59 protein-coding genes (1 of these 59 running past the window's edge) are annotated in these 57,671 nt (G+C 38.9%); 21 read left to right on the top strand and 38 right to left on the bottom strand.

Annotation, left to right across the window (positions count from 1 at the left end; translation table 11 throughout):
- On the top strand, positions 1–632 hold the 3' end of the coding sequence (locus A9970_RS25460; RefSeq protein WP_182984163.1) for a hypothetical protein. It extends 700 nt beyond the left edge of the window; 632 of the gene's 1,332 nt are visible here — the last part of the coding sequence; its start codon lies beyond the left edge, outside the window; it ends in the stop codon at positions 630–632.
- 65 nt (positions 633–697) lie between these two features.
- Here the strand turns inward: A9970_RS25460 and A9970_RS25455 are convergent, their stop codons facing one another.
- Complete coding sequence (locus A9970_RS25455; protein ID WP_259655475.1) at positions 698–1,435, bottom strand: GntR family transcriptional regulator; 738 nt, start codon at positions 1,433–1,435, stop codon at positions 698–700.
- A gap of 90 nt (positions 1,436–1,525) precedes the next feature.
- Between A9970_RS25455 and A9970_RS25450 the strand changes: the two genes are divergently transcribed.
- The 3 genes from A9970_RS25450 to A9970_RS25440 are packed head-to-tail and all read left to right on the top strand — an operon-like array spanning position 1,526 to position 5,997.
- On the top strand, positions 1,526–2,863 hold the full coding sequence (locus tag A9970_RS25450) for a sugar porter family MFS transporter (RefSeq protein ID WP_182984162.1): 1,338 nt from the start codon (positions 1,526–1,528) through the stop codon (positions 2,861–2,863).
- Positions 2,864–2,913: 50 nt separating this feature from the next.
- Positions 2,914–4,668, top strand: coding sequence for a class I mannose-6-phosphate isomerase (locus A9970_RS25445; RefSeq protein WP_182984161.1), 1,755 nt, complete (start codon positions 2,914–2,916; stop codon positions 4,666–4,668).
- 30 nt (positions 4,669–4,698) lie between these two features.
- The gene (locus tag A9970_RS25440) at positions 4,699–5,997 is read left to right on the top strand and encodes an amylo-alpha-1,6-glucosidase (RefSeq protein WP_182984160.1); all 1,299 of its coding nucleotides are present in this window, start codon (positions 4,699–4,701) and stop codon (positions 5,995–5,997) included.
- Positions 5,998–6,371: 374 nt separating this feature from the next.
- On the opposite strand, the gene A9970_RS25435 is transcribed toward A9970_RS25440, so the two are convergent.
- The 4 genes from A9970_RS25435 to A9970_RS25420 all read right to left on the bottom strand — a co-directional run bounded on the left by A9970_RS25435 (position 6,372) and on the right by A9970_RS25420 (position 13,089).
- Positions 6,372–7,784, bottom strand: coding sequence for a c-type cytochrome domain-containing protein (locus tag A9970_RS25435; RefSeq protein ID WP_220801694.1), 1,413 nt, complete (start codon positions 7,782–7,784; stop codon positions 6,372–6,374).
- Entirely contained in the window at positions 7,781–8,653 is an 873-nt protein-coding gene (locus A9970_RS25430; RefSeq protein WP_182984159.1) for a sugar phosphate isomerase/epimerase, read from the bottom strand. The genes A9970_RS25435 and A9970_RS25430 overlap by 4 nt, the downstream gene beginning before the upstream one ends.
- A gap of 4 nt (positions 8,654–8,657) precedes the next feature.
- Positions 8,658–10,157: a DUF1501 domain-containing protein gene (locus A9970_RS25425; RefSeq protein WP_120332768.1), complete on the bottom strand. Its 1,500-nt coding sequence runs from the start codon at positions 10,155–10,157 to the stop codon at positions 8,658–8,660.
- Positions 10,158–10,332: 175 nt separating this feature from the next.
- A complete protein-coding gene (locus A9970_RS25420) occupies positions 10,333–13,089 on the bottom strand; it encodes a DUF1553 domain-containing protein (protein WP_182984158.1) in 2,757 nt (918 codons plus the stop codon).
- Between the two features lie 519 nt (positions 13,090–13,608).
- On the opposite strand from A9970_RS25420, the gene A9970_RS25415 reads away from it, so the two are divergent.
- Entirely contained in the window at positions 13,609–15,846 is a 2,238-nt protein-coding gene (locus A9970_RS25415) for a glycosyl hydrolase family 95 catalytic domain-containing protein (protein ID WP_182984157.1), read from the top strand.
- A gap of 123 nt (positions 15,847–15,969) precedes the next feature.
- Here A9970_RS25415 and A9970_RS25410 read toward each other — a convergent pair whose 3' ends face one another.
- Positions 15,970–16,605: an NAD(P)H-dependent oxidoreductase gene (locus A9970_RS25410; RefSeq protein ID WP_182984156.1), complete on the bottom strand. Its 636-nt coding sequence runs from the start codon at positions 16,603–16,605 to the stop codon at positions 15,970–15,972.
- Positions 16,606–16,941: 336 nt separating this feature from the next.
- On the opposite strand from A9970_RS25410, the gene map reads away from it, so the two are divergent.
- Positions 16,942–17,703 carry a type I methionyl aminopeptidase gene (gene map, locus A9970_RS25405; RefSeq protein WP_088162047.1) on the top strand — a complete coding sequence of 254 codons (762 nt, stop codon included), beginning with the start codon at positions 16,942–16,944 and terminating at the stop codon, positions 17,701–17,703.
- Between the two features lie 556 nt (positions 17,704–18,259).
- Positions 18,260–19,111 (top strand): AraC family transcriptional regulator, encoded by an 852-nt coding sequence (locus tag A9970_RS25400; RefSeq protein ID WP_182984155.1) that lies wholly within the window; start codon positions 18,260–18,262, stop codon positions 19,109–19,111.
- A gap of 82 nt (positions 19,112–19,193) precedes the next feature.
- On the opposite strand, the gene A9970_RS25395 is transcribed toward A9970_RS25400, so the two are convergent.
- Positions 19,194–19,748, bottom strand: a complete 555-nt coding sequence (locus A9970_RS25395; protein WP_182984154.1) for a cysteine hydrolase family protein — start codon at positions 19,746–19,748, stop codon at positions 19,194–19,196.
- Between the two features lie 221 nt (positions 19,749–19,969).
- Between A9970_RS25395 and A9970_RS25390 the strand changes: the two genes are divergently transcribed.
- Positions 19,970–20,755 carry an alpha/beta fold hydrolase gene (locus tag A9970_RS25390; RefSeq protein WP_182984153.1) on the top strand — a complete coding sequence of 262 codons (786 nt, stop codon included), beginning with the start codon at positions 19,970–19,972 and terminating at the stop codon, positions 20,753–20,755.
- Positions 20,756–20,830: 75 nt separating this feature from the next.
- Here A9970_RS25390 and A9970_RS25385 read toward each other — a convergent pair whose 3' ends face one another.
- The 6 genes from A9970_RS25385 to A9970_RS25360 all read right to left on the bottom strand — a co-directional run bounded on the left by A9970_RS25385 (position 20,831) and on the right by A9970_RS25360 (position 25,911).
- Positions 20,831–22,129, bottom strand: coding sequence for a deoxyribodipyrimidine photo-lyase (locus A9970_RS25385; RefSeq protein WP_182984152.1), 1,299 nt, complete (start codon positions 22,127–22,129; stop codon positions 20,831–20,833).
- 159 nt (positions 22,130–22,288) lie between these two features.
- Positions 22,289–23,344 (bottom strand): NAD(P)-dependent alcohol dehydrogenase, encoded by a 1,056-nt coding sequence (locus A9970_RS25380; RefSeq protein WP_182984151.1) that lies wholly within the window; start codon positions 23,342–23,344, stop codon positions 22,289–22,291.
- 242 nt (positions 23,345–23,586) lie between these two features.
- On the bottom strand, positions 23,587–23,817 hold the full coding sequence (locus tag A9970_RS25375) for a hypothetical protein (protein WP_046674596.1): 231 nt from the start codon (positions 23,815–23,817) through the stop codon (positions 23,587–23,589).
- Between the two features lie 7 nt (positions 23,818–23,824).
- Positions 23,825–24,118, bottom strand: a complete 294-nt coding sequence (locus tag A9970_RS25370; protein WP_153846723.1) for a hypothetical protein — start codon at positions 24,116–24,118, stop codon at positions 23,825–23,827.
- A gap of 152 nt (positions 24,119–24,270) precedes the next feature.
- Complete coding sequence (locus A9970_RS25365; RefSeq protein ID WP_182984150.1) at positions 24,271–24,858, bottom strand: TetR/AcrR family transcriptional regulator; 588 nt, start codon at positions 24,856–24,858, stop codon at positions 24,271–24,273.
- Between the two features lie 249 nt (positions 24,859–25,107).
- The gene (locus A9970_RS25360) at positions 25,108–25,911 is read right to left on the bottom strand and encodes a helix-turn-helix transcriptional regulator (protein ID WP_182984149.1); all 804 of its coding nucleotides are present in this window, start codon (positions 25,909–25,911) and stop codon (positions 25,108–25,110) included.
- A gap of 73 nt (positions 25,912–25,984) precedes the next feature.
- Between A9970_RS25360 and A9970_RS25355 the strand changes: the two genes are divergently transcribed.
- The 3 genes from A9970_RS25355 to A9970_RS25345 all read left to right on the top strand — a co-directional run bounded on the left by A9970_RS25355 (position 25,985) and on the right by A9970_RS25345 (position 28,469).
- The gene (locus tag A9970_RS25355) at positions 25,985–27,040 is read left to right on the top strand and encodes an SDR family oxidoreductase (protein WP_182984148.1); all 1,056 of its coding nucleotides are present in this window, start codon (positions 25,985–25,987) and stop codon (positions 27,038–27,040) included.
- A 140-nt stretch (positions 27,041–27,180) separates the two neighbouring features.
- On the top strand, positions 27,181–27,864 hold the full coding sequence (locus tag A9970_RS25350) for a dihydrodipicolinate reductase C-terminal domain-containing protein (protein WP_159730851.1): 684 nt from the start codon (positions 27,181–27,183) through the stop codon (positions 27,862–27,864).
- 149 nt (positions 27,865–28,013) lie between these two features.
- Positions 28,014–28,469 (top strand): hypothetical protein, encoded by a 456-nt coding sequence (locus tag A9970_RS25345; protein ID WP_220801693.1) that lies wholly within the window; start codon positions 28,014–28,016, stop codon positions 28,467–28,469.
- 136 nt (positions 28,470–28,605) lie between these two features.
- Here the strand turns inward: A9970_RS25345 and A9970_RS25340 are convergent, their stop codons facing one another.
- Both A9970_RS25340 and A9970_RS25335 read right to left on the bottom strand, forming a co-directional pair.
- Entirely contained in the window at positions 28,606–29,745 is a 1,140-nt protein-coding gene (locus A9970_RS25340; RefSeq protein WP_182984146.1) for an acyltransferase, read from the bottom strand.
- 105 nt (positions 29,746–29,850) lie between these two features.
- Entirely contained in the window at positions 29,851–30,648 is a 798-nt protein-coding gene (locus A9970_RS25335) for a hypothetical protein (RefSeq protein ID WP_182984145.1), read from the bottom strand.
- Between the two features lie 445 nt (positions 30,649–31,093).
- On the opposite strand from A9970_RS25335, the gene A9970_RS25330 reads away from it, so the two are divergent.
- Entirely contained in the window at positions 31,094–32,293 is a 1,200-nt protein-coding gene (locus A9970_RS25330) for a transglutaminase family protein (RefSeq protein WP_182984144.1), read from the top strand.
- A gap of 75 nt (positions 32,294–32,368) precedes the next feature.
- Positions 32,369–32,821, top strand: coding sequence for a DUF1569 domain-containing protein (locus A9970_RS25325; RefSeq protein WP_182984143.1), 453 nt, complete (start codon positions 32,369–32,371; stop codon positions 32,819–32,821).
- A gap of 60 nt (positions 32,822–32,881) precedes the next feature.
- On the opposite strand, the gene A9970_RS25320 is transcribed toward A9970_RS25325, so the two are convergent.
- Positions 32,882–33,328, bottom strand: a complete 447-nt coding sequence (locus A9970_RS25320) for a GNAT family N-acetyltransferase (RefSeq protein ID WP_182984142.1) — start codon at positions 33,326–33,328, stop codon at positions 32,882–32,884.
- A gap of 247 nt (positions 33,329–33,575) precedes the next feature.
- Between A9970_RS25320 and A9970_RS25315 the strand changes: the two genes are divergently transcribed.
- On the top strand, positions 33,576–34,121 hold the full coding sequence (locus A9970_RS25315) for a hypothetical protein (protein WP_182984141.1): 546 nt from the start codon (positions 33,576–33,578) through the stop codon (positions 34,119–34,121).
- 111 nt (positions 34,122–34,232) lie between these two features.
- On the opposite strand, the gene A9970_RS25310 is transcribed toward A9970_RS25315, so the two are convergent.
- On the bottom strand, positions 34,233–34,436 hold the full coding sequence (locus A9970_RS25310) for a hypothetical protein (protein WP_182984140.1): 204 nt from the start codon (positions 34,434–34,436) through the stop codon (positions 34,233–34,235).
- A gap of 284 nt (positions 34,437–34,720) precedes the next feature.
- On the opposite strand from A9970_RS25310, the gene A9970_RS25305 reads away from it, so the two are divergent.
- Positions 34,721–34,921 (top strand): YqaE/Pmp3 family membrane protein, encoded by a 201-nt coding sequence (locus A9970_RS25305; RefSeq protein WP_075994862.1) that lies wholly within the window; start codon positions 34,721–34,723, stop codon positions 34,919–34,921.
- 34 nt (positions 34,922–34,955) lie between these two features.
- On the opposite strand, the gene A9970_RS25300 is transcribed toward A9970_RS25305, so the two are convergent.
- On the bottom strand, positions 34,956–35,741 hold the full coding sequence (locus A9970_RS25300; RefSeq protein ID WP_182984139.1) for an alpha/beta fold hydrolase: 786 nt from the start codon (positions 35,739–35,741) through the stop codon (positions 34,956–34,958).
- A 45-nt stretch (positions 35,742–35,786) separates the two neighbouring features.
- On the bottom strand, positions 35,787–36,221 hold the full coding sequence (locus A9970_RS25295; RefSeq protein WP_182984138.1) for an SRPBCC domain-containing protein: 435 nt from the start codon (positions 36,219–36,221) through the stop codon (positions 35,787–35,789).
- 305 nt (positions 36,222–36,526) lie between these two features.
- Here A9970_RS25295 and A9970_RS25290 point away from each other — a divergent pair, with 305 nt between their 5' ends.
- Positions 36,527–36,973 (top strand): hypothetical protein, encoded by a 447-nt coding sequence (locus A9970_RS25290; RefSeq protein WP_182984137.1) that lies wholly within the window; start codon positions 36,527–36,529, stop codon positions 36,971–36,973.
- 1 nt (position 36,974) lies between these two features.
- Here the strand turns inward: A9970_RS25290 and A9970_RS25285 are convergent, their stop codons facing one another.
- The 6 genes from A9970_RS25285 to arsC all read right to left on the bottom strand — a co-directional run bounded on the left by A9970_RS25285 (position 36,975) and on the right by arsC (position 41,082).
- Positions 36,975–37,421: a hypothetical protein gene (locus A9970_RS25285; protein WP_182984136.1), complete on the bottom strand. Its 447-nt coding sequence runs from the start codon at positions 37,419–37,421 to the stop codon at positions 36,975–36,977.
- Between the two features lie 89 nt (positions 37,422–37,510).
- Complete coding sequence (locus tag A9970_RS25280; protein ID WP_182984135.1) at positions 37,511–38,005, bottom strand: hypothetical protein; 495 nt, start codon at positions 38,003–38,005, stop codon at positions 37,511–37,513.
- Between the two features lie 19 nt (positions 38,006–38,024).
- The gene (locus tag A9970_RS25275; protein WP_182984134.1) at positions 38,025–38,192 is read right to left on the bottom strand and encodes a hypothetical protein; all 168 of its coding nucleotides are present in this window, start codon (positions 38,190–38,192) and stop codon (positions 38,025–38,027) included.
- A gap of 10 nt (positions 38,193–38,202) precedes the next feature.
- A complete protein-coding gene (locus tag A9970_RS25270) occupies positions 38,203–38,961 on the bottom strand; it encodes a DUF1266 domain-containing protein (RefSeq protein ID WP_182984133.1) in 759 nt (252 codons plus the stop codon).
- 33 nt (positions 38,962–38,994) lie between these two features.
- Positions 38,995–39,642 (bottom strand): hypothetical protein, encoded by a 648-nt coding sequence (locus A9970_RS25265; protein ID WP_182984132.1) that lies wholly within the window; start codon positions 39,640–39,642, stop codon positions 38,995–38,997.
- Positions 39,643–40,731: 1,089 nt separating this feature from the next.
- Entirely contained in the window at positions 40,732–41,082 is a 351-nt protein-coding gene (gene arsC / locus A9970_RS25260; RefSeq protein WP_182984131.1) for an arsenate reductase (glutaredoxin), read from the bottom strand.
- A gap of 182 nt (positions 41,083–41,264) precedes the next feature.
- Between arsC and A9970_RS25255 the strand changes: the two genes are divergently transcribed.
- Positions 41,265–42,173, top strand: coding sequence for an AraC family transcriptional regulator (locus A9970_RS25255; RefSeq protein WP_153846701.1), 909 nt, complete (start codon positions 41,265–41,267; stop codon positions 42,171–42,173).
- A gap of 82 nt (positions 42,174–42,255) precedes the next feature.
- Positions 42,256–43,257, top strand: coding sequence for an aldo/keto reductase (locus A9970_RS25250; protein ID WP_182984130.1), 1,002 nt, complete (start codon positions 42,256–42,258; stop codon positions 43,255–43,257).
- A 128-nt stretch (positions 43,258–43,385) separates the two neighbouring features.
- Here A9970_RS25250 and A9970_RS25245 read toward each other — a convergent pair whose 3' ends face one another.
- From A9970_RS25245 to A9970_RS28790, 9 genes are all read right to left on the bottom strand, one after another.
- Positions 43,386–45,122 (bottom strand): ATP-binding protein, encoded by a 1,737-nt coding sequence (locus A9970_RS25245; RefSeq protein ID WP_182984129.1) that lies wholly within the window; start codon positions 45,120–45,122, stop codon positions 43,386–43,388.
- A gap of 24 nt (positions 45,123–45,146) precedes the next feature.
- Positions 45,147–46,268: a sensor protein KdpD gene (locus A9970_RS25240; protein ID WP_182984128.1), complete on the bottom strand. Its 1,122-nt coding sequence runs from the start codon at positions 46,266–46,268 to the stop codon at positions 45,147–45,149.
- Between the two features lie 62 nt (positions 46,269–46,330).
- Positions 46,331–47,416 carry a porin gene (locus A9970_RS25235; RefSeq protein ID WP_182984127.1) on the bottom strand — a complete coding sequence of 362 codons (1,086 nt, stop codon included), beginning with the start codon at positions 47,414–47,416 and terminating at the stop codon, positions 46,331–46,333.
- Between the two features lie 47 nt (positions 47,417–47,463).
- Complete coding sequence (locus A9970_RS25230) at positions 47,464–48,030, bottom strand: K(+)-transporting ATPase subunit C (protein WP_182984126.1); 567 nt, start codon at positions 48,028–48,030, stop codon at positions 47,464–47,466.
- Positions 48,031–48,055: 25 nt separating this feature from the next.
- Positions 48,056–50,065 (bottom strand): potassium-transporting ATPase subunit KdpB, encoded by a 2,010-nt coding sequence (kdpB, locus tag A9970_RS25225; RefSeq protein WP_182984125.1) that lies wholly within the window; start codon positions 50,063–50,065, stop codon positions 48,056–48,058.
- 25 nt (positions 50,066–50,090) lie between these two features.
- A complete protein-coding gene (gene kdpA / locus A9970_RS25220; RefSeq protein ID WP_182984124.1) occupies positions 50,091–51,776 on the bottom strand; it encodes a potassium-transporting ATPase subunit KdpA in 1,686 nt (561 codons plus the stop codon).
- Positions 51,777–51,917: 141 nt separating this feature from the next.
- Positions 51,918–51,995 (bottom strand): potassium-transporting ATPase subunit F, encoded by a 78-nt coding sequence (locus A9970_RS25215; protein ID WP_182984337.1) that lies wholly within the window; start codon positions 51,993–51,995, stop codon positions 51,918–51,920.
- Positions 51,996–52,373, bottom strand: coding sequence for a hypothetical protein (locus tag A9970_RS25210; protein WP_153846693.1), 378 nt, complete (start codon positions 52,371–52,373; stop codon positions 51,996–51,998).
- 27 nt (positions 52,374–52,400) lie between these two features.
- Positions 52,401–52,523 carry a hypothetical protein gene (locus A9970_RS28790; protein WP_257786997.1) on the bottom strand — a complete coding sequence of 41 codons (123 nt, stop codon included), beginning with the start codon at positions 52,521–52,523 and terminating at the stop codon, positions 52,401–52,403.
- A gap of 680 nt (positions 52,524–53,203) precedes the next feature.
- Between A9970_RS28790 and A9970_RS25205 the strand changes: the two genes are divergently transcribed.
- The 3 genes from A9970_RS25205 (at position 53,204) to A9970_RS25195 (ending at position 55,407) form a co-directional block, all read left to right on the top strand.
- Entirely contained in the window at positions 53,204–53,935 is a 732-nt protein-coding gene (locus A9970_RS25205) for a DUF1080 domain-containing protein (RefSeq protein ID WP_182984123.1), read from the top strand.
- Positions 53,936–54,336: 401 nt separating this feature from the next.
- Positions 54,337–54,897, top strand: coding sequence for a hypothetical protein (locus tag A9970_RS25200; RefSeq protein WP_182984122.1), 561 nt, complete (start codon positions 54,337–54,339; stop codon positions 54,895–54,897).
- 51 nt (positions 54,898–54,948) lie between these two features.
- On the top strand, positions 54,949–55,407 hold the full coding sequence (locus tag A9970_RS25195) for a hypothetical protein (protein ID WP_182984121.1): 459 nt from the start codon (positions 54,949–54,951) through the stop codon (positions 55,405–55,407).
- A 75-nt stretch (positions 55,408–55,482) separates the two neighbouring features.
- Here the strand turns inward: A9970_RS25195 and A9970_RS25190 are convergent, their stop codons facing one another.
- From A9970_RS25190 to A9970_RS25175, 4 genes are all read right to left on the bottom strand, one after another.
- Positions 55,483–55,953, bottom strand: a complete 471-nt coding sequence (locus tag A9970_RS25190; protein ID WP_182984120.1) for a hypothetical protein — start codon at positions 55,951–55,953, stop codon at positions 55,483–55,485.
- Positions 55,954–56,114: 161 nt separating this feature from the next.
- Positions 56,115–56,432, bottom strand: a complete 318-nt coding sequence (locus A9970_RS25185; protein WP_153848385.1) for a multidrug efflux SMR transporter — start codon at positions 56,430–56,432, stop codon at positions 56,115–56,117.
- Positions 56,433–56,510: 78 nt separating this feature from the next.
- The gene (locus tag A9970_RS25180; RefSeq protein WP_182984119.1) at positions 56,511–57,068 is read right to left on the bottom strand and encodes a Crp/Fnr family transcriptional regulator; all 558 of its coding nucleotides are present in this window, start codon (positions 57,066–57,068) and stop codon (positions 56,511–56,513) included.
- A 17-nt stretch (positions 57,069–57,085) separates the two neighbouring features.
- Positions 57,086–57,628, bottom strand: a complete 543-nt coding sequence (locus tag A9970_RS25175) for a DUF4269 domain-containing protein (RefSeq protein ID WP_182984118.1) — start codon at positions 57,626–57,628, stop codon at positions 57,086–57,088.
- Between the last annotated feature and the right edge of the window lie 43 nt (positions 57,629–57,671).

The raw sequence follows: 57,671 nt of genomic DNA, 5'->3' as shown, positions 1-57,671 counted from the left end.
TTATTGCATTGCAGACATTGATTGATATCCAGCCCAACTCTCCGAAGGTGACAGAATGGAAGGGATTAAAAAAGAGTCTCGAAACAAACAGTAGACGTCATTTATGGGATAAGAAAAAACAAAAATTCATCCCTCATATCTACCCTAAGACATCTCCTATCCCAAAAGGATTTGATGAAAATACGATCCATTATCATGGGGGCACCGCCATCGCTATAGAAGCCGGGTTACTTTCCGCTTCAGAAATAAAAACAGTCAATACGCAAATGCTGGAAAACGTCCGGTTATCGGGCATGCCGAGTATTGGATTGACCTTATACCCAACCTATCCAGTTGGATTTTTCATCGGAGGAATGGCTCAGCCTTACCAATACCAAAATGGTGGTGATTGGACCTGGTTTGGCGGACGGATGATCCAGCAACTCGTTTTAAACGGCTTTTATCAAGAAGCCTATGCAGAACTTCAACCGATGATCGATCGGGTTGTGAAAAACAAAGGATTTTACGAATGGTATGGTCAAAATAACGTCCCTAGCGGATCAGGGAAATTCAAAGGTTCTGCAGGAGTACTTAGTAAAGCAATAGCGCTCCTAGAAAGCTGGGCAGAAACTACCGTAGAAAAGAATCATTAAAAGAATAAATAAATTAGCTATTCACTCATCCACTTGATCAGTTCAAAAAGGATGAGTGAATTTACTTAATAATCTCTTCTACTTTCAACTGTATAGGTAAAACTTTCCGCACGGTAGAACCCTAAATTATATTCAATTGGCTTTCCAGATTGGTCAAATACAAAGCGCTTGCGGGACAAAATAGGATCACCGATATTAATCTCCAATTTATCCGCTATAAATTTATTTGCAGCCATTGCATCCAACTCTTCCTGAGAAAGATCTGCAACGACATGATAATCTGCTTCTAAGATCTCATATAGCGGTCTCTTAAAATCTTCATCGCCGTTTAAACCTATACGCGGATGGAAATAAGAGATAAAATAAACAAATGGGTCATCTTTCTTTCCTCTCAAACGTTCTAGTTTTAACAGCTTCTGATCCTCATCTACATTAAAAAACTTCGAAACTGCTTTATCCGGAACAACCCAGCTGACGTGAAGCTCAAAATTCTTCACCTCAATCCCACGATTTTTCATCTCTTGTGAGAAACTCAACCAATTTTTGGATTTTGAACTGAATTTAGAACTAGTCACCTTCGTTCCTATCCCCTTCTTTCTAATGAGCAGCTCCTCATATACAAGTTTATTGATCGCTAAACGCAAAGTAGAACGGGAAATTGCCAATCTTTTTGCTAATTCAATTTCATTGGGTAATAATTTCCCCTCTATATATTCAGGCTGCTTAATTAATTCGCGTAACAAATTCTCAGCTTGTATATGCAGCGGAACAGGAATTTTATGATCTATTTTTAAATTCATCATTTGGATTGCTTGTGCTAAAATAAGATTTTTTGCATAATTAAAAAAATAGATATATGTTTGTATGTATATACATATTAATATAAACCGCAGATGTCAAAGAAATTTATCATCATTTTATGTATCGTTTCAATTGGAGGACTCCTTTTCGGTTTCGATATGGCTGTAATTGCAGGTGCTTTGCCATTGGTGAAGCAATTTTTCGGACTATCTCCTGCTCAAGAGGGCGTTTTCGTCAGTTCAGCCTTGCTAGGCTGTATTGTTGGTGTATTTTTCACAGGACCATTAACAGATAAATACGGCCGAAAACCAGCCTTTGTTACTGCGGCCCTGCTTTTTTTATTCTCAGCAATTGGCTGTGGATTCAGTCCTTCTTACAGCATATTGATTGCAAGTAGAAGCATTGGGGGCCTTGGTGTTGGAATAGCCTCAATTGTTGTGCCCTTATATCTTGCGGAAATATCGCCAAGCAAATTTAGAGGAAGATCAGTCACCTGTTATCAACTCGCTATTACATTCGGTATCCTATTTGCCTATATCAGCAATTACTTGATTCTTGAATATACCTCCACCCAGCAAAATGAACTGTGGCGAACTATGTTTTTAGTTGGCGCAATACCGGCTTTATTGTTATGCATTGGAGTTTACTTTATTCCTGAAAGTCCGCGTTGGCTTTCTAAAAATGGACGAAACACTGAAGTTGCAGCGATCAGTGCCACATTAGGACTATCGGATATACAAGAGGTTAGCAATGTTTCCTCGAAAGGAAATCTACGTGATCTGTTCTCTCCTATTTATCGCAAGGCCTTTCTATTGGGCCTCTTCCTCCCTTTATTTTCACAACTCAGTGGAATCAACGCAATTGTTTATTATGGTCCGAGCATATTGCTTGAATCAGGTATTTCATTAAACAACTCCTATCATGCCCAGTTATTCTTTGGAGCTGCCAATGTGCTATTTACTTTCTTCGCAATCTGGAAGGTTGATAATTGGGGTAGACGTCCCTTATATCTTTTGGGAACTGTAGGTGCTACCCTGAGTTTGCTGGTTACTGGTTATCTTTTTAATCAAGGTCAAGTCAATAATATCGCATTGATTATCGCTATACTTTCCTTCTTATTTTTCTTTGCTTTTTCCATTGGCCCACTAAAATTTGTCGTCGCAGCCGAAATCTTCCCAAATGCCATCCGGGCTCGCGCCATGGGTATCAGTATTATGGTGATGTGGATTTCCGATGCTATCGTGGGACAGCTAACTCCCATTCTTCTCGCTTCCTGGGGCGCCCGCTATACGTTCTGGTTATTTGCATTTTTCTGTGCCATCGCATTCCTTGTTGTAATTGGATTCCTGCCAGAAACGAAGGGCAAACCTTTGGAGGAGATCGAAAAATTCTGGATTGAAAAACACAACAAAAAATCAACAAACAAGTAAGCAAAAGCTATTTACTCCAACATCATTCATTTGCAATAAATTACATCAATATGTATTCTAATACTCAAACAAAACCTTTTCAGTACGAAATCGTTCCGACGTTTCCAGTTCAAGGAACATTATCAAATTCCTACCCGAATCTTGTTGCACATCTCATTACACATAATATACATAGCATTGATGGTTTTGTAGGTGTTAACTGGGGCACAATCATCCCCAACCTGAAGCAAGAATTTGAAAAACAGGGCGTAGCCGCACGATTTATTGCGATGGATTCTGCTTTAAAATCGGAATCAGCCATCCAGGATATTGTCTCTCCCTACCTAGGCGGCAATGACCCATTGTTCGGAAAAAAGGCCGGGATTCAGCTCATTGAATACTTTGATACTGAAAAACTAGCGGATTTTCAATCAATACTGGCGAACTCCGATTCAAAACAAGGTGAGTATACCATCTTTTATGGTCCTGGAGCATCATTAGTTGATACGTCTAGTCAACTGATGTTTATTGATCTGCCCAAAAATGTGCTTATTCAACGCATGCGTGCGGGCGAAGCTTTAAATTTAGGCTGTTCAACACAAACCAATCAAAAGGAAACCTATAAGCGTTACTATTTTGTCGACTGGGAAATATTGAATAAACATAAAAGGTCTATCCTGTCCCGTGTCGAAATTCTTGCCGATCAACAATCATCACACGGCTTACCATGGATTACAGGGAAAGATCTACACGATACTTTGCAAGCCATGTCCAAAAATTACTTCCGCGTACGACCAACTTTTGAACCCGGAGTATGGGGTGGACAGTGGATGAAAGAGCACCTTACAGGCATCGATCAGGATGTCAAAAACTATGCGTGGTCCTTCGAAATGATTGTCCCTGAAAATGGCATTTTGCTCGAAGCAGATGGACATACCCTCGAAATTTCATTCGATCAATTGATGTTTCAAGAAAGTGCCAATGTACTCGGTCATGCACAGCAACGTTTCGATGTTGAATTCCCAATACGCTTCAATTTCCTGGACACCTTTGATGGCGGCAACCTATCCATTCAATGCCACCCTAGTCCAGCTTATGCAAAAGCAGAATTTGGAGAAAACTTCACACAGGACGAATCATACTATATCGTTGATAGAAAAGAGGACGCACAAGTGTATCTGGGCTTTCAGCAAACAATTGATGCCGACAAATTTCGCTCCGCTTTAGAAGAGAGTTTCCATAGCGGAATAGCTATGGATATCGAGCAATACGTTCAAAAATTCGAATCCAAGAAACACCAGTTATATTTGATTCCACACGGTACCGTACATTCTTCCGGCGTGAACAATCTCGTACTCGAAATCAGTGCAACACCTTATAATTATACCTTTAAAATGTACGACTGGGTGCGTCCCGATTTAGATGGGAAACCACGTCCATTAAATATTGATAGAGCATTCGCTAACCTCAATTTTAGCCGGAAAGGTGATGTCGTAAAAAATACACTGCTATCTCAGCCCAGTGAAAAAGTCCTTGATGCGCAAACAACAAGAATACATTTGCCAACGCATGAAGATCATTTCTACGATGTTTTTAGATACGAATTCGATCAGGATGTTTCGATTGAAACGCTAGGACAATGCCATATCATGATGCTTGTCGAGGGCGAGGCAATAGAGCTGACGACGGCAAATGACATGAAGAGGGTCTTCCATTATGCCGAGACTTTTGCCGTTCCTGCTGCTGCTGGGTCCTATACATTGCGTAATTTAGGAAATGATAAGGCAAAAGTTATCCAATCTTTTGTCAAAGAATCCAAATGTTAATCAAACCATTTACTATAAACAAACAGCACAATGAGAACTATATTTTTTGCATTATCTTCATCGCTCCTATTACTGTCCTGCCAAAATGCGGGCAGTAAAGCATCTACGAACAATTTACAAGACAGCATCCAAAAAGATAGCAGCTTCCATATTGTCAAAGATATGGCTACGAACATCATCAAAAGCGGATTCAATGCGGGGGATGGATACAGTGAGGTATGGATTAGAGACTACAATACATTTATCACCTTAGCAACAAAAGTACATCCCCATGAACAGATCAAAGATCAATTGGCTTTGTTCTTTAAACTACAAGGCCCTGATGGTAATATTGCCGATGGTTTTGTCAAAAAGTCCAGCTTAAAAAATGGCGTATCGGACTATTACACAATCACCAGTACCTTGGCTCCTGATTATGCTGCACATAAAAACACCGTTGAAACAGACCAGGAATCTTCTTTAATTCAAGCGGTACACAAATATATCGTTGCCACTAAAGATAAGGCTTTTCTCAATGAAAAAATTGGTGATGCAACTGTAAAGGATCGCATGGAACATGCTTTGCAATTTTTATTGGACAAACGTTATAACGATACTTATGGTTTACTTTGGGGCGCAACCACGGTTGATTGGGGCGACGTTCAACCCGAGCATGACTGGGGTGTCCATCTAGATGAAAATTCGCATATTGCTTTGGACATCTACGACAATGCGATGTTTTTGATCGCCCTTGACAATTACATGGATCTACTTCCTGAGAAAAAAGAAAAATGGGGAAAAATCAGAGCTTCCATAGCAAGTAATACCATGAAACACCTTTGGGATGAAAAGAACCAGAAGTTTATTCCCCATATTTATATCAAAGGCTCCCCATTTGCGGCTGATTTTGATGAAAATCAAATCTATTATCACGGCGGAACAGCAATCGCTATTGAGGCGAATTTACTCAGCAAAGAGCAAATAAAAGTTTCATTGGATAAAATGATTAAAAATGTAAAAGACGCTGGTGCAGCAACAATTGGACTTACCGTGTACCCAACTTATCCTGCAGGTTCATTTAAAAACAAAGGCATGTATCCGTATGGTTATCAAAATGGTGGGGACTGGACCTGGTTCGGTGGGCGTATGATTCAGCAGCTCGTTAAAAATGGTTTTCAACAGGAAGCTTATGAGCAAATACAGCCGATGCTTGCCCGTGTTATCAAAAATAAAGGTTTTTATGAATGGTACACAAAAGATAATAAACCAGAAGGTTCAGGAACTTTTAGAGGTGAAGCAGGTGTGCTTTACGATGCTATCGAATTACTAGAACATGCTGGCACGAAATAAAAACAGCTTATCGCGATGTAAAAAGAGCAGCAGGAAATTTGCAGTGCCCCCAAAAAGTTAGACACTTTCTGGGGGCATTTTTTCTGAAAGTGTCTAATCTTATTGGCCAGAAAGAACCTTCAGTTTGCTATCATTGCTGTTGGTGTCTACGAAGTCAGAAAGGTTTTATTTGAAATCGTCACCTTAGCATTTCTATTTTATATTACGCTAAAGCCTTTTCCGCATTCTCCTTTGTATACTCGTTTCCTATCCGCTAAAATAACCTGTTTACTTTCCTTAAATTACTTGTCCCTCTCGCTCAATCGTTAAATTGTGCAAGAGCATTCCATTTGGATCGCGAATTTCATCGTGTAGCCAACAGGTCCAATAACAGCTCAAAACCTGATTGTATCGGTTTCAATAAAAGGCAAACTATAATTACCGGTATCTGCCTTAATCTTAGCATTCAGCTGCTTTATCGCAGCGACTTCCTGATTTACCGTTTTATAGAGATAGACGTTCTTTAAACTCGGAAGCTCGTTCAGTTTTGATAACCCTTTTGATGTAACTTTTGTTCCTGTCAGATTCAAATACGTTAATTTTGACAGGCCTTTCAGCTGGCTCAATCCAGCATCGGAAATTTTTGTATTTTCCAGATGTAGACGGGAAAGAATGGGCATTGCCGAAAATGTTGAAAAAGCAAGATCTGTAACAGCCGTATTTCCTAATTTCAGCTGTACAATATTATCCTTAATGGCTAACAATTCCTGTAGGTCCTTATCATTAAATTGAGGATAATTAATCGCATTAACCAACACGAAGTTATTATCTCTTGCAACTTGGATGATCTTAATACCCTTAGCCTGCCAAGCATCAACTTTATCTTTTGGCAAAGCTGGTGCTGCTGGTAGATCAGCATACAATACAGCAGACTCCTCTTTTTCCCCTGTTTCCAATTTTTTTAACAAATGAGCTATTTCCTCCGTTTGTGGTATTTCATGCACTTTTTTATCAAAATTGGCTCCTTGATCAATCCACCAGGCAATCAGTTTTATCTGATCAGCGGTTATCGGTGTACGACCTTTAGGTGGCATACGTTTCTTATGTCCCTCGGGCAACACCAACCGGGCATATAATTCACTCTTTTTCGAATCATTTGCATTTAGTACTGTGCCGTTCTCTCCTCCTTTTAACAAATTCTCTTTTGTATCCAATGCCAGCCCCCCTTCCTGCTTTCTTTGCCCGTGGCAGCTTTGACAACGCTGTTTTAGAATAGGTTGAATAATTCCCTTATAGGCTTCTGCTTCCTGCGCATTTTGAACGATAAGAACCTCCTCTTTAGCTTCCTCCGTTTTAAACAGCTTTTTAAGTGCTACTGGCATAGCTTCCACAAAGTAACCCTTTCCATGTGTCAGTGTTCCACCGTAGTGTCCAGTCACCCCAATTAAGAGCACCAGGATGAAAAAAAGCCAAAAGCGAAATGCACCAGGAGATTCTTTACGATAAAGAAACCACAGCAATAAACTACTGATAGCCACGGCAATTCCCAGCCACTTGTGATAGCTCAGGACATCCTCCTCATAACCTCCATTTCGTGAAAGCAGATAACCCGATAAAGCAGCTACTATAGCAGCGATAGTCCCTAGGAATAAGGAGAGCTTAATAGCAGGCAAATACATATCCCCGCCTTTAAACTGAGTCCTAATTGCCATAACAAAAGCCAACAATAATATGCCGATCGGTAGATGGACCAAAAGCGGGTGAAATCGTCCCAAAAAGCCCAATAATTCATCAAAGAAAACTATCATTCTTTATATCTGTCTTTGAGTAAATGCAACATATAAACATTGATTGACCATTGATCGGCCACCGGTTGTTGTGTAAATGGTAATGTGGGTAAATAACCCGCTGGACCAAACTCGGTCGTTATGGTCAATAACTTCATTCCATTTTCCTTGTGCTTAGCAACAACTTTATCCCACCAGGTCAAATGTTGCACAACAATACTCTTCCATTCAGGAGCCGCAGGGTCATTGACTTGTGGTCCTTCAGGATGCCCAATTCGTGCGTGAATGTGCTCCGTTCTGGAAAGTGCCTTTGTTACAGCCTCGGTCTGATCAGAAAGCATTGATTCATGCACATTGCACCAATGCGAGATATCCAACGCAAGTTGTAAGGTCGGAATCTTCTCTAAATATTCTTTTGTCACATGAGCTGCAAAACTAAATCTTCCGCGGTGAGTCTCATGATAAACGGGGATGTGGTACTTATTTTTAGCCGCATCTGCAAGCTCAATTAATGTTTTATTCTGCTCAAACGAGTAATAATCTTTACCTGTATGGCAATTGATATAATCGGGTTTCAGCTGTGCTGCTTCATCCAAATTACGCTTAAAACTTTGTTTATATTCCTCATAAGTTCCGCCTGATCCGCCTGAAAGCAATCCTAAACTCAATCCATATTTATGTAATGCATCGATCATCTCCTTGCGCTCATTTGGACTACCAGGTAGCCAGGATTCAACACCATCGTAACCAGCATTTTTCACCCGGAGACAGAACGTATCCCAGGAATCGCTATTTCCCCAATTGGTGCAATAATATTTGATGTGTAACTGCTGGGCAGTCATGGATAGAAAACTGCTCATAAATAAAATTAATACTAGAAATTGTTTCATATTTTTAAATTATAGCTTGAATAAGTTCACCCTCCACATCTGTCAATCGAAATGGCCTTCCTTGAAAATCGTACGTAAATTTCTCATGATCAAAACCCAAAAGGTGGAGCATAGTCGCATGGACATCGTGTACAGAACTGCGCCCTTCTACCCCAGCGAACCCAATATCATCGGTTTGACCGTAACTTATACCATTACGAACTCCCCCACCTGCCATCCAGATGGTATAGGCGTCGGTATGATGATCGCGTCCCAGGAATGGCATATCGCTGTTGTCCCTATTTTCTTGCATCGGTGTACGTCCAAATTCCCCTCCCCACACGACTAGTGTTTCTTCCAGCAAACCACGTTGTTTTAGATCCATAATCAATGCGGTCATTGGTCGATCAATCTCCCGGCATTTATTTTTAAAGCCAAGATCAATCGAATCTGCGGGATTTGTACCGTGACTGTCCCAACCCCAATCAAATAACTGAACGAATCGTACCCCCTGTTCTACAAGTTTCCGAGCCAAGAGGCAATTATTGGCAAACGATTCTTTACCCGGCTCAGTTCCATACAATTCGTGAATATAAGCAGGTTCATTATTGATGTCCATCACTTCAGGAACTGCAACCTGCATTTTATAAGCCATCTCATATTGTGCAATCCGCGACAAGGTTTCTGGGTCTTTAAAGGTATCGTATTCTGTTTTGTTGACGTTATTTATGGCATCAATCAAATCACGTTTCATATCCCTTCCCATCCCCTCAGGATCGGCAATATACAATACGGGGTCACCCTTTGAACGACATTGAACGCCTTGGTATACCGATGGTAAAAATCCACTTCCCCAGACACTCTTTCCTGCATCCGGTGTTTTACCTCCCGATGTTAACACAACAAATCCGGGCAAATTGCTATTTTCAGATCCCAGACCATAAGTTACCCATGAACCAATGCTTGGCCGGCCGAGACGGGCACTTCCCGTATGCATAAACAATTGCGCAGGACCGTGATTGAACTGATCGGTATGCACGGCCTTCAGAAAACTCACTTCATCAACAACTTTACTAAAGTGAGGCAAATGATCTGATACCCAAGCCCCACTTGCTCCATATTGTTTAAAAGTAGCCTGTGGCCCCAACATTTTTGGAATCCCACGAATAAAGGCAAATTTCTTTCCCGCGAGCAAGGATTCCGGACAAGGTTGATTATGTAATTTCTGCAATGCAGGCTTGTAATCAAATAACTCCAATTGCGACGGAGCGCCGGCCATATGCAGATAAATTACACTTTTAGCCTTACCAGGAAAATGAGGAGGCTTGGGTACCAGCGGATTGAGTGCATTCAGATCCAACTTTTCTGCTGATTTTGACTGTCCCCATCCATTACAACTCGTCAACAAACTCCCCAAAGCAATACCTCCGATACCTGCCACACAATCCTTTAGAAAATGTCTTCTTGTGACAGCCTGCAATTCAAATTGTTGCGCTTCTTTTATTAGCTTATTTAGATCTTTCATCTGACTATCATTACGTATGAACGGGCTGTGTCGCTAATTTTGTAGTTCGCAGCTTTAGCTCATTTCGGTTTATATTCTTATTATTTCATAGGCCTTACCCTTCTTAACAAAAGACTTCGTTTTCACACGAAAGCCCTTATTCAGAAGTATCATTCCATATTTATCATTTCATTATTTATGATTTCGTTAAAAACTCGTCCAAATTCAACACTGCATTGGCAACAAGCATGTAGGCAGCTTTTGAAGGCAGGACCTTTACATTGCTTTTCGCTAAATCTTCATTCAAAAATTTGGCTGCCGAATCAGGCTTTTTGCTGAAATCAATCAACGCTTTTTGATAAAGCTGTTCCAGCTCTTTGAGTTTCTTTTCATCGGCATCCTTCAACATTGCATGTCTATAACCGACACGGATACCATCTCTGAGGTTTCCATTTCCCTCCTTTTCCATAATAGCACCCAGATGTTTAGCTGCTTCGAGATAAACAGGATCGTTTAATGTAGCGAGCGCTTGTAGCGGTGTATTGGTACGGATACGGTCGACCAAACAAACCTCCCGACTAGAAGCATCGAAAGAAACAAAGGAAGGATAAGGACTCGTACGCTTTAAAAACGTATAGATGCCTCTTCGGTATTGATCTTCTCCAGCACTTTTCACCCAGGACTCACCGCTATATACAGTCATCCATACCCCATCCGGTTGGTATGGCATTACACTTGGTCCATACATTTTATTGCTGAGCAATCCACTTACGGCTAAAGCCTGATCGCGAATCTGTTCGGCAGATAATCTAAAGCGAGGTCCCCTTGCCAAATAATAATTCTGTGGATCCTTTTCAAAATTAGAAATGTTCAAGCTAGAGGATTGCTTATAAGTTCCGGATAATACCATCTCGCGGATCAATTTTTTAACGCTCCACTTTTTGGTATTCATCAGATCTAGGGCAAGATAATCTAATAATTCTCGATGAATCGGCGGAATACTCTGTGTGCCCATATCTCCCAATGGTTCAACTAGCCCCCGACCAAATAGTTGAGCCCATACGCGATTAACTAAAGTTCGCGCTGTCAACGGGTTTTCCTTACTGACAATCCACTGCGCAAAACCCAAACGATTGCGTTGAGCCCCCTTAGGGAAACTATTCAGTGATGCCGGAACTGTAGGCTGCACTTCCGCACCTAGCGACAGGCGGTTACCGCGTATAAATACATTGGTTTTACGATGCATGTCCTTGGGATTTTCAATCATGATTGGTACCCCCTCACGTTGCATGTTGACCAACTGGAGAAAAGTCTTTTGAAAATTCATATTATCCAGTGACTTTTCATGTGGAAAGTTCTCGCGAAATGCAAACCATTCAATCATGCAGATCGGCTGTCCATGAGCGACAGATGGATTCTTGAAAACCAGATATAAGTCATGTACACCACGAGTCGAACTTATGGGAGACTGAATAACCTGTCTTCCATTCGTACTCGGCAAATTAATAACGGCGAGTATTGGTCCGCTAGGTTTATCCAAATGAATTTCCAATTTTCCACCTACCGCACCTGTCCAGAAATTCATGAAGAATTGCTGTTTATTATCCAGGTTTATTGCCCTTAATCGAGCCGATCCTCCAGTTCTAACCCCCAACCATTTCGTATCATATAGCGCACCATCTACGATTTGGTCGCTGTAATGCGCATGGACTTTGGGCTCAAGGGTGTGAAGGAATAGATCTGTTGATTTTACCAAGCTGGCATTTCCTGTCGTCGACAACCACCTCTTTATACTGTCAATTCGCTTTTCATCCTGTGCGGTGTAAAAACGCAGTTTAGGATGATCACCTTGGGTATCTTCATCTCTGGTGTTGTTAAAAAAAGCTAACGATTTATAATACTCTTCAAATTTAAACGGATCATAAGTATGACTATGGCATTGCACGCATTCAAAGGTCGTACTCAACCATACTTGATAAGTTGTATTTAAACGATCCAAAACCGCAGCCATCCGAAATTCCTCGCTATCGGTCCCACCTTCATCATTATTCATGGTATTGCGATGGAATGCTGTTGCGATAAGTTGATCCTTGGTTGGTTCCGGGAGCAAATCCCCAGCGAGCTGTTCAATCGTAAATTCATCATAAGGCATATCCTGGTTTAAGGCCTTGATGACCCAATCCCGATAAGTCCATATCGTGCGCGAACCATCCTTCTCGTAACCCTTCGTATCCGCATATCGCGCCATATCCAACCACCAACTCGCCCACTTCTCGCCATATTTCTGAGAAGCCAGCAGACTATCTACCCGCCGGGTATAAGCATCATCACGCTGGTCAGCTTCAAAAGCTTGAATCTCTGCCAACGAGGGTGGGATACCAATTAGATCCAAATAAACTCTTCGGAGCAACGATGCTTTATCGGCTTCATCTGCAAAGGACAATTTCTTCTCCTTCATCTTATCCAAAACAAAAAAATCAATCGTATTGTTCACCCCTTTGGGCTTTACACCAAATATACTGAGCAACGAAAAAGGTTTAGGCACCTCCGTTTCCTTAGGTGTTGTATAGGCCCAATGCTCTCCCCACTTGGCACCTTCATCGATCCATCTTTTGAGTATATCGATTTCATCGTCATTCAGTTTTGGGGCATTGTAAGGCATACGCAATTCAGGGTCATCGGAAATCAGTCTCTTTACCAGTTCACTGTGTTCGCCATCGCCACGAATAATTGCCGATTTGCCTGACTCGGCTTTGGCGAAGGCCTCATTTTCAAAAAGAAAGCTTAAGCCACCATTTTTTTTAACCCCACCATGGCATGTGATACAATGTTTATTCAATATCGGTTTAACATCAGCGCTAAAATCAACTGGCTCTTTTTTTCCAAAAGTCAAAATGCTTGTACCAATAAGCACAAGCGCCAATAATATTAGCACCAAAATCTTTTTTCTCATAGCATTGGGATATATCTATTCTGTATTATTTTAGGTTTATGCACTAAACGAATATGAATAATGATTGTTTTCTTCGTTAAGTGGGGCCGAAACTATTCCATAAATGTGCTAGTTTCGAATAGGATAAAATTAGAGAACAACGCTGGATTATACTAAAACTAGATTAACAGAAACATAAACAATATTACCCCTTGCCCTTTCAAGATTTTCTGGATACTATAGCCCCACCTGCTCAAAAGGTTGATTTAAAACAGCATAACGTACTTTCTTTGGTTAAACTGCAGACAATAAAACAACACTTTTGCGACATATTCCTACGTATCAAAAAGTATAACAATTTCGATACGAATTAACTTATTTAGTTTTCTGCACTGCATACAATCACCGCTAAATCTGCTGTTAAAGTGGTTTTAATAGGTTCAAGGCCCTCGCATAGATAAAATAGTATGCAAAAAAGTAACAATAGTGTCAGTATCTCCCCTTCCAGAGTTTTAAATTTACAAGCTAACCCTTTCAATTATGAAATATCTTTATTTAATACTATTCTGTTCGTTCACAGTGTTCTCTTTCGGTCAACCGACATCGGACAACAACCTCCATTTCGATCAGTTGGCTTCGCGGTGGGATGAAGCCATTCCGTTGGGAAATGGTCAATTGGGTGCACTGATTTGGAAAAAAGATAATATGATTCGATTTTCACTTGATCGCGCAGATCTATGGGATGAAAGAAAGGCCTTTGCAATAGAAAACCACAATTTCAATTGGGTCCAAGAACAAATAAAAAACAACAGCTATGGTATTGTACAAGAGTGGGGAGACGCTCCTTACGATAGATCCCCCTATCCCACCAAGCTTCCAGCAGCGTCGCTGTTCTTTGACTTAGCGAAATTTGGCACTGTCGTTTCGAACGTACTTGACCTGGAACAGGCCACCAATATTCTTAAATTCAAAGATGGTCGGATATTAAGAACATTCATACACGCCTATAAACCCTTTGGCTATTTTGAAATTACAGGAAACAATGTGAGTGACCTTGTACCTCAATTAATTCCCCATCAATATGAAAATAGCGCAAACAAAGATGAAAACAAAAGCGTTGTTGAAGGTCAAAATTTAGCAAGATTAGGATATAAGCAAGGGAATATAACCCGAACCAGCAATTACGAAGTGCTGCACCAAAAAACTTATGACAATCATTTTTTTGAAGTTGTATTGAGATGGGAAAAGATATCAGCTAAAAAACTGATTGGTTATTGGACAATCGTCAACGATCAAAAGGTAGCCCCTTCTGAACTTTCCCTCAAAAAATACACCGAAGAAAAAGCAAGCCATTTGCATTGGTGGTCAAACTATTGGTCCAAATCAAGTATAACTATTCCTGAAAAAAATCTTGAAAAGCAATATTATCTTGATATGTACAAGCTCGGTGCTGTCGCAAGAGAAGGTGCTCCAGCAATTACGCTTCAGGCCGTCTGGACGGCAGATAATGGTGGCCTTCCACCTTGGAAAGGAGACTTTCACAATGACCTTAACACCCAATTGAGCTATTGGCCAGCCTATTCGGGGAATAGATTGGCCGAAGCCAAAAGCTATACAGATTGGCTCTGGAAGATCCGAAAAAAAAATAGTGATTTTACCAAGCAATATTTTGGTGTCAATGGGCTGAATGTACCCGGTGTCCTTACTTTAAATGGAGACCCTATGGGTGGATGGATTCAGTACTCTCTTTCTCCAACTATTGGTGCATGGGCGGCCCAACATTTTTATTGGCAATGGAAATATAGCATGGATAAAACCTTTCTAAGAGAACAAGCCTATCCCTATATCGTTGAGTCTGCGACTTACCTTAAAAATATAACCACATTAAAAAATGGACTCCGTTACCTGCCTTTGAGCAGCAGTCCCGAATACAATGACAACAGTGTATCAGCATGGTTTGACAATTGGACCAATTTCGATCTTAGTTTAGCGCATTTTCTTTTCCAGGCTGCAAGTGAGGTGAGCACAGCAATGGCAAAACCGCAAAAAGCGAAGAATTGGTTAAAATGTAAGGCCCAACTACCTCATTATGCAACGGATGAAACCGGACTACAAGTTGCTGTAAATCTTCCAATGAAACATTCCCATCGGCATATGTCTCCCTATATGGCAATTTATCCATTGGATTTATTAGACATCAATAATCCGCAGGAAAAAGAGCTCATCGAAAGTTCCCTAGATCATATTGAAAAACTGGGTACCCGTGCGTGGGTCGGTTATTCCTTTGCATGGATGGCTTGTTTACACGCGCGAGCTAAACAAGGAAAGGAAGCCGTTAGCAATCTTCAAAAATTTGCACAGAACTTTTGTTCCACCAATTCCTTTCATCTGAATGGTGACCAGAAAGGGGGGCAATATTCAGACTTTACGTATCGACCATTTACGTTAGAAGGTAACTTTGCATTTGCGCAAGGAATACACGAATTGCTCATTCAGAGCAAGAATAACTATGTAGAAATCTTTCCAGCCTTACCTGCTGAATGGGCAACAGCATCTTTCAAAAATTTAAGAACGATGGGCGGATTTATCGTAAGCGCTGAAAAAAAAGGAGATAAAATCGTTATGCTGAAAATAACTGCGACCGAAGATGGTACCTTTCGAGTTTTTGAACCCAAGACACTCATGCATGTCAGTACGAAAAAGACCTTACAGAAAGATAACACCATACAATATGTGAAACTAAAAAAGGGGCAAACAGTAAACCTATGTAGTCTATAAAGGCGGTCCCTGTGTAAGTCGGCCTGTCGACTTAAAAAAAAAGCGTTTCAACAGTTGGTTGAAACGCTTTTTTTTAATTACTAAAACCTGTATCGATTTTTCAGGACTAGTCAGTTCTGCAATTTATGCGAGTTCAATCAAAAATTCCTCTTTCGGAAGTCTAAATTTTTTCAGCTTCAACAACCAATCTTGTTCTTCCATCCGATAACCCAACGGAAGCATAATTGCACTCTTCAATCCCAGTTTGTCTAAACCAAGAAGTTCATCCAATTCGGCATTTGAAAAACCTTCCATAGGAGTTGCATCAACGCCTAATTCTGCAGCCTGAGCAATTGCCAAACCAAAAGCAATATAGGCTTGTTTAGCAGCATGGGCTGCTTGTTGCTCACCGGATAGGCTCGATAACTGTGTTTTCAATCTATTTTTATACTCGTCAGTGGTGTCTAAAGGTAAACCTCTCAACGCATTCATCTTGTCGAAGGTATTATCAATACGTTCGTCCGTATAGCTATCCCATCCTGCGAAGACCAATAAATGTGAGCTATCAGCAACAATCTGTTGCCCCCAAGCCACAGGTACAATTTTTTCTTTTAATTCCTGATTCGTAATCACAATCACACGGAACTGTTGAAGTCCAGACGAGCTCGGAGCCATACGTGCTGCCTCCAAAATCTTATCCACATCTTCCTTAGCGACCTTTTTTGTAGGGTCATATTTTTTTGTGGCATAACGCCATTCTAGGGTATCTAATAAAGCCATTTTATTCTAATTTAAATGATCAATAGCAACATCATAAAGTTATGTAAAGATACATAAAAAAATAAATGTCTAAACATTAAAATAAAGGACTAAAACAATAAAAACTAGGACAAAAACACACTGCTTTTCAGCATTTGTTACTAGACTTTTAATGCCCAAACACAGTATATTTACTTGTAATCGCAAGCAAATACCTATTTTATTCAAATTTATTAAGACCTTTGTACAGGTTTATTTCCGATTAAAACAAAATGACCTTTAATCATTTGTTCCCGGTAATTATAAATAACAAAATAAAAAACTGAGCTCACCTGCTCCACAATAAAAACATCAGCGATGTCTATAACGAATGAAACAGAGCTAACAGGCATACAAAAAGCGAGCGATGCCGTTGCCATCACCTTAAAAGCTATGATAGCACATGCTCAAGTGGGTATGTCCACGAAAGAGCTTGACGAATATGGAGCCGAAATATTAAAAAGCATGGGCGCAAATTCTGCTCCTGCTCTTACCTATGGTTTCCCAGGTTACACCTGTATCAGTATAAACAACGAGTTTTGCCACGGAATACCTACCGCGGAAAGGCTATTACAAGAAGGTGATTTGATCAATATCGATGTATCTGCCGAACTGGATGGGTATTGGGCTGATAATGGTTGTTCTTTTGTTATAGGAAAGGACATATTTCAACACGAAAAATTGGTAAAAGCATCAAAAGAAATTCTTCAAAAAGCAATCAATAATATTCGTGGTGGTGTGAAAATAGCCGATATTGGGCATCTAATAGAAACTGAAGCGAAAAAAAGAGGCTATAAAGTCATCAAGAACCTTGGCGGACATGGTGTAGGAAAAAGTCTGCATGAGGAACCCGATGAATTGCTTAACTATAAAAATCGCTTCGACCAACGAAGATTTCGAAAAAATACCGTTGTTGCTATTGAAACCTTTATTTCAACAACCTCCACATACGCGACCGAACTCAACGACGGCTGGACAATGGTTGGGGACAAAGGTGGATTCATGGCGCAACATGAACATACAATTCTCATTACCGATGGCGCTCCTGTTATATTAACGGCACAGAATGCAATTTACTAAGCAGGAATAACAAGACACCTATAGGTCTTTTCGAACAAGTTATTGAAAGCTATCGAAAAGACCTATTTTCTTTGCAACAAGACTTCAAGCTTGCGGTGGCGTACATAGTCCCTTCATCTCAGCAATAGAGGTTGTTATAAAAATTAAGGGGCCTCTCATAACGAGAAAACCCCCAAATAATATATTTTTATGGCTAAATAATTTTTGTCAATACCAAAGACTAATCTTACTGGATAAATGGCTACGGCAGTAAATGTAGCGTATTCTTCCCAACAAAAAAGTGATGAAAATCACTTTTACCAAAAATTTTATTCCCATTTTCAAAATTCAGCTTCTTTCTTAACATGCTCTCCAACGCATCTATTCTCCGTTAACTGTTTTGAAAACCACCAAATAATAGAAAGTATTTTTACCATCCAAACACTTCGCCTCCAATCCTTACTCCTTGCTTAGTTGCGGCAATAAACATAAGGGCTAAAGCGGTACGATAATATTTGTATTTAGGCTGGTGTAACGTATAAAGTTTAGTATTTTTGGTTCATTAAAGTAATTTAGATTGAGAACAATAAAATTCCATAAGGGTGAATGCGGTGTTGAGTTTTTGTTGAATGTCCTCAATGAAAAAGACACGGATTATACACATCAAGATACTTACCATAAAGATTTTTTTGAAATTCTATTTTTCAAAAAAGCCAAAGGCAGATTGATATTGGGGCAAGAGATTCTCTCCTTGTCCGACAATTCAATCATCTTTATTTCGGCTTTTCAAAAACATACCTGGGAACTGGATCCAGAACACCTTGAATTTACAACATTGATTTTTCAGGAAGACTTTTTGAATGATTTCTTTTCAGATAAACTATTCACATATAAACTATTATATTTCTACCAGCTTAGTTATGTGCCCCAAATTATAGCAGATGACACACATATGTCAAAATTCTGTGGTCTTCTCGCCGAAATTAAACTTGAACTTATCGAAACCCAAGCAGATAGCGCCCATATTATTCGTTCTTTACTTTATTACCTGTTGCAGACTTTAAACCGAAAATATGCCCGCTTGAATAAGCTGCCGAACCAAAAAGCGGAAAATAACTTCGCCTATCAATTTAAAGAACTTATGGAACAGTTCATTCGGGAGAAACAACGGGTAAACGAATATGCGACACTCATGGGAATAAGTAGGATTACGTTAAATCAGGCCGTTAAAGCACAGTTTAATACCACAGCGACACACCTACTTCGGCAGCGTTTGCTATTCGAGATTCAGGACCTTCTTATCCATTCTGACCATTCCGTTAATCAAATTGCTTTTGACCTTAACTTTTCGGAACCCAATCATTTAATGCGGTTTTTCAAAACTCAAACTGGAAAAACCATTGGTGCATTTATTCAGGAATTCAAATAAATATTGAATTACGTATACAAATTGACGTTATGAAAATCGGGCCATCCAGATCGACAACCACATGGCCCAACTTCCATTGAAATCAATGGAGTTCCAAGTACGTCTCAGTATCTTGAACCTGCGCATAAAAGAATGCCAATGCAGCGAGAAAGGCATGCTGAACCTCCAGTGCACCAACTACGGAGCCATTGATCTCAAGATCGCGCGTCGCACAGGCATCATCAATTACCGTACATGGAAAGCCCAAATCGACAGCAGCACGTACCGTGGCGTCAATACACATATGGGTCATCATGCCCACGACAACAAGTTCCTCGATCTTATTTCTGCGAAGGTAATCCAATAATTCTGTCTCTCTAAAGCTGTTGGGAAAATGTTTACGTATGACAAGCTCGTTTGGCATTGGACTTACGCTTTCATGAATTTCGGCAGCTCTTGTGCCATCAATAAAGAATGGCATTGCTTTGGGATCTGAAGAAATATGTTGAATATGAACCACAGGCAATTTTCTTCGCCTAAATTGGTCGATCACTCTTCTTGCATTTTTACTTGCCTTCAACGGATCGACAAGTTCCATTCCGCCATCTTCAAAATACTCATTTTGAATATCAATGACTATTAACGCGCTATTGCTCATCTATTTTATGAATTAAGTTTACACAAAATTAAGGTGGACATGGCGGCGATGAACTACCAATAAATCACCAAATACTACCATTTTGATAAGAGCGACAAGATGGGATCAACTAGGAAGTGATGTAAATGTTTTACATAATTTCGATCAAAAAATCACCAACAAAAGCTAACTTCGCTGCATATACAGATCACAGAGAGGTGATAATTGCAATAATAGATAGCATGGCATTGAAAGAATTACAACACAGCAAAATATATGGCGCAGATAACGGTGGCACTCCATTAATTGTTCTGCATGGGCTTTTTGGTATGGCAGACAACTGGGGATCCTTTGGTCGTAGTTTCGGAGAGAAAAGACAGGTACATTTACTCGATCTTCGTAATCACGGACGAAGTTTCCATAGTGAAGATATGTCGGTGGAAGTTATGGTAGAAGATCTGCTGGCCTATATAACATCCATTGGAGCAGATAAAGTCCTCCTATTGGGCCATTCTTTGGGCGGAAAAGTAGCGATGCAATTTGCTATTGATCATCCCGGAAAAATTGAAAAACTGATCATCGCTGATATAGCCCCCAAAGCTTATCCGCCACATCACGAGGATATCTTCGATGCGCTAACTGCTGTGGATATCACAACACTGGATAACAGGAAAGATGTACAAGTAAAGATTGAACACTATTTGAGTGATCCGGGAGTTATCCAATTTTTATTGAAAAATGTATATATCAGAGAAGATCGGAAATTAGATTGGCGCTTTAATCTGGATGTTTTAAAAAATAAATATACGGAGTTCATCACTGTCGGGGTAAAATCGGGAATATTCAACGGTCCCACATTATTTCTACCTGGAGAGAAATCAAGATATATATTACCTGAAGATAAAATTAAGATCAGGGAACAATTTCCAAATGCCGTGTTTAAAACAATTCCTAATGCCGGTCACTGGGTTCAAGCCGAAAATCCACAGGCATTTGACGCATCTGTAGCCGAGTTTTTAGATCAATAAAATTAGATACATTGAATGTCCGCTCCTACTTGTTGGCCCTTAAAACCACTCGTAAGGAGAAGACATTCAATACCATTATTTCAACGCCTTTGCGTAGGTCTTTATCGCACGATCACGGGCAAACTGATGGTCAACAATAGGCTTACAATAGTCTAAAGTGTCTAATTCAGGAACCCATTGTTTTATATATTCCTGATTTTTATCGAACTTCTCAGCCTGAAGCGTCGGATTAAAAACCCTAAAATACGGGGCTGCGTCACAACCACTGCCGGCGGCCCATTGCCAGTTACCATTGTTGGCCGACATGTCATAATCATTTAGTTTTTGTGCAAAGTAGGCCTCCCCCCATCTCCAGTCGATCAAAAGGTGCTTACAAAGAAAACTGGCTACGACCATTCGTACGCGATTGTGCATATAACCCGAACTATTCAATTGGCGCATACCCGCATCGACCATAGGATATCCGGTCTCTCCGTTGCACCATTGCTGGAATTCTACTTCGTCGTTGCGCCATTGTATGGCATCGTATTGCTTTCTAAAGGACTCCGTAACAACATGCGGATAGTGGTAGAGTATCTGCATAAAAAATTCACGCCAGATCAATTCAGACAACCAGGTCGCATTGTGTTTTAAAGCAAAAGTAACACATTGACGAACACTGATTGTTCCAAAACGAAGTGCAATCCCCAATTTAGTTGTGCCCATTAATGCCGGATAATCGCGGGTGGTATCATAGTTGTCAATAATCGCCGCATTCAGCTGTGGTTCTTCAAAAATAAGGTCTGTCTCTAGAAACCCTAAATTCACCAAAGAAATAATCTGCTGATGGTTTTGTTGAAAGAAAGATCCCGTTGTGTAGGTAGAGGAAAGATGGTCCTCAGGACGTAATTTCTCCCGCCATTTCTTTGCATACGGCGTATAAACCGTATAGGGTGTTCCATCATTCTTTAAAATATCTCCTTTATCGAAAATCACCTGATCTTTCACAGCTTTGAAGGGAATTCCCCTAGCTGTACAAAGCTCGAAAATTTCTTTGTCCCGACGAATTGCTTTCGGTTCATAATCCCGATTACAATAGATTCCCTGCACATCGAATTTTTCAATCAACTCCCTGTAGATAGCGATGGGTTTACCGTAGAACGTATTCAAAGTTGCACCACTTTCCCCGAGTAGGGTATTGATACGGGTTAAAGCCTGATGGATGTAATGAAGACGTCGATCCCTCCTATCCTCCAATTGCTTCAAAATTTCTTCGTCAAATATGAATATAGGTAATACAGGATAGCCCGAAGCTAAGGCGCGAGTAAGCCCAGCATTATCATCCAGACGTAAATCCCGACGAAACCAAAATACAATAATTTTATCTTTTTCCATAAAAACGACCAATAGTTGAATTCACTACCCCATATTAACAATTTTAAAGGGTAAAAGGTTAGCTCAATAATTAGGTGAAAATACCTATATAAACAAACTGAACCATCAAAGGTACTCGAAATTCCCCTTGATGGTTCAGCATTGAATAATTTTTTCGTACTAGTTTTTCAAACTCGCCATGTCAATAACAAACCTGTATTTAACATCGCTTTTCAATAGTCTATCATAGGCATGATTGATATCCTGCATTTTAATCAGCTCTATATCGGATATAATATTGTGTTTACCACAAAAATCAAGCATCTCCTGTGTTTCGGCTATCCCTCCGATCATAGAACCTGAAAAACTCTTACGTGTTGGAATCAGACTAAAAGGAGCCACAGGAAGTGGATGCTCCGGAGCACCAACGAGAGTCAAAGAACCATCTCGTTTCAATAAACTTAAATAGGCATTGATGTCATGTTGTGCCGAAACACAGTCCAAAATGAAATGTAATGTTCCTGCATGTTCCTTCATTTGTTCCACATCAGTTGACAAGATCACTTCGTCAGCACCCAAACGTTTGGCGTCATCAACTTTAGAAGCAGACGTTGTAATAACAACGACGTGCGCTCCCATTGCTTTTGCGACTTTGACTCCCATGTGTCCCAAGCCACCGATACCCACTATACCAACTTTTTTTCCGGGTCCCACATTCCAATGCCTCAAAGGTGAATAAGTGGTAATTCCAGCACATAATAAAGGTGCTGTCGCTGCGAGATCCAAATTTTCAGGAATGTGGAGCACAAAATCCTGATCTACTACAACACGTTCAGAATAACCACCAAATGTCTGTTTATTAAGGTGCTTATCGTGTCCGTTGTATGTTTGGATATTTCCATTTTCACAATATTGTTCCAATCCTTCCTTACAACTTTCACATTCGCGACAACTATCGACCATACAGCCTACACCGGCCAAATCGCCAACTTTAAACTTGGTTACAGCGGATCCAACTTTAGTAATTCGACCCACAATTTCATGACCGGGTACATTCGGATAAACGGTTCCGCCCCATTCATTTCGCGCTGTATGTAAATCCGAATGGCAAACTCCACAAAATAAGATATCAATCTCGACATCTTTATCCGTCACTTCACGGCGTTCAATATCCATCTGTTTTAGATCAGCCGTTGGTGCGCTTGTTCCAAAAGCTCTAATTGAAAATGTACTCATACTTGATAAAATTGTTGTTTTCTGTTTTAAATAAATGCATAAAATTCCCATGATACAACACAGATTCCATCCGCACGATAAAATTAACCAATGGATGTGAAAAATGTTTTGAAGGAACGATATCAAAAGTAAAAAGTAACTTTCAGAATGATTTTGTTATAAAGCTCAAATTCACATTTCTTTACGGCTCATCGCATCATGCCTGAACATCTCTAATAGGCTAGCTTTGTAAAGCGGACAGACTAATCAGTATCCTCGACTTGCACAAATTGCATTGCCAAGCCCTGTTTCTGGCATATATTCAGAATAGAAAATTCCAGTCGGGTACTAATCCGCAGAACAAGCAAAAATTGCTGGTCATCCAACAATAAATCAATATTTTTTATCTCCGGGAAACTCTGATAGAGAAAATGATAAATCTCGCTCGCTTTCCACTTCAGCTTACGAGATAAAGAATAAACAACTTTATACATATTTAGATTATTTCAAAATTTTAACGGCAATTTGTTGTAATTGGTGGTTCAAAAAACGCATCTGTTTCAGTTCCTCAAAATCACGGGCTAGTCGAACCTTTTTATTTTCATTTTCCAATGCAAGAGCTAGGCTATCCAAGCGCTCCACATCGTTATGTATCAGTAAATAACAGTCAATATCTGGATCCAACACCCCCATCATTTCAGGACGGATCGTTTCCTCTGTCTCCACCATGACCAAAACGCATCTTTCTGATGCAAAGCTATCTACCGACTTTCCTACTTTCGCATTTAACACCATAGTTGTAATCCTGTTTATTGTCTGTATAAAAAGAATCGATCAATCAAAATAGACATATTTTGTATTTTTGTCGAAACCAGTTTCAAAAAAAAGAACAATAAATCTACATCCTTACTGTTCACAATAATTACTTCGCGCTACACTCCGAATTGCTAGCGTAGTCCCTTAACACATATACTTGTCAACCAGGAAAGCCTAGCTTCAAAATCTGGAAAACGATCAAAAAGTAAAACTTCCTGCTCAAAACAACGTGATGTTGTCACTAACATTTCGGATAAAAACAGGATATCCTTTTCGTCTAAGGCCTGAATTTCTTTTTTACCAACGGCTAATTCAATCATTTCACGAATCAACTTAATCTCGTCGTCCAGCATATAACGTGTTTTCGAAACCATCAAGGCTGGATCGGATTTCATATCTTCGAATGCGAGATGAAAACGTTTCGTAATTAAATTAATCTGACGTAGTTTTGCTTGTAAAAAACCAACTAAATTATCTTCCAGTGAAGAATCCCTGTTATAAGTTCTACTCGCGACCTCAAACACTTGCTGACATAGATACTCCGCAATCGCATCAAAGACATCCATTTTACTGGTAAAATAGTAATATAACGTGCTCCGACCCTTTCCACAAGCTTTTGAAATATCCTGCATAGAAACCCTTGCAAATCCATATGTTTCAAACACTTTCATGGATGATAAGATAATTTCCTCTTTAATATTTTCCTGTTGACCTGTCATTACTCGACAAATCTACAAAAAATGTCGAAAAATCAACTCCCCAAGCCAAATTTTTTTGCAAGGCGTTATAGGCGCCATTTTCCTAATCCAGCAATAGAATTTGCTCCACAGGTTCAATTTTATTCATTTCTGTAGGGTTAGGTGGTAAGAGGTTCATACCGTTTCTCCATATTTTTATTGCATTTTTATCTTCTACGGGATAAATATTATAGATTAAATTTGATTTCAATGCTTTTCGATGGAAATGGGCTACGTTTTATGTATAATCTTAGTCAGGTGACTTACATCGGTCAGCCCAAATTCAGCAGCAATTTCCTTTAAGGTAACTCTTCCTACTGCTATTCGTTGACGTATCAAGGTACTGCGGTAGTTTTGAATATAGTCCCGTAAGGTAATCCCTGCCTGACGTTTAAAGTAAATACCAAGATAATCGTTGGCAATATTAAAGTGCTCCGCCATCATTTGTATCCGCAGACAGTTGGGATCGTAAATATTTTTATGAATATAGCAAAACATAGCCTGCAGATCACGACTTTTACTACTACTACTACGCAATTCAGGCATATTTCGCTGCAGAACATGTGTAATGCTGAATAATTGCAACCAAATAAGCTCCTGATTTCCGATTTGATCTTTCTTAAATAAAAGGAGTATATCAAAGATCTGTTCTATCACCAGCTTATCTTCCCCCGCTAATTGAAACCCCATCTGATGAGTTTCTCTACTTTTTATGATATATTCCAGCTGTTGTATTGCGGGCGTAGCACCCGAAGTGTCACGACCAAGGTAGGCGTCGGTAAATTTAAGATAAACAAAATGTGTGAGTTGTTCGATTTCAAAATAATGCTGATCATCTGGCCCAAGTAGAAAGATCGTTCCAGCCTCGTATGGAAATGAATGTCCATTAACGATATGTCGTCCGACACCCTCCCGAATAAAAATAAACTCGTAATGATTGTGATTGTGTTCGGGATGGTTCCATTCGAGCATCTTAAATCCTGAAATAAGCACCGGTTCAAACTGACGATAACGTTTCATTTCAGAAATATACATAATTATGTTGGATTTTTACATTAAACCCCACTAGGCTTCTAACTAACTTTGGCTTTATAAATAATAGAAAAAGATGAAGACTAGTAAAAACACCGCTTTAGTTGTGGGCGCCAATGGCGTCATAGGCAACAATCTCATAGACTACCTTGAAAAAACGGAAGAATGGGAAATTATAGGTTTATCACGACGAACAAATGCCGATCGGAATAAGATTCGTTTTATCGCTGTAGATTTATTAGATATAGCCGATTGTATCAAAAAACTAGGCAACTTGGATGCAGTTACTCATATTTACTATGTTGCATATCAGGATAGACCGACCTGGGCTGAGCTGGTAGAGCCCAATATGAGAATGCTAAGCAATGTTTTGACTGTGGTGGAACCAATAGCAAGTAATCTTCAACACATCAGCTTAATGCAGGGGTATAAAGTATACGGTGCTCATTTGGGCCCTTTCAAGACACCGGCCAAAGAATCAGATGCCGGACATATGCCGCCTGAATTCAATACCAGCCAACAGCAATACCTCGAACAACTGCAAAAAGGTAAGAAATGGACTTGGTCAGCGATCCGTCCCTCAGTTGTTGGTGGAACGGCTCCCAATAATCCGATGAATCTAGCGTTGCTCATTGCTGTATATGCTTCTATCTCAAAAGAACTCGGTATTCCGCTTCGGTTTCCAGGAAAAATTGGCGCTTTTCAGACGTTGATGGAAATGACCGATTCAACACTATTAGCCAAAGCAACGGTATGGGCCTCGACCAATCCACAAGCGACCAATCAAGCCTTCAACATTAACAATGGAGATCTCTTCCGCTGGAAGGAGCTATGGCCTAAATTAGCGGCCTATTTTGGTATGCAAAGTGCTGACCCGATCCCGCTATCGCTCGAAACAATGATGGCAGATAAGGAGCCTGTATGGCAAAAATTAAAAGAAGAGCATGCATTAAGCTATAACTATGCGCAGGTTTCAGCTTGGCCTTTTGGCGACTTTGTCTTTTCTTGGGATTATGATTTTTTTGCCGATGGCACAAAGGCAAGACGGCTCGGTTTCCATGAATTTATCGATACTGAACAAATGTTTTATCAGCTCTTTGACGAAATGCGTGAAAAAAGAATAATTCCATAATAGCAAAGACTAAATTTTACCGTCTATTTTTGTAACTTACCTAGCTCAAGCACAACCTTTACTTCATTACAAATTCATCCGGCATCATTTTATCGACTCATGGTCAAAAGGATAGCGGATATTTTGATAAAACAAGCAATATGAATACAAAAAAAGCCTTTGTAGTAGGATCAGGAAAACTGGCAAACGCAATACTGGAAGCAGATTATTCCATTCCCAATGTAGAAATTTCACCTTGGCAACCATCCATTACAACGACATCTCCATCTATTGTTATACATGCCGGATCGGGCCGGGAGTTACAAGATTGTCTTGATTTTTGCGCACGTACGGGTTCAGTATTAATTGAACTGTCGACGGGCCTAGAGACCGAAAAGCTCGAGACTGCTTTTCCACTTGTCATTTGCCCGAATACCTCCATACTTTTGCTAAAAACGCTCCATATGCTTCAACAATTTGGACATAATTTCAAAGACTATGAAATATCTATTATAGAGTCTCATCAGGCCTCCAAGAATACTGAACCAGGTACAGCTTATCATATCGCCAACTCTTTACAGGTCGCTCATGAGCGTGTTGTCTCTATTCGCGATGCGAAAACGCAGGCTTATAAAATCAATATTCCCGTTGCCTACTTAGAAAAGCATGCCTACCATCAGATTGTGATCAAAGATAAAAATGATGAAATTAAAATTGAGACCAAGGTCCTCGGACATGATTCTTATTCAAATGGTGTCAAAAAAATCCTTGAAGCATGTGTCAAGAATAAATTGGACAATAGAAGGCATACTGTGTTGGATTTGGTAGCTATGGGGCTACTTTAGTTAAAACTTTCAATTTAGAAAGTAGGTTTCTATAAGAGGAGTAAAAGAAAATCCATTTGGTTTTCTTCGAAGCCACAACAATTTATAAAATGGGATTTGGGGCCAATTTTTTCATTGTTTTTATTTTTCTACCACTGCTGGTAATTTTAATGTTATGCGGAATTTTCACAGAAAGACGCTTCTTTGGTTACGCAATTTTATCTCTCATCGGTGGCGCAATTCTACTTTTTTCTTTGTCTCAACTTTTTCAATGGATCGCTAGCCCAAAAATCTTAAAAAAAGAAGATTATTATGGGACTTATCATATAAAACGTGACATATTCCCAGGAAAACAAACTGACTGGCAATACGATAGGTACAATTTTGTCATAAAGGATAACGATTCGATTTATTTCAACGTCGTAAGTGCAGGTAAAGTATCCAAAGTTTACAAGGGCAAGATCGAAACAGTTAGTCCTTATGAATCCGCACGCTTAAAGTTGTGGATGGACTCTCCCACTCATCATATTCTTGCGTCAGATCCAACGGTGTACCGAAGTCCTTTAGGCTTCTATTTGGTATTTTATTCGTCGAAATATAACAACGTTTTTTTTGAAAAAGACTGACATTCAAGCGTTATTTAACATGACAAGATATTTTCTCTATGTACAGGTCACTGCTCTACGTAATATGCATAAAAAAAACACCATAAATTGGTGTTTTTTTTATTTTATAATAAATATAGGATTAGTTTGCCGGCTGCTATTTCCCTTTTGATCTTAGCAATCGTTTTGACAAATATCGCCGTACGGGTATATCGTATAACTTCAAACAGCCGTATGCAAGCACAATACTTCCGATCACAACAGCTGCTGCTCCAGGCAGAGATTCTTCAAAACTCAGATTTTCATTCTTGACCCAAGCATAGTATAGATAAATAAAGGGATAATGTACCATATATAAAGGATAGGATATATCGCCTAAAAACTTGCAAAGCCAACTTGTAATACCGCTTTCTCCCTTGCCAGATGCTCCTAAAATAACAAGCAAAGGGAAAACAACAGCACAACATAACGTGTCGTACAGACCATTCATCCATAAATGCTCGGCCCCACCAATGCGTGGCATGGCCAAAAGTGGCACTAAGATTAAACTACAAATCCAAAATGCTCCCTTGATCTGTAAAGATTTAAATATCCTCGATAGAAATAGACCCGCTGTAAAAGAAAATAAAAGTCGAAGTGAACCTGCCGTAAATTCTGTTCCTGTGAGTGAAAAACCGGCACAGATATCTCCCAAGGGTCCCAATATCGCAAATGCAGCCAAACCTATTCCGAATAAAATAACGAGTCCGGCTAACGCTTTGGTCGAAAATCTTCGAATGACCAATGCATACAGGATATTACCGATGTATTCAAAAAACAACGACCAGCTTGGTCCATTTAATGGAAACATCTCCCCAAGCCCTCTCACCTCATGCCCCGGAATCGCAGGAATTAACAAGGCATTCAATAGGGTCGCGATTGCCAGCGAAGAAAATGTCACTTTGGTCACATCCCAAACAGAACAACCCTGAAAATAGAACATAACCGCTCCAATGATCGCTCCCATAACAACCATCGGATGTAAACGTATTATTCTTCGTTTGATAAATTCTTTTGTTGTCATCGTCTTCCAGCGATCATCATAAGCATAGCCCACAACAAACCCTGAAAGCATAAAGAAAAAGTCGACCGCCAAATAACCATGATTAATTCGCTGATCTAAATGGCTTGTTGCAAAGGCTTCAAAAATATGAAAGCAAACCACGGTAATAGCTGCGACCCCACGTAACCCATCAAGTACAGCATAGTGTGGTTTGGTATCTGCATAAGCGGAAGTCGGTATTTGAGTATCTGACATAAAAATAAAACGATTTGATTGATTTTTTTACAAGGAAGTAAATATAAACAAATTCGCTTATGCAGGTTTGTAACAAGTTTGACGGTTACCAATTATCTACATCTGTCATTTGATAATGGGAATATAATCCGGTAAGTAAACCTGCTCTTTTTGCATATTTTGGATGTAAATTTTAGAATAAATTTCCAAACGGATATCGGTGATGTCTGTAGTCGTCGGCTTGTCGTCTTCATCTTCTCCAAACGAAAAAATCTGTTCTTCCCTTCTATTTTTTTTATGTAAAAAATAGTAAAAGTCTTTATTTTCCCAACCTTTTATACCACTTCCCGCATCATCTTGAAGCTTCAATTTTGTAAACGTCTTCTGTAGATAGTTGTAAATATTTTGAAAATCATCCTTATTTTTTGAAGTCTTCATTGCATATAGATAAGCAAATTCACCATTTTTATCCTCTGCCACAGTCAAGGCTGGAAAAGAAACTCCGTTTAATATCGCTATGGTATCCTTTTCTTCATTGTATGAAACAGTTGTATAACGATAACCGAAATCTTTAACTGGCTTTAATTTCCGTGTTCCCCAAGCTGCGGTAGACTCGATATAAAATAACGTTGGCAGACTCCCTTCTGAATTAAAAATAGCAAGCGTATCCTTTTTAAATATGGCGGTTTCAAAGACTTCTTTCAACTCTTTCTTATCCATACTTTTAACGTCCGCATGCATCAACTCTTCACTCCTTTTTATTTTGGGGCCATAAAATTTGGATGCATTAAAGGTCCTATCCAATTTTTCAAGTATCACCCGATCCGGATTTTGCGATTGACAGGAATACAGCATACCAGATAAAAGGATCAGACAGCATACACTATAATATAGAAAATGAAACGGCTTCATCGGAATTGTCATTCAAATTATTTTTTGGGTTATGATCTTTACTTCGACGTAAAGATCTTCAAACTAAAATAAATTTGTATTCATTTGCAAATGAAATTGTGCGGGATTAATACCTTTTGACTTTTTAGAAGTGCAGCGCAATCCAAAAGTACATCGTCGTACTTCGTTCGCATTGAGTCCACGTTGAGTCCACCTTAATAAAGGGCTGTCACTCCAAGAGAATGTCGGATTCATCTCGGATTCACAGGGACTGTGATACGGCTCTGTCCCAATGCAGGTAGCTATCGGGCTAGAACAGAGGCTCACGGGCTGTCAAAGAAGAAATTATGTAAATTGGGCTTCTAAGTTACGAGTCAGACTATAAATCGTATTTTTGCATATAAAAATCAATTTATCTATGTTTGAAATATACAAATTGTGTTAATTTAAATAGATAAAGAACAAGCAAGCGTATATTATGTTTAAAAAGGTATTTTCTTTAGTTTTCTGCTGTTTATCTACAGCCATTTTTTTCAAAGCATCTGCACAAGATTTCAAGCTTTCCTCTTTACCAAGTCAGTATCAAAAACCAGTCAAAAATGCACTAAAAGCTGCCGGCACGAATCGTAATGAATTGGAAAAAGTACTAGAGAAACTGCCCAAAGAAATGCGTGAAGGCGCGGCTTTTCTCATAGCTTATATGCCTAAGAATGATTTGACGACGATTAAGAGTGATCATCTTATCCATAATATTGAAAAGGCTTACCAGGCAAGATCAACATTTTCCTGGGCTAAGGAAATTCCAGATTCTATTTTTCTAAATGAGGTATTGCCCTATCGTGTATTTTCTGAAGATCTAGACGACTGGCGTGGTGATTTCTACGATCGTTTCTCAAAATATGTAACAAATAGCAAAACGATGAAAGATGCCATTGTAGCCATAAATAAGAATATCAGAGATGAAGTAAAAGTCGATTACAATACCCAACGAAAAAAAGCAGATCAAAATCCATCTGAATCGATAAGCCAAGGGATGGCATCTTGTACCGGATTATCCATTTTACTGATCGATGCATTGCGATCAGTAGGTATACCGGCCCGGATTGCAGGTACACCAAACTGGCATGACAATCGTGGTAACCACAGTTGGGTCGAGGTATGGATTAATGGTAAATGGTATTTTACTGAATATTATCCGGACAAAGACCTAAATTACAGCTGGTTTTTGGCCGACGCAGGGAAAGCCGATCCGAATAGCAAGGAACATTCCATTTATGCGGCTTCCTACAAACCGGCAGCTACCTCATTCCCAGCATGGAGCGAAACAGAAGTATATGCAGATAATGTTTCCCAGCGCTATATTGATCTATTCAATCAGCAATATAGCCAACAATTGAACGACAAATCTTACACCCGTCTAAACGTAACCATGTATCTCAGTAACGATCAATGTCAACCGGAAGGCAGAACAAAATGCAATGTGGATATCTTTCAAGGAAATGATCAAATTGGCGGTGGTTCGACCGCAAATAAACTGCAGGATGCAAATGACTATTTAACATTTATCGTGAAAAAAAATCAGTCTTATACCTTGAGGTACAGCAATAAAAATGGGCCTACCGAAAAGAAAGTAACTGTAAAAGATGAGCCTTTAAATGTGATATTATACTTCAATTAATATAGAATATTATTTCGTACGTTATCATCCCCAATCAAAGTTCCAGCAACCTGAAAACCAATTAGCATTTAAATTATGAAAAATATTTTTGACAAAACAGTGAGTGATGAAGTGATAGCACGGATTCAAAATCTTAATCCAGACAGCAGTGCCCAATGGGGTAAAATGACTGTCGATCAAATGTTAGCCCACTGCAATGTGACCTATGAATTAATCTATGAAGACAAGCATCCTAAGCCTACTGGATTAAAGAAACTACTACTAAAATGGTTTGTAAAGAATCTGGTGGTCAATGAAAAACCTTATAAGAGAAATAACCCTACTGCTACAGAGTTTCTGGTAACATCCAGACGTGATTTCGAGATCGAGCAACGTAGGTTAATCGATTACATTAAAAAAACGCTGGAATTGGGCGAAAACTATTTTGATGGGAAGGAGTCCCATTCTTTCGGCAAGCTTAAAAGCTGGGAGTGGAACAACATGTTTTATAAACACCTGGATCATCATTTGACACAATTTGCCGTCTAATTAATCTCAGTTGCCAACTGGATCGCCAGACGCAGAAGTGCCCTGACGATCCAGTTAAGGTTATCGCCACCAATGATAATAGTTATGCATGCCGTCGTATTCAAATCCACACCTCGGATAAAGACTATTACCGATAACATTTGTTTTCTCGGTCTCAAGCATCAGACCACAAGCTCCAGTCTCGTCACACCAGACTTTACTACGATCTATAAGCCGAACCGAAAGACCTTTACTCCGGTGATCAGGATGCACAAATAGATCACTCAACAACCACTGTCGCTGCAATTTAGTATAATGAAACAATTTATAAAGCTGAACAAAACCAACAGCTTGTTCGCCCTGAATTGCCAAAAAGATTTCTGACTCTCCGCACAAAAATCGGTCCCTCAAAAATTCTTTGGCTTTTTCCAAATCCGATTCCTGTCTGTAGAAAATCCGATAAAGATTGAATAACGCTGCTGCTTGATCAAGATCCTCAAGACTTGCCTTTCTAATGTTATAATTCATTTCATTAAATAGTTTGATTTATAGTGCAAATGTATCGCAACTCTTTCGTATCGACCTCATCCAGATAGCAGATGTACAGTGGTCCAATCTTCCGTAACACAGATTTCGATGCGACCAATAAACAAGTTCATAATAATTTCAAAAACAGACTTCATACCTTTATAACAATAGTTGTCGAATTATAAATGCTTCTGAACGAATTGTAAGTCTTCTGTACAGTCAATTTATAAGGTCCCTATATTTAGATATGAAAAGGAGAAAATTAGCAGCCACAGACAGTGAAACCTTTATTAATTATTACCTACCCAATTGGCGATCCATTATCATCAGTAATATCTTGATTTTAATGGGGATCTCTACATGTTTCATCGGTTTTCATCCGAATGATTCATTTAAAGAGAATTTCAGTGCCATGGTACTTGACTTTAAAGATGTATTTCGCTTTTTAGTCTCATTATTTATGCTGTTACTCCATTTATCTTTTATTATCGGCGGCTGCCTTCTTCTAAAGAGCAGCAGGAAGATCATCCGAGCCCGAACAGATAAAAAAGGATTGTATTTTAAACGGATTAAAAAGAAGACCGTGAGTATGTGGGCTTTAGCAGATTTGGATGCGCTGGTATTCGTGCCCTACATTCAAATTGTTAATATCCGTATTATTGAAAGCAATTGGTTGGGTCCTAGACTTGAGCTTGAGACTTTTCAAGGTAAAGAAATCCTTACCATGTTGAACGTATTAAGCCGAAAACAAAAAGAGCAAATTTGCCAAACCGTGAAAGAATATGGTATTTAATGGAGATATGGTCTACCCTCCCCTGTTTAAACAAGTAAAGTTTACTAAAATCAGAAAAAACTGATTCTAGTAAACTTTTACTTTGAATTACTTATTCCTATAATTTTATAATCAATCGTTGAGTAACAATTGATCAACATATTCTCTGATCTCTTGGGGTAACATAAGATAAACCGAGGTTTTCAGATTTGCTTTACTTGGTTCCCCATCGATGAAAATATTCTTAAATCCATCATTGAGCCATTTTCCCTCATCCTCTAGATATCCACGATATTTGCTGTCTAAATTTTCAATAATACTATTGTTGTTTCCCATGTTTTCCGTCATTTATTCTATGTAATCTGCATCTAAAATATTCGACAGGGGAACATCAACATTGGTGCCACACCTCCTTAAAATTTTAAAATTCATCTGTCGGAAGGCATATTTTAAGTTTTCTTAACATTTACCTATTCTACCAACACAAAACTACTATACATTAATTATCAACACATTACAATAAAACAAAAATAACTTAATTTGCCTTAGTTGATATTATTCGCGATTTTTAATGGTGAATACCGTACTTTTGTATTTTAATGTTTATAACCCTATTATTTATGATATTAATAGCAGTCTTACTTCCTTGGTTATCGTTTTTCTTACGCGGTAAGATTCTAAGTGGCATTCTCTGTTTGATCCTACAGATGACCATACTGGGTTGGATACCCGCAGCCATTTGGGCGGTTGCATCTCGTGTTGACGGAAAAAACGAACAGCGCATACGTAAGATGGAACGTAATATGCGTAATTATAGATAAACTTTTGGCGCGAACTTATTCGATTGAACAGGTATCAATTGGGTGCCAAAAAATGCTGTATTTGTTCTAGTGTAAAATCGATCAGTTGGTCATTGACATCGCCATTAAAATCAGCCATCATATAGTTCCCATGATTAGCCGGTAAAATAAGCAGTCGAGCATGAGGAATCTGCTGTTGCATGGCAGCTAGATGTGTCGTTTTTACAACATCTTGGTCTCCCCCTATCAAAAATACCGGGCAGGTCAAAAGGCTTAAGGATTCCGTTTCGAAGTCTTTAAAGTTTATCATGCGCTGGCTATCTTTTTCATACATATTTCGAAATTTCTCCGGATCTGGATTCAGCTTCATAAAGTTCTCTTTGAGAAAAGGTGGTATATCGTTAATCGTTGAAGCTTCCATACTTTCAAAAAAACCATCTAAAAGTCCCTCTCTTTTGGTATTTCCCGATGCTGCAATCAGCTTTTCCACCTTGTCCGGATACATCGTCGCAAATTTCAAAAGTGTTGTCGCTCCATTACTAAAACCAAAAAATGATGCTTTTGCGATAGAAAAGAAGTCAAGAACAGCCGAAATATCTTTCGCATCCTGCTCGAAGGTTTCGGGAGTGGTTCTGTGTTCGGATCTTCCATGATTTTGCAGGTCTATCACAATCAACTGGTACTGGTCATGCAATCTTTTTATTGTCTCTTCAAAATCAGAGAATCCAGAGGAACCTCCGCCATGAATCAATACTAAAGGCCTTCCTGTGCCGAATATTTCGTAGTAAAGTTTTATTCCATTAGCAGGTGCATAACCGCTTTTCGATTCTATTTCACACATAATTTATTCTATAAAGTCTATATTTCTGTCAGTAGCAACACGCTTCTACAACGATTTGTTTTCTATAAATTTTTTAAAACTTAGCAAGACCCCATCGGTAAAAGACTGTTGTAGGTCCAAAGGTGTAAATGTATCAGGTTCGAAAGTTTCACGGATAATCGTATTGTTATCAATCGCCTGAAATTCAACAATACACTTTCTACCTCCACTGGTACTTTCAATATACTCCATCCAAATAATCTCATCGTATACTCCTACATAATCAAATCCCTCCCGACTATTTTTTTGTTCCATTCTAAAATTAAACATCCCGCCCGCCCTAAAGTCAATATGAACAGCAGGACAGTGCCAATCGTCAAATGGAATATTCCATTGCATAATTGCATCAGCATCATTCCAGTATTTCCAAACATCGGCTAGCTGCTTTTCAACTAAAATAACCGAAACCAAATTTTTGACAGGATGATCTTTATGTTTCATAGGATGTTTTAAATGATAAGAATACTTTTGTCTATCTACATTGGTTTAAAATCATTCCGTCCAATGTTCTGATACAAAAGATCACATTGCGCGGCACCACAATATTAATAAACTATACAGAAATTCGACTTGTCCTATGACAATATTGACGTACGCTACACACATTTTTCTGCGATACCGCGGAGCTGCACCTTATAGCTAAGGAAAGGATGAAAGCCCATCGTAAAAGGTCGATTAAAGAATAAACAGACGACTGTGGTATATTTATTGTGTGAATATCATGAAATATATAAAAACCGATTCAAATGAGAAAACTAGCATTTATAGTCATGAGCCTTGTTACTTTTACAGCCTGTAACAATGCTCCCAAGAACAGCGAATCCAAAGAAACAGCTGGCCAAAGTAAGGAAGCAACTCCGTCGGTCGGCGGCAGCAAGGATGAGCACGGTTGTTTAGTCGCGGCAGGACAAACTTGGAGCGAGATCAAACAAGGATGTATTCAGGTCTTCAATGTTGGCTTACGCCTAAATCCAACGGAGAAAGAAGAAGGAAAAGCTGTCATTAGTGCCTTTGTTGTCCTTAGCGAGGATAAATCAAAGCTAGAATTATTTTTACCTGATGACAGTAAAAAAACCATTATCCTGGATAAAGTCGAAAACGACATTTACCAAAAGGATAACTATAAATATGATGCAAAAAAATCAGCGCTTTACGTGAATAATACGATCAAGTACACAGGTGATGTTGAGTAGCCTAGAAAGATTGAACTATTGGCACAATTTGTACTACATAAGGCCCTGAGTAATGATTTCCTATCATTTTATTCTCATTCACAGTAATATGATATTGACCAACATCTTTAAATCTATAGGCAAGCTCTTGGCCAAAGGGACCATCAGCCGAACCATTGGGCAGAAAAAGCTGACTAATTCGTACATTGGCTGTATCCGTGGGAGTTTTTATTTTGATAAGAACCGAATCCGCCTGATGGACTGAAATGAAAATAGTATCCGTTTTCCCTGATACCATATTCATTTCCTTAGATCTTCCACCACCAAAAAAGGTTATGTTAGAAGGTAATTCCTGTGCCTTGTACTTAGATTCATTTGTACTGGACTGTGGCGGGCGCTGAGGTAATTGACAAGCTCCATACAGAAAAACTACCAACACATTCATGATCAATAATCGTAATTTACCCATAACGTTTTACTTAGGATAACAAAAGCAATTAGATTACAGTTTTAGCCACTTTTCTTTTTCTATACATCCAGACGTTGAAATTGAATTTGTTACATCGTCCACAAACTCCATTTTGATTTAATTGCATGTGGATTTAGTTCCCGTATTTTTTGATAAAAAACATAGAAATTTCTATTCCAGAGGGAATAGTTATGCGTAAAACTGAAAATGAACTGTCCCTTACTATCCAATTGAACGACAACTTGCCAGATATAGTGATTATTAATTTGAGTCGATGTCCTACGAAGTTCAATGATATCCACTAACCTAAAGGATCTACCCGCCCCACCTTTTCGACCGACAGCGTAGAAATAATTTTCATCAAAAAAATAATCTTCGTCACTTAACAGATTATCTTCTATACCAAATAGAAAGGGTCGTGACGACAGTTTTCTTAATTTATCTGTTTCAAAATGATCATTCATCTCATAGCTTTTTTTAACACCGTATAAATAATTTTTAGCTACATTTTTCTTATAAACTTCTGTCAACACGACAACGATCAACACATAACTGATAACCAAAACAATGCCTTTAAAATTCATTTATTCCACAAAAAAGAAATTAACTTCCACAAGTCAGATAAAACAGGGGAATTCCCCCTTCATCTTTCTCGATAGCATGTAATCCTTCGAAATAGCTATGGTCGCCGAGTTCTTTCTGAGCGATTTGTTGTTCCAATTGATAGCGCAAATCCAAAGCCGTAAAATGTAGTGGACGTGAAGGCCACATGAGATAACACTCAGACGGAATGATTACCATTCCACCATGCGACATTATTCCAGGGACTTCCTTTCTTTTCTTTAAGATACCCAATATACCTTTTCAAGTAAGATTTCCCAATTTTACTGTTTAACCCAACTTGATCTTCTCCTTCCAGAAAATGATCGGAAAATAGCAACCAATCACTAAAATGCTTTTTCGCATATACTGACAACTTTTTGAGAACATCTAATGCCACAGGTTTTGATAGATATCCAACGTCCGTTGCGGATGTCGTAATATGACTTGCTACAGCAACAACAAAAGCATTCACCCCTACTTTGGAGATATCCCAAACGGCTGTATCGATTTTGCCGTTTTTTTCTTCCAATGCGGTCCCTGTCTTTTCTATTCCAAGTAACGTAAAATATGAGCTCAACATTTCAAGACAGCTGTCTGTATCTGTTATACCAAAATCTCTTTTTAATAATTTGATAAAATCACTTCTATATTGATCAATTTTGGGATAATTTCCAAATTGATATAAGTGAATCGGATAATTTCCATCATCTCCCGTACTTCCGAATACCGTAAACCAGTCCCCAAAAACAATGACTCTAAATGCGGCTCCTAATGCATTACCAAACTGCTCTTCATAAGGAATATCCAGAAGTATTTTGTTATCATTTGCTAAACTCTCCGCCCTTTTTTCTTCTTCAGCTTTCAAAGTAAGCTCATCTTTGGCTTCATGCACACCATCCTTTGCCGCATTCAATAATTCTCTTAAAAATTTAAACATAACGGTATTGATATTAACTACTTAAAAGAAATTTTACTTACTATATTTTGCTATTAGCGCATAATCATAAGGGATTCTCATGGACAAGTCGCGTGCTTGCCAAATATCTCCTTCAGACGCCTGGTAAAAATCATAGGCATTTTTCAAGAAATTTTCACCGTTTGGAGCCTCCACCCAACTTTTCTTCTCTCGATTGTAAAGTAAAATCATACAACTCACGCAACGATAATTACCTGCTGTTTTTGGGTTTTCAAAACAAGTTCCAACTTTAATATTAATCTTCTGATTGATTATCACATCGGTCAATTTACGATCCGTGAGATGAATTAATGCAATTTGTGCATCCTCATGATCCGGTGGTAACTTCGCTATTACTAATCGTCCAAAATCTGTCTTTCTAATTTTTTCGATTTCTAAAGCCCTAAATTCTGGCGATATGCGATTTGTATCAACCGGGTATAGATCATCTTCTACAGCTGCCACTTCAGTCGTCGTTACTTCGGTAGCCCCAGCGGCAAGTAGCTGTTTATTGTTTTCATAATTTTCCCAATCTGCTGTATCGTAGGTAACCCACTGCTGTATCTTATAGAGCAAGGTTTCCCTCTTATTGACGTTGATAAAAAACGCTGCTATTAAAAATGAAACCAGCAAAATGAACAGGATAACGAGGACTCTTTTCAAACTAAAAGTATTTAATGAAGTATTTAAATCTGTAAAATCGTAAAAACATATTCCATGTTTTCATTTAATACCGTAAATCTGCACATAATTATTCAACCGGTAAATCTGGAACCCATATTAGGTCAAAACTTGGCGATATTTGTAGCTCAATAATCAATATTTGAAAACAGCAATACAATCGTTAATTTCAAATACTTTAGCCAATTACATACAACGAGACTGTATAACCCCGTAGGTCTGCTATCACCCCACGTTTTTTAAAAAATCCCTTCAGTCCCCTCAACACCCCTTTGATCATTGCCATATTTACTGGAGTAGGTTACAGACATTAAGGGTAAAACTGAAATGCATTAATACCAAATTATATCTAATAACATTTTTGAATCAATTTTTAGACAGTAGTCAATCATTGTTCATTCAGTCTACACTGAGTGATCACTGAACAAGCACTGAACGAGCACTGAATAAGCACTGTCAAAAGTTAGAATCCGATTACTATCTGATCTTCCTTTGTTGCCCTTGAAAATGATAAGAAAAAAATGAAAAATTCTCAACAAGTGGTCCTTGATACCTCATTTTAGGGAAAAATATAATACTTTGGTCAGGGACCTTTGAGACGAGATAACTATCGTATGGTTTTTATCACATTTACTCAAGATGCCCATGATATTTGAATAATTAATTCTAAAATTTACAATCTTTCGAAAGGCAGAACAATATTGTGGGAACAGGACCCTTCTCACGAATTTATACGCAATGATTATTAATTTTAAGACATTGGATCACGGTCAATCAATGCCCTTAAAGGGCATGTAACAAGGCTGATAAACGAGCGATAATTTTGAACTGATTCTTTTACCAGGATACAGCCATGGGATACACCAACAAGACCCTGATAAAGTCAGTGTAAGCATAAATAGCCTCTATAACATCAATAAACTTAATTTGCTCAAATAATAACCTGTTTAGATCACTAAAAACAAGTATTAGCTGGATCAGAGCAATAGTTTAAAAATATCTAACAAAGCTGTCAATATATTCAAAAAATGTTTCATACAATCAAGAAATATAACAATCAAGCCAGCATCGTCACTTAGCACCAATAAGTGCTAAAACTTTTTCAATAGGCCGACCAATTACTGCTACACCGTCCTTTACAACGATAGGGCGCTCAATCAAGATCGGATACTCCAGCATCACATCGATCCATTGCTCATCTGTCAAGCGAAGATTTTGGAATTTTTCCTGAAAGACCGATTCTCCTTTTCTGATAAGTTCCAAAGGTTTTAAAGCAAGTTGACCCAATAATTCAATCAATTGGCCTCTCGTCGGAACATCGTTTAAGTACTCCTGTACTTCTATATCCACAGCTTGATGCTGTAGCAGCTCCAATGCATTACAACTCTTACTACAATTTTTATTATGATAAATTTTAATCATGGTCGCAACATGTAAAGGATATCCTTGTGATAAAAAATCAATTATTGGATACCCTCAAAAATAGGAACAAAATCACAAACAGTTCAAAAAAATGCCATAGGCTAACCAAATATTCGAATTCATTTTTGAGAAACTGATCCGTTTATGACGTAGGATTGTTTCTCTTTTTTTAATTTAGTAATATGAAATCAGCCGAAAGTGTAACAGATTTTTACAAAAGGCAACCAGGTTTAACTAATTTGGATTTGCCGCTAAATAATACGGGAATTGGGCATTTCAATGTTTTCAGCAGGGAATCCTGTACTGTCGTCTCTCCGTACAATCGCCGCGATTTTTATAAAACCTCCCTTATCATAGGGCGTGGAAAACTATATTACGCAGATAAGTGGATACAAATCGATAGACCTGCCATGTTATTTGCGAATCCGGTTGTTCCATATGCTTGGGAACCCGAATCCTCAGAACAATCCGGATGGTATTGTGTATTTACAGAGGAATTTATACAGCATAGTGAACGGATAGAAAGTCTAAAAGACTCTCCCCTGTTCAAGATAGGTAGCAACCCGATTTATTTTCCGGATGAAACACAATTAGCAGAAATTTCTACAATCTTCCAAAAGATGATGGTTGAAATGAACTCGAGCTATATTCATAAAGATGATATGTTGCGAAGTTATCTACATCTTCTAATTCATGAAACGATGAAATCGAGTCCCGCAGCGAGTTTTGGATCTTATACCAATGCCTCGACCAGGGTATCGGGACTATTTCTTGAGCTGTTAGAAAGACAATTTCCAATCAATACCCTTCAACTTAGCCTGCAATTGAAAAGCCCCGCAGATTATGCGCATGCACTTTCGGTTCATATCAATCACCTCAATAGGTCGGTAAAAGAAACCACAGGCAAAACCACCAGTACACACATTGCAAACCGTGTGGCCCAAGAAGCCAAAGCTTTGTTGTTGCATACCAATTGGAATGTATCGGATATTGCCTACAGCCTGGGATTTGAATATCCATCCTATTTTACCAATTTCTTCAAAAAGCAAACCGGGATGTCTCCAAACCAAGTCCGAAGCAGTACTGTTTGAATTGTATAACAATCTGTTTGATTGTCTTAACTCGCTTCGTTTGTTCCATATGTACTTTTGTATTGAACAAAATGTAATCATTATGAAATATAGAAATCTTGGAACAACAAATGAAAAACTCTCTGCGATTGGATTAGGCTGTATGGGAATGAGCTTTGCATACGGACCTACTGACGAAAAAGAGAGTATTGCGACATTGGAAAGAGCATTGGACCTCGGCATTAATTTTTGGGATACCGCGGATATGTACGGCAACGGTGCCAATGAGGAACTTATTTCAAAAGTGCTTGTTCCCAACCGTGACAAAGTTTTTATTGCAACAAAATTTGGATTTCGCTTTAAAGATGAAATAGCAGGTCCAAGTGGTACTGCAAACACCTATTTCGATGGCTCGCCCGAATGGATAAAATTAGCGGTAGAAAAAAGTTTAAAACGCCTTAGAATCGATACCATAGATCTTTATTATGCACACCGCGTAGATCCCAATATTCCTATCGAAGAGACCGTAGGCGCTATGGCAGAATTGGTTAAAGAAGGAAAAGTGAGGTATTTGGGTTTAAGCGAAGCATCTCCCGCATCAATCATTAAAGCAAATGCCGTACACCCTATAGCTGCTTTACAGAGCGAATATTCGCTCCTTACACGTGATGTAGAAAAAGAAATCTTACAGACCGTACGGCAATTGGGGATAAGTTTAATTCCTTATGCGCCTCTAGCGCGTGGATTATTTTCCAATTCTTTAAATTTAGAAGATCTTGCTTCGGACGACTTTAGAAGAACCTTACCTCGAAATCAAGGTGAACATGCATTGAACAATGCACAATTAGTCGCCGACTTCTCCCTACTGGCAAAAGATAAAAACTGTAGTCCAATACAACTCGCTTTAGCCTGGGTGCTGGCACAGGGAAATGACATCATTCCTATTCCAGGAACTAAAAAAAGAAAATACCTGGAGGAAAATGTTGGTGCCCTTAATGTACAATTATCGCATGATGATTTAAAAAAAATAGATGAAATACTCCACAAATACCCCAATATCGGAGCACGATACAGCGAAGGCGCTATGGCTTTAGTCAACCATTAATCGATTTTTGAGATTATAAGTGGCTTGCCGGCGCCACTTATAATCTCAAAAATTTTTCTCCTCCCATCCGTCCTTGTTCTATTGTCATGATGTGCTGTATGAACAGATACGAATCGTTTAATATGGTATTAATTATCGGAAATTGCGGTACGCAATGAAAAATAGAAAGAACTTCCTGCGCCATAATCACTTTCAACACCAATTTCGCCACCTTGCGCCTCTATAAACTCTTTACTAATACTTAAACCAAGTCCTGTTCCACCTTTTTTGGACCCTGGCACACGGAAGTAACGCGCAAATATTTTATCTAGATATTTCGGCTCGATCCCTTGCCCACTGTCGGTAACGATAAATTTTGTTTTTAGTTCGCTGTTTTCCACTACTATACGAATAACCGAATCTTCATGGGAGTAACGTATCGCATTGGAAAGAAAATTTGTAAGAACCCAGGCAGTTTTCTCATTGTCAGCAAATACAGCTTTCACATTGGGGTCTACCTCGATAACAAAGTGGATATTTTTTTGATTCGCAGCAAATTGATTTGCCATGATAGCATATTCAATAATTGGCTGTATTTCCGTCGTATGTAAGTTAATTTGAATGGAACCACTTTCAACCTGCGTCATATTTAACAGTTCACCGGTTATTTGAAGCAGGCGGTTAGAATCATCTTTTATTCCGTTTAACAATGTAAGCTGCTCGGTATTCAGATGACCTATTTGCTCGTTTTCCAACAATTGGACCCCCATCTGAATCGCCGCAATAGGTGTTTTGAACTCGTGCGAAACAGTACCGATGAAGTTTGTTTTTGCAAGATCAAGTTCCTTAAATGGCGTAATATTCTTTAGGATAACCACCTGCCCGATAAACTTTGGTTCAAGTTCACCCGTAGGCAAAACATTGATATCGATAACATCTTTTTCAAAATAGCTTTCTCTATCGTCTGCATAAATTTTAACCGCATTTTTTTCACGTTTTTCTACAGGAAGAAAAAGATCCTTAAAAATATCCTTAGCAAGATCATTTTCATCTGAAACCGCTAAAGCAGATCTTCCGAGAAGTTGATCTTTATGTAGATTTGTGATGCGAAGTGCTTCCTCGTTGACAAAAATGACACGTCGCTCTTCGTCGAAGCCTATCACCGGATCATGCATATGATCAACAAGAGACTCTATTCGTCTTTTTTCCTTTAAAATTTTTTCAAGTTTACTTTCAGCGTATTCTTCAAGTTTCTCTGCCATGGAATTAAATGAAGCGACGAGTTCCGCAAACTCACCTCCGCTCTGTACCTGAATACGCTCTTTGTAGTTCTGTCCTGCAATTTGTCGAATACTCGCTGTCAATTTCGCAATGGGGTCAGCTATATTGGACGGTAAATTAACCAGCAATATAAAAGCAATGATAAAACAGAGTGCCCCGGCAAATGAAATGACCAAAATTGCATGTTCGGCGGTGCGATCCGCAATAATACTCTTCCGAGAAATTGCCGTCATATTTTGTTCCATTAACAAGGCAATATCCTTTCTGATAGACGAGACAATAGTAACGTCTAAGGGCTTATCTCTCAGTTTTAAAAAATGTTTGGCAATTGCGTTTGTTGTTTGCTGCTCTCCGACTTCGGTAACATTTTTCCGTTGTTTGTCAAGATTGATCTGGAAATTGTTAAAAGCAGCTTTTTCAACAGGAATTTCCTCTAATGCCAATAACATATTCTTGGCGTACAGCAGCGTATTGTAGTTCGCTGTCAGTATATTTGCGGTATCCTTTTTTAATCGGTTTACATACCAACCACTTAGCGCGGCAAGTAGAAAGATCATGAGAAAAAGTGATCCTACACCAAAGGTAAGTTTCGTTTTTATTTTCATCTTATTCACAATTTGTCTTTATCATTAAGACAATATAATCAGGTCGATGTCTTTGGTCGACAGTTGTGCCAGCAGTTTGCTAAATGTATCCTTAGCAAGTAACATCCTTAAAAGAGATAATCGTGGTTTTCCAATGCAAACTGTGGTGATCTTGCGGAGCTCGCACAAAGCGATGATCTCTTTTGCCACACTATGACTTTCTACTTTGATAATTTCTCCACCAAGTTCTGTCGCCAGTTTAAAGTTATTGATCAGGTGCCGTTGTTTATTTAAAGCTATCCGATCTCCGCGCTCTTTTGGCAACTGTACATAGAGCAAAAACCAACTGCTATTGTAATATCCTGCTAAGCGTGCTGTTTTTCGGATGACGTTTTTTGCTTTTATTTCATTAGAACTTATACAAGCCAGGAAACGCTCCTTTCGCACCCATCGTTGGGGTTGAACTTCAATCTCTACTTTGCGTTGAACCTGGGAGGCAACTTCTTTCAACGCCATTTCACGCAATTGTAAGATATGTTCGCTTTTAAAGAAGTTTTGAAGCGCTGCCTGAATTTTTGACGCATCATAGATCTTGCCCTCTTTTAGGCGAATGATAAGCTCTTCTGCAGTAAGATCAATATTAACGACTTCATCTGCGGAATCAATAACACTGTCGGGAACACGTTCTTGCACTTCAACACCTGTAATCGCTTTGACCTCCTCGTTTAAACTCTCAATATGCTGGATATTAACAGCGCTGATCACATTAATCCCCGCTTCAAGAATCTCCATAACATCCTGCCATCTTTTGGTATTTTTGCTACCTTCAATATTGGTATGTGCCAGCTCATCGATAATGACAACCTCGGGATGTGAATTCAAGACAGCATAAAGGTCCAGTTCCTCCAACTGTTTGCCTTTGTAAAAAAGATGGCGTCGGGCGATAAGGGGTAGACCGTCGAGCAATTGATGTGTTTCTTTCCGATTATGTGTCTCAATATAGCCAATACGCACATCGATTCCTCCCTGTAAAAGGGTATGTGCATCCTGTAACATGCGGTATGTTTTTCCTACGCCTGCACTCATACCGATATAAAGTTTGAAGCGACCTCTTCTCGATTTCCGAATAAGGTCCAAAAAGTGTTCAGCGCTTTTCCTCTCTTCCATTTTTATTGCCTTTCATTTCAGAAGGTTCCTGCCGATCCAACACACGGCAGGAACGATTGTTTTTAAAAACTAACGGTAAGTGCTGTTACAGCCGTTACACTATTTTTCACCAACTTATTTGTCCGATCAAGGAAAATAGCATCTTTATTTGTGAGATTACGTAGTTCCGTACGCCAAAGAACATTGGGAAGAATGGCATAATCTGCATTTAAAGAATAGCCAAACGTTTGAAAACCTTGCTCTGTAGTCGTAGAAACGATCACACCATGCTTATCGTTGTAATATTCTCCTCTTGCTGTTAAGCTAAATTTTTCGGTCGTCGCGTATCGTGCAATTAACACGGGGGTGTACCATGCATTGTACTTTGAGCTACCTTTTGCTTTTTGTTCCGCTCCAATATCAAATCCGAATGTGATTCCCAGCTTTTCGTTCATTTGATAAATTGCATATAGGTTATGAAAATAACGCATCTGTCTGACGCTATCCGCTTTGTCACTGCCTATAAAAGAACCACTATTGATGGTCCATTTATCTGTCGGTTTATAGACCAATTGATGCCCAAATGCCGGCAAACTGCTACCATCCACCCGTTGAATCCGCTGCCATCCGTTTAAAATCAGCCCACTTAAAAACAGTTTTCCCGATGCGGATGTATAGGATATTTTTGCTCCTGTTTCAAAATAAGGGGAATTATCCGCAAAAATACTTCTTGTTACAGTCCAATTATCCTTTCCTATAGCGCTTTCAAAGCCCAAATGGGAAGAAAATATGCCAGCATCGATCCATAAATTATGTTTTTTCGAGATACGAATACCGGCGTTCGCTTCGTAAATATTTTTTAAGACTCCGGGTTCCGCACCGTAGTTGGCATTCATATATGTACCGACACCTAAAGCAAGATTTGCACGGGTATTTGTTGTTTCGTATGCAGCTTTTAAAAGTGCCAAGTTTATGTTTACTTCATTCGTCCTATTGTGACTATATACAAAGCCTGGACGCGTATTTCCAAGTGGATTGTTAAAGTCCCGGAGGTAATATGCTTCAAGGTAACCACTGATAGACAATCGGGTATTTTGAGTCGTATCTTGTTGTGCAAATAATTGTGTTGCCCCTGCGAGTAAACAGGCCAACATCGCTAGTTTTTTCATGTAAATTGTTCTTATAAAATGTATATCGATGACTCTTTAGGTCAATTTTATTTTTCAACCATCTTGTCCAAAGCAATATTTAGTTCAAGGACATTGATTTTGCGAGGTCCAAACATATTCCATAAAGGCGTCTGAACGTGGGCATCAACAAGAGACTGTAGGCTATTTACCGATATACCTCTCGCTTTCGCAACACGATCAATTTGTATTTTTGCGGCCTCTATAGAGATATCTGGATCCAAACCACTACCACTGGCTGTAACAATGTCTACCGGTATCTGTTCGCGTTTTACAGTAGGATTGTGGACTAAGAAAGTATCGATACGGGCCCTAACTTCCGAAAGATATTCCCCATTAGAGGGTCCTTTGTTACTTCCACCCGATCCGGCAGCATTATAACCAACAGCTGAAGGACGCGACGAGAAGTAATCATCACGCGTAAAGGCCTGTCCAATATTTCTGTAATACTTTTGGCCATTGTACTCAAGCATTTCCCCTTTTCCATGATTGGGTGCTATTTGAGCTATTGCCCATACGAGGGCTGGATATACCACTGAGAGCAGGAGCAATAAGATAATTGTAATCTTTATTGCCGGATATATATGTGTTTTCATCTTTGCTTTTATTATTAAAAATGTATTAGATAAATAGGGAAACCAGTAGGTCTATGACCTTGATACCAATAAATGGAACGAGTACTCCACCAAGTCCAAAAACGAGCAGATTTCTCCGTAACAGTGCGCTTGCACCTATAGGTTTGTATGCGACTCCTTTCAATGCCAAAGGAATCAGTAATGGGATAATAATTGCGTTAAAGATGACAGCTGATAGTATGGCACTTTGTGGACTACTGAGCTGCATAATGTTTAAACCTTGAAGTGCGGGTATTGCTGCAATAAACAAGGCCGGAATGATAGCAAAATATTTGGCGACATCATTTGCAATACTAAACGTTGTTAGCGTACCCCTGGTCATCAACAATTGTTTGCCTATCTCCACAACCTCAATCAGTTTGGTTGGATCATTGTCGAGATCGACCATATTTCCGGCCTCTTTTGCAGCTTGTGTACCGCTGTTCATCGCTACACCAACATCGGCTTGTGCAAGTGCCGGAGCATCGTTTGTACCATCCCCCATCATGGCGACCAATCGTCCATCAAGCTGTTCTTTTTTGATATAGTTCATCTTGTCTTCAGGTTTCGCTTCGGCTATGAAATCATCCACTCCAGCTTTTTCCGCAATATATTTGGCCGTCAACGGATTATCTCCCGTCACCATAACAGTTTTGATACCCATTTTTCGTAACCTTTCAAAGCGTTCATGGATTCCGGGTTTTATCACATCCTGCAATTCTATGACACCGAGAACCTTTTCATTCTCTGCAACGACCAATGGGGTTCCCCCATTTTGAGCGATAAGCTTTACGCGTTCATCTATTTCCTGAGGAAACAGATTTCCAGCCTTTACAATGATATTCCGAATAGCATCTGTTGCACCTTTACGAATACGTGTCTGTGCAAAGTCTATTCCCGAGCTACGGGTCTCCGCGGTAAACTTAATGAATGCAGGATTTTCGACCTTATAGCTCGATGGATTGGCACCAGCCAATTCGATAATTGATTTCCCTTCCGGTGTTTCATCCGCCATGGAGCTCAATGTGGCCGCACGTACCAGAGCTTCCTTCAGGACGCCATCTGCGGGGTAAAAATTTGTCGCCTTACGATTTCCGATCGTAATAGTTCCAGTTTTATCAAGCAACAAGACATCAATATCTCCTGCCGTTTCAACTGCCTTGCCACTTTTTGTTATAACATTTGCACGAAGTGCACGATCCATTCCCGCGATACCAATTGCCGATAAAAGACCACCTATTGTTGTTGGAATCAGACAGACAAAAAGTGAAATAAACGACGCAATGGTGATACCAACATTGGCATAATCCGCAAATGGTTTTAAGGTCACCGTTACTATAATAAATACAAGTGTAAAACCTGCCAAAAGGATTGTTAATGCAATCTCGTTAGGTGTTTTTTGGCGGCTTGCCCCTTCGACCAATGCGATCATCTTATCCAAAAAGCTTTCACCCGGTTCTGTCGTGACCTGCACGACAATTCGATCAGATAAAACCTTGGTACCACCGGTAACTGAACTTTTATCACCCCCAGACTCGCGGATCACCGGTGCTGATTCTCCGGTAATTGCACTCTCATCTATGGTTGCCAATCCCTCAATAATCTCCCCATCCAATGGAATTACATCACCAGCCTGGCAAACAAAAACATCATCTTTTTTCAGTTGAGCGGACGAAACTACCCGACCATCACGCAGAGTTGCTGGAGTTTCCTCCCGAGTTTTCCGAAGACTATCTGCTTGCGCCTTACCGCGGGCTTCGGCAATTGCCTCAGCAAAATTTCCAAACAATAAGGTTAAAAATAGAATAAGAAATACCGTAAAATTATAACCAAGTGTACCTTGTGATTTTTCCCCAGTCATTATCCAAAGACAAACGACGGCCATAATCAGCGTCCCGATTTCCACAGTAAACATCACCGGATTACGGAACATTATTTTAGGATTTAGCTTCACGAAAGATTGCTTTAACGCTTGTTGTACAAGCTCTTTCTGAAACAATGTTTGTTGATTGCTCATTTTTAGAATTCTTTAATTTTAAGTACTACATGGAAAAATATTCCGCAATTGGACCCAATGCCAACGCAGGGAAGAAAGAGAGTGCTGCGATAATCGCGATCACAGCGAATACCATTAAACCGAATGTACTTGTATCTGTTTTTAGCGTTCCCTCACCTTCAGGTATAAATTTTTTCTCAGCCAATAATCCAGCAATAGCAATTGGGCCTATAATCGGTATAAAGCGGCCGAGTAACAATACGATACCTGTCGAAATGTTCCACCAAATTGTATTATCTCCAAGACCTTCAAACCCACTACCATTGTTGGCTGCGGATGAAGTATATTCGTACAATATTTCACTAAAACCATGGAATCCAGGGTTATTCAAAGTAGAAGCACCTTGGGCTGGAAACGCTGTAGCAAGTGCTGTACCGACAAGGATTAGAAAAGGATGGGCAAGAGCAACAATCATAGCGATTTTCATTTCCCGCGCTTCAACTTTCTTACCCATAAACTCTGGTGTACGCCCCACCATCAAGCCACTAATGAAAACGGCAAGTATAATAAAAATGAAGAAATTGAGTATCCCCGCGCCTACACCGCCATAAAAAGCATTTACCATCATCGCTATAAGTTCGTTCATACCAGATAAGGGCATGTAACTATCATGCATAGAATTGACAGAACCCGTCGAAATCATCGTTGTAACAATACTCCAAAACCCCGATGCCGCTGCACCAATGCGTATTTCCTTTCCCTCCATGGCGCCCATAGACGTGTCAATACCCATCTGTGCAATCGCTGGATTTCCAGCCATCTCCATTTTTATATTTGGTATTGTCAGGATGATAAACCCAATGGTCATCACACCAAACATCATCCATGAAAATTTACGCTTGCGAATAAAAAAACCGAATGCAAATATCATCGCCATCGGGATAATAAACTGGGCAATCATTTCCACCATATTGGTCAAATAATTGGGATTTTCAAATGGATGCGCACTGTTTGCACCGAAAAAACCACCTCCATTTGTACCAAGATGTTTAATTGGGACAAAGGCAGCTACTGGTCCTCGGCTTACCTGTACGGTATCTCCAGCGACAGTAATCATGCTGTCCTTACCTTCGAAAGTCATCGGCATGCCTTGGAATACGAAGATGGCTGCAACCAAGACAGAGATAGGCAGTAAAATCCGGGTGCAAGACTTCACAAAGAAATCGTAAAAATTGCCCAATTGTGTTGTTGTCTTATCCCTAAAAGCTTTGAAAATAACCACTGCAGCAGCCATTCCCACGCCTGCCGTCACGAATTGAAGAAACATGAGCCAAATTTGTCCTAGATAGCTCACTCCTGATTCACCGGAATAGTGCTGGAGATTACAGTTGACCAAAAAAGAGATACTGGTATTAAAGGCCAAATCAGCAGTCATTCCAGGATTCCCATCTGGATTTAAAGGCAAATGTCCCATATTCATCAGGATAACCATGCTCAACAGGAACCACAGTAGATTAATTGTCAAAAGAGCAACGAGGTGCTGTTTCCAGGTCATCTGGAGGCTAGGATTAATTCCTGTCACCCGATAAAAAAATCGTTCCAATGGTTGAAACAATGGATCTAACCAGGTTTTTTCATTGCCATATACCTTAGCTATATATTTCCCAAGGGGAAGTCCGAGTAGTAATGTTACGGTGAACATCACTATGATTCCAAGAATCTCTGTATTCATTTCTTTAGTTGATTTGTATAAAAAGTGTATCATGACCGATCGTCATCTAACCTCAAGCTCTTCTTTTCGCTATGTAACACGAAAAGAACTGACTGAAAGCAGGATTTCATCGCCGACGATAGAGAATGAGTAATCTTGTTATTAAAATTTTTCTGGCTTTAGAAGTACATAACAGATATATGCAAAAACCAGTAGTGCTACAATAAATAAAGCTGCCATTTACTTTGATATTAATAGATTATGAATTTGTTGCCCTTTAAGGACCTCTAAAAATGGTGTTGGTAGCTGAGCTTCGATTACCGCCCATGCATTGACCGAACTGATGCGCCGAAGACCTCCTAAAGATCTTACAAAGAGATTTTCCAGAATGTATTTGACATAATGGTTTCCTCGTCCATAAATCATTCCGAGGAAATGAATATGCTGGCAAATTTTGTCCGTACTTTGCAATACAATTAAGCTCCGAAGATGATTAATAACAGCCTGTAAGGCTCCTGCAAAATTGTGCTTTCGCAATAAGAAATTAATCTCTGATCGGATTTCCTTATAATGGAGCGCCATATACAAACCTGCACCGTATTGATTTAATTTTTTCATGTTGTGTGTAAAACTATACTTCAAAATCTAACCGATATAGAGTTGAAAAATCATTGCAATAATCAATACCACTACTATGATCTTCGCTATACGGTCTCCCGATAAATTATGCGCGGAACTTCTGCCTTTATTTTCTTGCTTCTCTTTCATATTATTTCTTTTATATTTTGCCGAAAAAGTCGACCATTTTATAGAATAACCAGAAGAACAAAATTCCAGTTATGACGAGTATGATTGTTATTGCCATTGTTAAATTTTATTAGTGAATCGCGATTTCATTTTGTTAACTTCAATTACATGCCAGCAGCATTGCCGATCGTCCCCTTCGGAGGGCTCTTGCCACATACTTTTCTTTTCCGTCCTGTTTTCATATTTACATTCATTTGTCCCAATAAGCCAAACAGCGTTCCACTATGCCAGAAAACAACATAACACACTATTAATCAGGTGTTATAAAAAATAAACCACAAAATAGCATTGGAGAATCCTATCATTTTGATAAGGTTATTTTATCAAAATGAGAATGACTATGCTGAAAATGTGATCAAATCATTATAATGTGTAACTTGTCATGTATACTTGAAAGGTGACCAAAAAACATAGACGGTTTGAACCGGTCTATTCTATAAAATGACGGAAAGAATGTTTTAAAAATTCATAAATGAATAGGAGAATAGGTGAACCTCCGGATGAGTATTAGCAGAAGTACTATGTAACAAATTTGCAAAGGAACATGAAATTATCGCCAAAAGTTCATATTAAAAATTATTTTAGGGGATACATATTAAATGGGAAAACTTATTAAAGAGACACTTATACAAATAAAAACAATGATAAACTTAAACCTTTTCAAAAAAATCATCTTATCGGTCTTTATGGGCTGTATTTTACTCTCCTGTCAAAATGAAAAAAGCAGTCCGAATACATTGACAGAAGAAGAGCAAAGTAACGGCTGGCAACTTCTATTTGATGGTACCACGCTTAACAATTGGCATACCTACAATAATAGTAAAAATGCTCCTACAGCCTGGGTCGTTAAAAATGGGACTATTTATTGCAATCCAAACAGTGAAAGCCAAAAATATGACTTAGTATCGGACAAAGAGTATAAAAATTATGAGTTTAAGTTTGAATGGAAGCTCGAAAAAGAGGGAAATAGTGGCGTTTTTGTCAATGTACAGGAAAGACCGGATATCAATGCGACCTATCATTCAGGACCAGAATACCAGTTGTTGGCAGATTCCCATCCTGATTTTGATAAGCCGCTAAAGCGTTCCGGCTGTCTTTATACTTTTCTACCGCAGCAAAACTTTGTCAATATTAAAGCACAGGATGATTGGAATGAATCGAGTATTATTCAGAAAGACGGAAAGGTAACGTTCTACCTGAATGGTAAAATCACTGCTGAAATGGATTTTAATTCCGCTAAATGGAAAGATTTGGTAAAACATAGTAATTTCAAAGATTATCCAGAGTTTGGTAAACATATTAGTGGGAAATTAGCACTACAGGATTGGTCCAGAGGTGTTTCATTTAGAAACCTAAAAATAAAGTCCTTGTAACAAAAAAGATCCTTAGCGTAAGCTAAGGATCTTTTTTGTTACAAGGACTTTAACTCTTATGATCTCAGCCCGGTCGTCTGGCTTTAACCCTCCTATTATCTTCCTGTTCCGCTTTCATTCCCCGCCTTTTGTCCACTGTCTTTGCCAATGAAATACGTCAGGAGTTAAGCTCTCCCATCGCTAGACATTCAGTCCTTAATAAAAGTGTCTGCACCTTGATTTGAAAAAGACGCCTTATACCCCCCAAAAACTGCACAAGTATTTAGTAGGCTAAAAAGAATTTAAAATCAAAATACAAATCAAACAAGAAATAAAATACTACAAAAAATAAATTGTAGCGAATTAAATTTCAAAAACGTTATCTAAAGTAAGTCACATAAAATCCTGACTTAACTATATTAATGAAGAAAATTATATTCATCGTCCTAGTCTCCCTGATTTCGTTGGAAGGATATGGGCAAGAAAACATGCAAAAAAATTCAGAAATTCGGGTGGGTTATGGCCTTATTCCAGCCCAAGAGATCGGTACAATGCTCGGTGAGGGAATATTTATGGGTTTACTCGGAAGAGAAGTAGAACATTCCAGCGGAACTGGCACATTTACTGCCGGGTATTCACGTAATTTAAACAAAAGACTGTCTATAGGCATCGACGGATTTTATGGTAAAAATACGGTTTCTTACAAAGATGATCTTGGGGATTCAAAATGGAATGTTTTTGGGGGACTTTTGAATATGCAATATAGCTATTTGAATAAAACTAAACTTAAACTATATGGAAAAGGAGGTTTGGGCTATGCAAAATTTAACAATAGACAAAAAGAAGATAGAGCGAGCTTCGGTGCGCTATCCTATCAATTTACGCCGATAGCCATTCGTTACGGTAATAAAATAGGTATCTATGGCGAATTTGGATTCGGCTACCTCGGGATTGCAAATGTCGGGATATCCTTCAAATTGTAAATTATCCAATTTTGGTGCTTCAATAACAGTTAAAACAAACAAAAAAATATTATGTTAAAACTTACAATATCAGTAATTGCTGTCGCACTCGCTGCAAGCAGTTGTTCAACAACATTAAATACGAAAAAAATGAATACGGATACAACTGGTCTTTCCGTAAAAATTCAATCAACAAATGCTATTGCAGTTAAAAATCCAACGGGCAAGATTCGTCTGTATGCAGTTTCGGCCCAGATAGCAGATGTACCAGCTACAATGATTCTGGAAAAGAGTTTTACAGCGAACCAAATACCTTTTGATCTCAAACTCGATTTACCTAAAAATCACCTTAAGCTCATCCAGCCTAAAGTCAGTGACGCTGAGCCCATAAAATACTACGTAACATTAGATTGGGATTCCAACGGAGACGGCGAAAAGGGAAAAGGAGATATTGCGATTGACTTCAACAAAAAGTTTCCTACCGTGGTCCTTGGACAAGAAAATGAAATTTTTGTCGCAGAATCCAAATAATAAAAAAGTTTCCCAAGAGGTATTCGTCGGAGAACGAGATAGCTCTTGGGAAACCACACTTCAATGAGCAGTAAACTACCGCCAGTCAATTCTTGTATCTATCCAAAAACAATCTCTATTCCGCCGAAATAAGTCGTCCGGTCTTTGGTGATTGTAGATAAGTTCTTCCAAGGCGTTAAAATTATAGCGAAACATGTCTTCATCTTTTGATTGAATGGGGCGCAGAATTGAATCTTCATCATCGATAAAAATGTCGGATTCGAAAATATTGATTCGATGCGCATTCACCCATGCAATAGCCGTCTCCTTACTCATGTGCTCCAATGCTTTGGTCGCTTCCTGAAATTGTTTCATTTCCCAGGGAAGATCTTCGGGATAATGTGAGGCAATGTAATCTTGATAAGCTTTTATATCACCTTCACGGAGACATTCGTTGCGAAGCAACAGCCTTGTTGTATCCCGAGCAAAGCTAATATACTCCGGTCGCATAAATAGGCCGTACCTTTTACTATACAATTCTATTTTTTCAGCTAGTTCTTGCCTCATAATTTAATTGCGCAGCAAAAATCATCCCAACCTACTCTCTTCTAAGGAGTTTAGACTAAAAAAAATAGATTTTATATATTTTTAACAATCCAATTGAAGAAAATTGAGCGCATATTCTATTTTTTTTATGTACACTGAGATAAATAACATTTCCAGTATTTTTAAAAAATCTTTAAGCCAATAATTCCTGCGACGATCAATGTTGCAGACAGGAGTCTAAATACATTGGCCGAATCTCCGAAAAAAAAGATTCCGACCATTAATGTGCCCACTGCCCCTAAACCTGTCCATACAGCATATGCTGTACCTATAGGAATAGTTTTTTGAGCATAAAATAATAATCCGCCACTAATGCTCATGGAGACAATAGCCAATAGGATCCAACCAAATTTATTTGAATCTGGCTGTTGAGCCATTTTTAATCCGAGCGGCCAGCCAATTTCAAAAATGCCAGCAATAATCAATGCAATCCAATTCATTTCCAATAGTTTAAATTTCTAAAGCAAAGATAATCCCTATATAAGGGGCATTTTTTGACTTATATCAAAATCGTGTACTTATCGCCGTATCCGGCTAAGCGTTTCCTGTGTAATTCCTAAATATGATGCAATATGACCAAGATTAATTCTATTTAACAAATTTGGCTGTAGGCGGATGAGAGATTGATATCGTTCTACTGCAGATTCGGTATGCAGGGACATAATCCGTTCTTCAAGAATAATACAAACCTCCTCAGCAATCTTTCGGCCTATAAGATTTAGTTCAGGATAAATCCTATACAATTCATTCAAATCGTCCACAGAAATTGCATAAATCTCGGAGTCTTCCAGAAACTGAATATTTTCAAAAGAGGGCTTTTCAGTATATACGGGCAAAATCGATCCAAAAATCTGGTTTTCCTCACCAAACCAACTGTTCATTTCACGTCCATTTTTAAAGAAATAAGCACGAATCAGTCCTGTACGCAAAACAAAATAGCTTGATAAATGCTGCCCCTCCCTCAAAAAATGCTCACCCTTTTTCTTAAAAAAATAACGAGTTCTATTTTCTACCGCTTTCTCAATTGCTTCATTGAGATAGCCATATTTTTTAAATTGTTCAATTAGGGGATTCATACTATTTTAGATTAAAATCATTCATTGTTTATCGAATTATCTGCTGGATTATACTTTAAAAGTTCTGTATATGCATCGCCTTCAATTCCCAATAGCTGACAAAATGCAGGTTCAGTTTTTACCCCGCTTCTTTTGAGCTGCCTGACCTGCTCAGCGAATTCTTTCCCCCTCAATTGAATGATTTCATGCTCTTTAAGCATATGTAAATATCCATTCTGAATTTCAGTTGCTTTATCCGTTGCATAAATTTCAAAAAGCTGTTCCTCAATAGAGAAACTGCACACGATTACATGACTGGTAGCCCGCTGTAACCGAAAATGTGCATGCTGCGAAAAATTAAGAGACAGCTTTTCTTCAAGAGCATCAAAATCATCTACACGCAGAATAATGTCTATATCACTCCCATCAACATCTATCTGAATCGGTATTGTACCAACTACAATCGGACTGTAATCCTCAAGACGGTTAATAATCTGATAATCCATCAGTAACCGATAGGCTTTTTTCTGCACTTCATTTCCACTATTCAAATAGTCTATATTTCTAAAATTTATGGTCATAAGCAAATAGATAATTCGATCGCATAAAATAGGTCTGAATATA

It is taken from the genome of Sphingobacterium sp. UME9 (assembly GCF_014170215.1).
GTDB classification, from domain to species: domain Bacteria; phylum Bacteroidota; class Bacteroidia; order Sphingobacteriales; family Sphingobacteriaceae; genus Sphingobacterium; species Sphingobacterium paramultivorum.
This window is presented reverse-complemented; position numbering and strand designations above follow the sequence as displayed.

Excerpts from the sequence above, each read along its gene's own strand:
- A9970_RS25455 (WP_259655475.1), bottom strand. The coding sequence starts at position 1,435 with ATGATGAATTTAAAAATAGATCATAAAATTCCTGTTCCGCTGCATATA.
- A9970_RS25450 (WP_182984162.1), top strand. The coding sequence starts at position 1,526 with ATGTCAAAGAAATTTATCATCATTTTATGTATCGTTTCAATTGGAGGA.
- A9970_RS25445 (WP_182984161.1), top strand. The coding sequence starts at position 2,914 with ATGTATTCTAATACTCAAACAAAACCTTTTCAGTACGAAATCGTTCCG.
- A9970_RS25440 (WP_182984160.1), top strand. The coding sequence starts at position 4,699 with ATGAGAACTATATTTTTTGCATTATCTTCATCGCTCCTATTACTGTCC.
- A9970_RS25435 (WP_220801694.1), bottom strand. The coding sequence starts at position 7,784 with ATGATAGTTTTCTTTGATGAATTATTGGGCTTTTTGGGACGATTTCAC.
- A9970_RS25430 (WP_182984159.1), bottom strand. The coding sequence starts at position 8,653 with ATGAAACAATTTCTAGTATTAATTTTATTTATGAGCAGTTTTCTATCC.
- A9970_RS25425 (WP_120332768.1), bottom strand. The coding sequence starts at position 10,157 with ATGAAAGATCTAAATAAGCTAATAAAAGAAGCGCAACAATTTGAATTG.
- A9970_RS25420 (WP_182984158.1), bottom strand. The coding sequence starts at position 13,089 with ATGAGAAAAAAGATTTTGGTGCTAATATTATTGGCGCTTGTGCTTATT.
- A9970_RS25415 (WP_182984157.1), top strand. The coding sequence starts at position 13,609 with ATGAAATATCTTTATTTAATACTATTCTGTTCGTTCACAGTGTTCTCT.
- A9970_RS25410 (WP_182984156.1), bottom strand. The coding sequence starts at position 16,605 with ATGGCTTTATTAGATACCCTAGAATGGCGTTATGCCACAAAAAAATAT.
- map (WP_088162047.1), top strand. The coding sequence starts at position 16,942 with ATGTCTATAACGAATGAAACAGAGCTAACAGGCATACAAAAAGCGAGC.
- A9970_RS25395 (WP_182984154.1), bottom strand. The coding sequence starts at position 19,748 with ATGAGCAATAGCGCGTTAATAGTCATTGATATTCAAAATGAGTATTTT.
- A9970_RS25390 (WP_182984153.1), top strand. The coding sequence starts at position 19,970 with ATGGCATTGAAAGAATTACAACACAGCAAAATATATGGCGCAGATAAC.
- A9970_RS25385 (WP_182984152.1), bottom strand. The coding sequence starts at position 22,129 with ATGGAAAAAGATAAAATTATTGTATTTTGGTTTCGTCGGGATTTACGT.
- A9970_RS25380 (WP_182984151.1), bottom strand. The coding sequence starts at position 23,344 with ATGAGTACATTTTCAATTAGAGCTTTTGGAACAAGCGCACCAACGGCT.
- A9970_RS25375 (WP_046674596.1), bottom strand. The coding sequence starts at position 23,817 with ATGTATAAAGTTGTTTATTCTTTATCTCGTAAGCTGAAGTGGAAAGCG.
- A9970_RS25370 (WP_153846723.1), bottom strand. The coding sequence starts at position 24,118 with ATGGTGTTAAATGCGAAAGTAGGAAAGTCGGTAGATAGCTTTGCATCA.
- A9970_RS25365 (WP_182984150.1), bottom strand. The coding sequence starts at position 24,858 with ATGACAGGTCAACAGGAAAATATTAAAGAGGAAATTATCTTATCATCC.
- A9970_RS25360 (WP_182984149.1), bottom strand. The coding sequence starts at position 25,911 with ATGTATATTTCTGAAATGAAACGTTATCGTCAGTTTGAACCGGTGCTT.
- A9970_RS25355 (WP_182984148.1), top strand. The coding sequence starts at position 25,985 with ATGAAGACTAGTAAAAACACCGCTTTAGTTGTGGGCGCCAATGGCGTC.
- A9970_RS25350 (WP_159730851.1), top strand. The coding sequence starts at position 27,181 with ATGAATACAAAAAAAGCCTTTGTAGTAGGATCAGGAAAACTGGCAAAC.
- A9970_RS25345 (WP_220801693.1), top strand. The coding sequence starts at position 28,014 with ATGTTATGCGGAATTTTCACAGAAAGACGCTTCTTTGGTTACGCAATT.
- A9970_RS25340 (WP_182984146.1), bottom strand. The coding sequence starts at position 29,745 with ATGTCAGATACTCAAATACCGACTTCCGCTTATGCAGATACCAAACCA.
- A9970_RS25335 (WP_182984145.1), bottom strand. The coding sequence starts at position 30,648 with ATGACAATTCCGATGAAGCCGTTTCATTTTCTATATTATAGTGTATGC.
- A9970_RS25330 (WP_182984144.1), top strand. The coding sequence starts at position 31,094 with ATGTTTAAAAAGGTATTTTCTTTAGTTTTCTGCTGTTTATCTACAGCC.
- A9970_RS25325 (WP_182984143.1), top strand. The coding sequence starts at position 32,369 with ATGAAAAATATTTTTGACAAAACAGTGAGTGATGAAGTGATAGCACGG.
- A9970_RS25320 (WP_182984142.1), bottom strand. The coding sequence starts at position 33,328 with ATGAATTATAACATTAGAAAGGCAAGTCTTGAGGATCTTGATCAAGCA.
- A9970_RS25315 (WP_182984141.1), top strand. The coding sequence starts at position 33,576 with ATGAAAAGGAGAAAATTAGCAGCCACAGACAGTGAAACCTTTATTAAT.
- A9970_RS25310 (WP_182984140.1), bottom strand. The coding sequence starts at position 34,436 with ATGGGAAACAACAATAGTATTATTGAAAATTTAGACAGCAAATATCGT.
- A9970_RS25305 (WP_075994862.1), top strand. The coding sequence starts at position 34,721 with ATGATATTAATAGCAGTCTTACTTCCTTGGTTATCGTTTTTCTTACGC.
- A9970_RS25300 (WP_182984139.1), bottom strand. The coding sequence starts at position 35,741 with ATGTGTGAAATAGAATCGAAAAGCGGTTATGCACCTGCTAATGGAATA.
- A9970_RS25295 (WP_182984138.1), bottom strand. The coding sequence starts at position 36,221 with ATGAAACATAAAGATCATCCTGTCAAAAATTTGGTTTCGGTTATTTTA.
- A9970_RS25290 (WP_182984137.1), top strand. The coding sequence starts at position 36,527 with ATGAGAAAACTAGCATTTATAGTCATGAGCCTTGTTACTTTTACAGCC.
- A9970_RS25285 (WP_182984136.1), bottom strand. The coding sequence starts at position 37,421 with ATGGGTAAATTACGATTATTGATCATGAATGTGTTGGTAGTTTTTCTG.
- A9970_RS25280 (WP_182984135.1), bottom strand. The coding sequence starts at position 38,005 with ATGAATTTTAAAGGCATTGTTTTGGTTATCAGTTATGTGTTGATCGTT.
- A9970_RS25275 (WP_182984134.1), bottom strand. The coding sequence starts at position 38,192 with ATGTGGCCTTCACGTCCACTACATTTTACGGCTTTGGATTTGCGCTAT.
- A9970_RS25270 (WP_182984133.1), bottom strand. The coding sequence starts at position 38,961 with ATGTTTAAATTTTTAAGAGAATTATTGAATGCGGCAAAGGATGGTGTG.
- arsC (WP_182984131.1), bottom strand. The coding sequence starts at position 41,082 with ATGATTAAAATTTATCATAATAAAAATTGTAGTAAGAGTTGTAATGCA.
- A9970_RS25255 (WP_153846701.1), top strand. The coding sequence starts at position 41,265 with ATGAAATCAGCCGAAAGTGTAACAGATTTTTACAAAAGGCAACCAGGT.
- A9970_RS25250 (WP_182984130.1), top strand. The coding sequence starts at position 42,256 with ATGAAATATAGAAATCTTGGAACAACAAATGAAAAACTCTCTGCGATT.
- A9970_RS25245 (WP_182984129.1), bottom strand. The coding sequence starts at position 45,122 with ATGAAAATAAAAACGAAACTTACCTTTGGTGTAGGATCACTTTTTCTC.
- A9970_RS25240 (WP_182984128.1), bottom strand. The coding sequence starts at position 46,268 with ATGGAAGAGAGGAAAAGCGCTGAACACTTTTTGGACCTTATTCGGAAA.
- A9970_RS25235 (WP_182984127.1), bottom strand. The coding sequence starts at position 47,416 with ATGAAAAAACTAGCGATGTTGGCCTGTTTACTCGCAGGGGCAACACAA.
- A9970_RS25230 (WP_182984126.1), bottom strand. The coding sequence starts at position 48,030 with ATGAAAACACATATATATCCGGCAATAAAGATTACAATTATCTTATTG.
- kdpB (WP_182984125.1), bottom strand. The coding sequence starts at position 50,065 with ATGAGCAATCAACAAACATTGTTTCAGAAAGAGCTTGTACAACAAGCG.
- kdpA (WP_182984124.1), bottom strand. The coding sequence starts at position 51,776 with ATGAATACAGAGATTCTTGGAATCATAGTGATGTTCACCGTAACATTA.
- A9970_RS25215 (WP_182984337.1), bottom strand. The coding sequence starts at position 51,995 with ATGGCAGCTTTATTTATTGTAGCACTACTGGTTTTTGCATATATCTGT.
- A9970_RS25210 (WP_153846693.1), bottom strand. The coding sequence starts at position 52,373 with ATGAAAAAATTAAATCAATACGGTGCAGGTTTGTATATGGCGCTCCAT.
- A9970_RS28790 (WP_257786997.1), bottom strand. The coding sequence starts at position 52,523 with ATGAAAGAGAAGCAAGAAAATAAAGGCAGAAGTTCCGCGCATAATTTA.
- A9970_RS25205 (WP_182984123.1), top strand. The coding sequence starts at position 53,204 with ATGATAAACTTAAACCTTTTCAAAAAAATCATCTTATCGGTCTTTATG.
- A9970_RS25200 (WP_182984122.1), top strand. The coding sequence starts at position 54,337 with ATGAAGAAAATTATATTCATCGTCCTAGTCTCCCTGATTTCGTTGGAA.
- A9970_RS25195 (WP_182984121.1), top strand. The coding sequence starts at position 54,949 with ATGTTAAAACTTACAATATCAGTAATTGCTGTCGCACTCGCTGCAAGC.
- A9970_RS25190 (WP_182984120.1), bottom strand. The coding sequence starts at position 55,953 with ATGAGGCAAGAACTAGCTGAAAAAATAGAATTGTATAGTAAAAGGTAC.
- A9970_RS25185 (WP_153848385.1), bottom strand. The coding sequence starts at position 56,432 with ATGAATTGGATTGCATTGATTATTGCTGGCATTTTTGAAATTGGCTGG.
- A9970_RS25180 (WP_182984119.1), bottom strand. The coding sequence starts at position 57,068 with ATGAATCCCCTAATTGAACAATTTAAAAAATATGGCTATCTCAATGAA.
- A9970_RS25175 (WP_182984118.1), bottom strand. The coding sequence starts at position 57,628 with ATGACCATAAATTTTAGAAATATAGACTATTTGAATAGTGGAAATGAA.